Raw genomic sequence first — 55,530 nt, 5'->3', positions numbered from 1 at the left:
GTGCTGCGTGGCGTGGCACCGGAGGGGGGCGGCCCGGTCGCGGTGCCGGGTCACCGGGACACGCTGGCGGTGCTGCAACAGGCGGTCCGGGACAAGGCCCTGGTCTGGGTGGGGTACGTGGACGCGCACGGCGCGACCGCGTCCCGGCTGGTGCGTCCGGTGTCGATCGGGGCGGGTTACCTGCGCGCCGAGGACGACCGGACGGAGATGCTGCACACCTTCGCGCTGCACCGGATCACTGCGGCGGTGCGGGAGGAGTAGCTGCTCAGCCGGCCGGCGGGCGGCGTCGGCCGCGCCGGACGGTGCCGACGATCGAGACGATCAGCAGCAGGGCGAAGGCCGCCCCGGCCGACTCGCCGACCGAGTCGACGAACCCCTGCCGGAGCACGAGCCAGCCGAAGAGGAACCAGCCGAGGACCGCCGCGCCGGCCACCGCGTACGCCACCACGGTCGCGGTGGACACGGTCGACGTCGCGGCGGCTCCGCCCGTGCGTCGGGGGTCGTCGGCCGTGGACACCTCCGCCGGTACGGGTGCGACGTCCCGCTGGCTCTCGGCGGTGGTGTCCCGGTCGACCGTCATCTGCTGACCTCCCCGTCGCCGCCCCTAAAGTCCACCCTGTCACCTGAGGGGACGAAGTGACAGGGTGGACGCGGTCGGATCGGATCAGGTGCCGGGCCGGCGGCCGAAGACGACCACCCGGTAGCCGACCTTGCCCCAGTCCCAGAACCGCTTGGCGTCGACCGGGAGCAGGTTGATGCAGCCGTGCGAGCCGATCGACTTGTCGTGCAGGTAGGTGGTGGTCTGGTGGTATCCGATGCCACCCACGAAGCGCTGCCAGTACGGCAGCCACACCTCGTACGGGTTCGACCACTCCTTGATGTTCCGCTTGTTGATCTTGTAGGTGCCGGTCGGGGTGGCGTAGCCGCGCATCCCGGTCCGCGTCACCGTCGGCCGGATGACCACCTTGCCGTCGCGCATGGCCCAGGTGGTCTGCCGGGTCAGGTCGATGCAGAACGTGACCCCGGGGCCGGTCTTGCAGCTGCTCACGTTCGTGGTGGCCAGCCGCTTCGACACGTCGTGCGTGGTGGGTCCGGCGCGACCCTGGACGGGACGGATGTCGTACCGCTGCTGGAACATCTTGATCGCGGCGCAGTCGGTGGCGGACTGCTTGCCGTCCACGATGACCTTGCCGAAGGTGCCCAGCTTGGCGAGGTACGTCTCGACGGCCCTCTGGTACTCACCCTGCGGGCAGGTGCTGCTGGCCGTGGTCTTGTTCGAGGTGGTCTGGACGGTGGTGCGGGTGGTGTCGAGTGTCGCGGTCGCCTTCCTGGCGGGTATCGGGGCGGTCAGCTGGTCGGAGCCGGGCGAGGCGCGCTCCCCCGATAACCCACCCGACACGCTGACCGCGGCGAGGTCGTCGCCGGCCGGATCAGCCTGCGGGTCGAGCGCGCACGCGCCCGCACCGACCAGCGTGACCACTGCCAGGGCGGCGACCCCGATGGTGGACCGAACTCTGTTCATGTGTCCTCCTAGGGGCGCAGCCGTCCCTTCGCTAGACGTATGCGAGTGCCGCGAAGGTTGCACCCTGTGGTGAATTTTTCTGCCTGATCCCGTCGCGTGCAAGACTGGATGGTCGCCCCGGAGGCCGTCCGGGGACGTAAGACCTGGTGAGAGCGGGAGGACCCGGCGTGAGCGGTGGACCACTGATCGTGCAGTCGGACAAGACCCTGCTGCTGGAGATCGACCACCCGGACGCCCAGGCCTGCCGGATGGCCATCGCGCCCTTCGCGGAGCTGGAGCGCTCCCCCGAGCACGTGCACACCTATCGGCTCACCCCGCTCGGGCTGTGGAACGCCCGTGCCGCCGGGCACGACGCCGAGGGTGTGGTCGACGCCCTGCTGAAGTACTCCCGCTACCCCGTGCCGCACGCGTTGCTGGTCGACGTGGCCGAGACCATGGACCGGTACGGCCGGCTTCAGCTCGCCAACGATCCGGTGCACGGGCTCGTGCTGCGGGCGCTGGACCGGCTGGTGCTGATCGAGGTCGCCAAGAGCAAGAAGCTCGCCGGGATGCTCGGCGCGAAGCTCGACGACGACACGATCGCGGTGCATCCCTCCGAGCGGGGTCGACTCAAGCAGGCGCTGCTCAAGCTCGGCTGGCCGGCCGAGGACCTGGCCGGGTACGTCGACGGCGAGGCGCACCCGATCGAGCTGGCCGAGGCCGGCAAGGACGGCGGGAAGCCGTGGACGCTGCGGTCGTACCAGCGGGCGGCGGTGGAGGCGTTCTGGGCCGGCGGATCGGGTGTGGTCGTGCTGCCCTGCGGCGCGGGCAAGACCCTGGTCGGGGCGGCGGCGATGGCCGAGGCGAAGGCGACCACGCTGATCCTGGTCACCAACACGGTCGCCGGCCGGCAGTGGAAGCGCGAGCTGGTCGCCCGCACCTCGCTGACCGAGGACGAGATCGGCGAGTACTCCGGCGAGCGCAAGGAGATCCGCCCGGTCACCATCGCCACGTACCAGGTGCTCACCTCGCGGCGCGGCGGCGCGTTCACCCACCTCGACCTGTTCGGAGCCCGCGACTGGGGCCTGGTCATCTACGACGAGGTGCACCTGCTGCCCGCGCCGATCTTCCGGTTCACCGCCGACCTCCAGGCCCGTCGCCGGCTCGGCCTCACCGCCACGCTGGTCCGGGAGGACGGCCGGGAGGGCGACGTGTTCAGCCTGATCGGCCCGAAGCGGTTCGACGCGCCGTGGAAGGACGTCGAGGCGCAGGGCTGGATCGCCCCGGCGCTCTGCACCGAGGTACGGGTCACCCTGACCGACGCCGAGCGTCTGGCCTACGCGACCGCCGAGAGCGAGGAGCGCTACCGGATGGCGGCGACCGCACGGACCAAGCTGCCGGTGGTCCGCGCGCTCGTGCAGCGGCACCCGGACGAGCAGGTGCTGGTGATCGGCGGCTACATCGACCAGCTCCACCAGCTCGGCGAGTACCTCGACGCGCCCATCGTGCAGGGCTCGACCACCAACAAGGAGCGGGAGCGGCTCTTCGACGCCTTCCGCTCCGGCGAGATCCGGACGCTGGTCATCTCGAAGGTCGGCAACTTCTCCATCGACCTGCCGGAGGCGGCGGTGGCGATCCAGGTCTCCGGCACGTTCGGCTCCCGGCAGGAGGAGGCGCAGCGGCTCGGCCGGGTGCTCCGCCCCAAGGCCGACGGCCGGCAGGCGCACTTCTACACGGTGGTCTCCCGGGACACCATCGACACCGAGTACGCCGCCCACCGGCAGCGCTTCCTCGCCGAGCAGGGGTACGCGTACACGATCGTCGACGCCGACGACGTCCTCGGCCCGTCACTCCCGTCGTTCGACTGATCAGGCCGCTCCGAGCTTGCGGAGAACGTACTGGTTCAGGCTCATGCCATCCTCTGCGGCCTGAGTGGCGAGTTTCCGGTGCAGACTCTCGCCGACCCGCAGGTTGAACCTGCCCGAGTAGTGGCGCTCGGCGAACGGCTGTGGCACCTGTTCGCCCTGCTCCTCCAGGTCGACGATGACCTCACGCACCAGAACCTGAAGCCCCTGCAGGGCTTCGGTCTGGGATGACGCCAACCAGGAGAGGGACGGGAACTCTACGCAGGTCGCGACGAACTCGTCATCCTCAGCGGACCAGGTGACGCGGTAGGTGTAGTGGGTGATCTCGGGACGGATTCGGGGCTGCATCACATGGCCTCCTTCTTGTCGATCGCTCTGAGAACCTGCCGGACCTGGTACGCCTTGGCCTTGCCCTTGTCGTTCTGGATGTTGACGCGTGGGTCGCCCGCCCACGGCATCGGGAACACCGCGTGGGAGCTCCCGGCCTGGCGCGGCTTCCCGAAGTAGTGCTCGCACACCCGGTAGAGATCGTTGTAGGCGAGGTTCTGCGGGTTCTTCCGCATCGCTTCCACGATCCTGGCTACGGACGACACCCAGCAATGGTACTGCTGGCGGTACCAAGGTCACAAACACTCCCCGCCGTCCGACCACGAAGCGCAACCCGCCTGGGAGATTCCGTCCAGCTCACCGGATGCCACGTCCCCGACAGCCAGGAAGCCGTCGACGTGTGCCGGAGAGGCGGGTACCACCGTCATCCGACCAGTGTCACGTGATCCAGGGTTCAGGAGCGGTCGGCCACGAAGACGCCCACGCCCTCCAAGGTCTCGGTCAGGCCGGTCGCGCGGAGCAACATCATCGCCTTACCCACAACCGTGTCGGACACGCCGTACTCCTTGCACAGCTGCGCGCGGCTCGGCAACTTGGTGCCGGGCGGCCACTCCCCTGAGTCGATCTTCTTGCGCAGCTCGTCTGCGAGCATCTGGTACTGCTGCTTGGGCATCACACACTCCCCGGATGGCAATGCCCATTCGATCACGTGCCACCTCCAGCGGACACCCCGAAGGGCGGTCACCTGATGCGCACACTCCTGCGTCGCCTGCTCGGCCGGCACCACCGGCGTCGGCCGGCGTACCGGCACACCGTCAACGCGGCCCCGCCGTCCGCGTACCGACCGTTGCGGCCCTGGCAGGTTCGCGCCCGCTGCTTCACCACCCGTCGCCACGGACTCGACCCCGAGGAGATACGCGCCTTCCTGCACCGCATCGCCGACGAACTGGCCGTCGCGCAGACGGCGCTGGATGCCGTCCTCGACGAGAACAAACGGATCAAGGACGCGCTCCGCGACTGGCAGACCACGTACGCCCTGCGCCCGACCGCCCGGGACCAGCGATGACCATGTCCGAGGAACGTTGGGTGATCCACGTGCCGGTCGTCGTACCCGACCTGAACCGCGCCCGGATCTTCGCCCGCACCGCCACGCGCGCCCTCGCTCTGCTCACCACACGGATCGACGCCGGAGAGGTGACCGTCTCGGCCGAGGACGCCCAGGGCGTACGGCATCGGGTCTTCTGCGACCGGCGACTGACCGGCGGGGGCCGGTGCACCCTGCCCACCGACCACATCGCACCCTGCGCCCGATCCGCTCTGGCCCGGCACCGGCGGCCCTAACCGCCGCAGTCGCCCGCACCATGCGGGGTCGGCGGACAAACGCCGGTGCCCCGCACCGCCGCCCTCACGGGCGAACAGTACGGGGCACCGGTCGACGAATCAGTTCTTGATGATCTTGCCGTCGGCGATACCCAGGCAGTCGGCCTCGCCGTGCTGGTTGAGGTGCTCGATCAGCGCGTTCACGTCGAGGATCCCGCAGGCGACGGCGGCCACCTCGACCGTGACGTCGTTCAGGATGACGACGTCGCCGACGGTGACGTCCACCAGGTCCCCGCTGGCCGAGGCCGGGGCGGCAGCGGCGAACATCCCACCGACGGCCAGGGTGGTGGCGAGCAGGGTCTTGGTGATACGGCCCATTTCCGTTTCTCCTCTCTCTGACACCCTTTCCGGGTGTCATTCCGGCTGACTGAGGAAAAGTCATGCCAGCCATTCGGCGGCGTCAACGCCCGCCCAACGGCGTGAAGTTGCGCTCTCGATTTGCGAAGCCCCGGACACGGCCCTACGATCCTTTGCCTCGCTTTCATCCGAACCGTTTGCAATCAGCATCTCAGCAGCTCAGGAGGGTAGATCCGGACGCGACACCGCGCCACACCGGCCAGAACGGGGCCGGTTCGAGCCTCGACGGAAAGGGCTTGATTTCACCATCCGCACAGTGCATTGATTTGTCATGCGTAATGCACGCACCAACCATGACATCTGTCCTGGTCCACTGTGCACGGCGGGTTGCAAAAAGGGATCCGGTCACCGTTCCCGCAATCCCGCCGTCCCCCGGCCGGACCGGGACGTGGCGACCAGCCCCGCCCTGCCGGGTCCGAACGTGGTTACGGGCCCCGCCCCCGACCGGGCCGGGACGCCACGACCGGCGCGGCGATCGTCGGGGGTCTACTTGTGCGGAGCCGGGTTCCCGGCGACGATGATCACCAAGCGAAGGACGTCCGCAGAACCGCACGACAGGGGCGATCCTCGATGAGTAGACCCGACCCCCGGTTCCGGCTGGTCAGTCACCCCCACCGAGCCCGGGAGGGCGCGTGAACCCGGTCAGTCTGGTGGACGTCGGCAGCTACCTGCCGGAGCAACGGGTGACCGTGGACTTCTACGGCGGCGACGACGACGCGCTCCGGGAGAGCGTGATGTTCAAGTCACCCCGGTACCGCCGGCACGTGGCCCCGGGCGAGACCGCCGTGGACATGATCGAGAAGGCGGCCCGGCCGGTGCTGGACCGCGCCGCTGCCCGGGGTGACGGACCGCTGGACGTCCTGCTCACCAACGTCCAACTGCCCGACCTCCCGTGGACCGGCGCGGGAGCGGCGGTGGCGCACCGGCTCGGGCAGGACCCGGGCTGGGTGCTGGACGTGCACAACGGCGGCTGCGCCTCCTTCGTCCACATGCTCCGTACCGCCCGGCAGATCCTGCGTACCGGCGAGGCCCGCACCGCGTTGATCTGCTGCGCGCAGAACACCGCCGGGCAGATGTTCGCCCAGTCCGAGGTCCGCCGTCGCTCGCACGCCTCGGTGCCCGGGGACGGCTGTGGGGTCGGCTATCTGCGGGTGGGGGACGAGTCGCCGATCCTCGACATCGAGCTGCGCAACATCGGCGAGTTCGCCGGGGACATGGGGGTCCGGCTGGAGGACGGCCGCCGCTACTGGGAGCCGGGACACAGTCAGCTCGACGTCTCGTTCACGCCGGACAAGGTCCGGAAGATCATCGAGCGGGGCAACGCCCTCGTACCGGAGGTGGTCGGCCTGCTCTGCGACCGCCTCGACGTCCCCACCTCGGCGATCGACCTGCTGGTCACCAACCAGCCGAACCGGCTCTTCCTGGCCAACTGGCGGGAGTCCCTGGGCGTCGACGCGGCGCGGCATCCGGACACCTTCGACGAGTACGGAAACCTCTTCGGCGCGGCGGTGCCGGTCACCCTGCACGAGACACTCCGGCAGGGTCGCCCGCGACCGGGGGACCTGGTGGTGCTGGCCGGCTTCGCGCACGCCGGTGATCTCGCCGCCGCCGCAGCCGTGCGCTGGCACCCCTGACCTCACCCGAATCTTGGACACTTACCGTTGCGACAGGACGGCAAGTGTCCAAGATCCCCTAGATAAGGCGCGCGCCGAGGAGCCGGGCGGCGGGTGAGGAGGCGGGCCGACGCGGCGCGAGCAGCGCGAGGAGCGCTGGTCAGGGGGCGACCTGGCCGCCCCAGGAGGTCGGCACCGCACCGCCCGCGGGCTGCCAGTGCCAGTCGACCAGGGATCCGTCCGCACCCCGGGCCAGCACGTGGGTCTCGTCCCGCCAGGCGAGCGCCGCCGGATCGGTCGTGGCCCCGGTGGCCGCCCGGTCGACGGTCACCGCACCGCCCGGCCGCCACGACAGCCGCCACAGCGCGCCGTCGACGCCCCGGGCGAAGACCTGCTGCGTCTGGCCCTGCCGGAGGGCGAAGGGCGAGCCGACGATCGCCCCACCCCAGTTGTCGGTCCGTACGACGAAGTCCCCGTGGTCGAAGAAGCGGTGTTCGAGACTGCCGTCGGCGGTGCGGTAGAAGACGTGCTGCTGGTCGCCGAAGGCGAACCCGGTCGGGTCGGAGTGCACCCGGCCGGTCGCGCCCCAGTCGTCCAGCCCCGGCAGGTTGTTCGCGATCCCGGGAAACCAGAACCAGTGGCGCAACGTGTTGTCGCCGCCCCGGCCGAAGACGTGCTGCTCGTTGCCGAAGGCGTACGCGACGGGCGTGCCGACCACGTCACCGCCGGTCCAGGTGTCCCGGTGGACGCTGCCGTCGGGCTCGGCCCACCAGTGGGCCAGCCGGCCGTCCGGGGCGCGGCCGAACACGTGCTTCTGCCCGTTGGGGGTGACCATGCCGGTCGGGTCGCCGGCCAGGCCCGGTCCCCAGTCCTCCTGACGGACGCTCCCACCCGAAGCCCACCACCAGTGCCGCAGGTGCCCGTCCGGGGTACGGGCGAAGACGTGCTGTTCGGCACCGACCGGATAGCCGACCGGTCGGCCGGCGATCGGGCCGCCCCACACGTCGCGCCGCACCGTCCGGTCCACCGGGTCCCACCACCAGTGGGTGAGCATGCCGTCGGGGGCACGGTCGAAGTGGTGCCGCTGGTCGGCGGAGACGTAGCCGCGGGTCGCGCCCGGTTCCTGGCTGGTCCACGGGTCGCCGGACGGCGGCGTCTGCACCGCGCCCAGGGACAGGGGACGGCCGAGGTCCGGGGTGCCGTCGCTGTTCCAGACGACCGGCTGGGCGCGCGTGGTGCGGCCGTCGTAGGTGTACGCCGAGCTGGTCTTGCCGTGGTAGACGATCCAGTCCTGGGTGCCGTCGGGCGAGCGGAAGAAGCCGTTGTGCCCGGGGCCGAAGACACCGGCCGCGTCGTTGCGCCAGAGGACCGGCCCCGGGTGCTGACGCCAGTTCGACACCACCAGTGGGTCCGCACCGTCCGCGATGGACTTCATCCAGAGCTGGTAGTCCGGCTTGCCGGTGTCGCAGGTGGAGTAGACCAGGAAGAGCCGCCCCGGGCCGCGCAGCCCGGTCGGCCCCTCGCGCACCTCGTGGCAGCCGCCGTCGGCGGGCAGGGCGACCCGGTTGCCGGTCGTGGTCCACGGGCTCGTCATCCGGCGCAGGTAGAGCTGTGCCGGCCCACCCATGCCCCGGCCCGGTCCGGCCCAGGCGAAGTACATCACGCCGTTGTGCACGAAGGGCTCGCCGTCGATGGCGTACTCCCCGTAGTCGGCGATCCGTCCCTTGAAGTGGTACGGGCCGAGCGGGTCGTCGCCCTCGGACTCGATGACGTAGTTGCGGTGGTTGGCGTCGACGCCGTCGCTGGCGGTGTAGTAGATGTACCAGCGGGGTCCCTCGGGTGAGGCGAAGCGGTGGATCGAGGGGGCCCACACCTGCTTGTTACGACTGGGGTCCGGGTCCCGCCACACCGTCCGTTCGGGTGCGGTGGCCAGCCCGGCCAGCGTCGGCGAACTCCAGATGCCGATCCGGTCCCCGAGGGTCGTGGCCAGGTGGTAGGAGCCGTTGAAGTAGGTCATGGTGGGGTCCGCGCCCGGGTTGAGCGGGTTGCGGAACGGGGTCGAGGCGGCGGCGGGCTGGGCCGGCACGGCCAGCAGCGGCAGGAGACACGCTGCCGCCAGGAGGCGGGACATGAACCGTTTCATGGACGATCCCCCACTCGACGCGCCGACTGAGATTTCCGTCAGCGTCGCATCGATGAACGTCAAATAGCAACAGGGGTCGTCAGGGGGTGGGCAGTTCCGGACCACCGTCGAGCAGCGGGGCGAGCAGGTCACCGTGGTCGTCGACCCGGTTCAGGACCTCGACGGCGGTGAACGGGCGCAATCCGCCGCGCTGGCCGGCGGAGGCCGCCGCCTCCACCTCGTCCCAGGTCAGCGGTGTGGAGACCGAGGGCACCGGCTGGGCCCGCAGCGAGTACGGCGCCACCGTCGTCTTGGCCGCGTTGTTCTGGCTCCAGTCGATGAAGACCTTCCCGGGGCGCAGGTTCTTCGCCATCTTCGACACGACCAGCTTCGGGTGGTCGCGTTCCAGCTCGCGGGCGATGCGGTGGGCGTACCCGGAGACCACCTCGGCGGACTGGGTGCCGGCCACCGGGCAGCAGAGCTGCATCCCCTTCTTGCCCGAGGTCTTCGGGTAGGCGTCCACGCCGTCGTCGGCGAGCCGGTCGCGCATCAGCACCGCCACCTGGCTGCACTCGCGCAGTCCGGCCGGCGGCCCCGGATCCAGGTCGACGACCATCATGTCCGGGTCCGCCCCGATGCGCCACTGCGGCGTGTGCAGCTCCAGCGCGGCCAGGTTGGCCAGCCAGACCAGGGTGGGCAGGTCGTCGGCGACCACGTAGTCGATGGTCTCCCGCCCCTTGGTCGAGCCGGGCGCGGGCAGGGTCGCCACGCGCACCCAGTCGGGGGTGGCGGCGGGCTTGTTCTTCTCGAAGAACGACTTGTCGGCCACCCCGTTCGGGTAGCGGATCCGGGTCAGTGCCCGGTCGGCCAGGTGCGGCAGGAGCACCGGGGCGATCCGGGTGTAGTAGTCGATCACCTCGCCCTTGGTGAAACCGACGTCCGGGTAGAGCACCTTGTCCAGGTTGGACAGCTCCAGCGAGCGCCCCTCCACCTCCACGCGCAGCCGCTCACCCGGCATCGTCGACCTCCTCGGGGGGCTTGTCCGGACGCAGTCTCAGTACCCGGGGGAAGCGCAGTCGACCGTCCGGGGTGCGCTGGCCGTACTTCACCTCGACCACCACCCGCGGCGTCACCCAGATCGCCCCCCGGACGTCCTCCCGGGGCACGTCGCCGCCGAACGGCGAGCCGGTGGTGCGCAGCGGCTCCAACTCGGCCAGCAGCGCCCGTTCCAGGGCCGCCCCGATGCCGCCGCCGACCCGCCCCCGGTAGGCGAGCCGACCGTCCGGGCGGGGCACCCCGACCAGCAGCCCGCCGATCTTCCGCGCGCCGGGTCGCCAGCCGCCCACCACGAAGTCCCCGGTCACCTCCAGCTTGACCTTCACCCAGTCCGCCGAGCGCACCCCCGGGCGGTACGGCGCGTCGAGGCGCTTGGCCATCACCCCTTCCAACCCGTGCTCGCCGGCCGCCTCGTAGGTGGCCGGCCCGTCCGGGAAGGCCGGCGGCACCGCCCACCGCGCGCCGCCGATCCCGAGGGCCTCCAGCTCCGCGCGTCGCCGGGCGTACGGCCAGCCGGTCAGGTCAGCGCCGCGCAGCCGCAACAGGTCGAAGATCATGTACGTCACCGGAGCCACCGCCGCCAGCCGCGCCGCCCGGTTCCGGTCCCGCACGTGCATGCGTTCGGCCAACGCGGTGAACGACGGTTGCCCGGCGGTGCCGAGGAGGACCACCTCACCGTCGAGCAGAACGTCGTCCACCTGCTCCCGCAGGCTCGCCAGTTCCGGGTACGCGGCGGTGATCTCCACGCCGGAGCGGGCGTAGAGGCGCTGGTCGTCGGCGGAGATGTCGGCCAGGGCGCGCACCCCGTCCCATTTGAACTCGTACGTCCATTCCGGTCCCGCCGGCAGCGGTCCGGTCGTCGCGAGCATCGGCTTCAGCGGCGGGCGCCCCGGCACGAGAGTGACTGTAGTTCGCCCGCGAACGGCGCGCGCCACCTTCGATCATTTGCGATCCTGGTCAGAAGCGGGGAGAGGAGCGCCAGCATGCGGGCCATCTGGAAGGGTGCCGTCTCGTTCGGTCTGGTCTCGATCGCGGTGAAGCTCTACTCCGCCACCCAGGAGAAGGACATCCGCTTCCACCAGGTGCACCGGACCGACGGCGGCCGGATCCGGTACAAGCGCACCTGCTCGGTCTGCGGCGAGGAGGTCAGCTACGACGACATCGCCAAGGGGTACGACGTCGGCGGCGGCGAGATGGTGGTGCTGACCGACTCCGACTTCGCCGACCTGCCGCTGAGCACCTCGCACGCGATCGACGTGCTGGAGTTCGTGCCGGCCGAACAGGTCGACCCGATCCTCTACAACAAGGCGTACTTCCTGGAACCGGAGGGGACGGCGACCAAGCCGTACGTGCTGCTGCGGGACGCCCTGGTCGACGCGGAGCGGGTGGCGATCGTGAAGGTGGCGCTGCGTCAGCGGGAACAGCTCGCCACCCTGCGGGTCCGGGAGGGTGTGCTGTTGCTCAACACCATGCTCTGGCCGGACGAGATACGCAAACCGGACTTCGGCTTCCTGGACGAGGACATCACCGTCCGCCCGCCGGAGCTGGCGATGGCCAGTTCGCTGATCGACTCGATGGCCGGCGAGTTCCAGCCGGACGCCTTCACCGACGACTACCGGGCGGCGTTGCAGGAGGTCATCGACGCCAAGGTGGAGGGGCGGGAGGTGGTCGCGCCGGAGGAGGTCGAGGAGGCCCCGGCCGCGGCGGTGGACCTGATGGCCGCGCTCCGGGCGTCCGTGGACCGGGCCCGGGCGGCCCGGGGCGAACAGCCCGCGGCCGGCGAGCCGACGCCGATCTCGGCCGCCAGGTCGGCGCAGAAGACGGCCGAGAAGAAGGCGCCGGCGAAGAAGGCCCCCGCGAAGAAGGCGACCGGGAAGGCCGCGCCGAAGAAGGCGGCGGAGAAGAAGGCCGCGGCGGAGGCCGAACCGGCGGAGAAGGCGGCCGGGAAGAAGACCGGGGCCAGGAAGGCCGCGCCGAAGAAAGCGGCCCGCAAGACGGCCTGACCCCGGCCGCCGTACGTCAGCCCTGGCTGAGCCGCTGGGTCGGGGTGACCTTGACGATCACGCGCTCCTCCCCCGGCTTGCGGAACGGGTACGTGTCCTTGTCGAGGTACTTCTTGGCCATCTTGTCGATGTGCTCGTCGGCGCCCTCGGTGGTCAGCTCGACGGTGCCCTTGATCCACAGCGTCCGGTAGTCGTTCGTCCGGTCCGAGACGGAGATCGCCACCACCGGGTTGCGCTCCATGTTCCGGTGCTTCACCCGCCCCTTGGCGGTGTTGAAGACGACATGCTCGCCGTCGGTGTCCACCCAGACCGGGGTGACGTGCGGGGTGCCGTCGGCTTCGATCGTGGCCACGTGGGCCAGCTGCGGCTCGTTCAGGAGGGCAATGTCGTCTGCGGTGAGGAACGCCATGGTCCGAATCTACCGCCGGCCCGGCCCCCGCACCGGCCCGACGCCGCTGCTGGGCCCCTGCCTGCGAGACATCGATCCAGGTACCGTTTGCGTCGACTTCGGCCCGGCACCGGTGCCGACCCACCTTCATCGCTACAGGGAGTCCCCGACGTGAGTGAGCGCACGGAGAAACGGTCCCCGGGCCAGAGCCCGGCGAGCAAGTCGGAGCGGCGGCTCGCCGCCAAGCTGGCCGCCCAGAAGGCGGCCGAGGCGAAGCGCCGCCGGCAGTCGATGCTCGGCGCGCTCGCCGGCCTGGCCGTGGTCGGCGTGATCGTGGCGACCTTCGTGGTCTTCGGCGGCGACGACGAGCCGGCGGACCAGGCCGCGACATCCCCGTCGGCGAGCGCGTCGGCGGGCGCGGGAGGCGCGAGCGCCCCGCAGCTGCCCCCGGGCACCGACCCGGCGCTGGGCAGCAAGCCGGGCGTGACCAAGGGCTCCGGCAAGCTGACCAAGCTCACCGTCACCCCGCTGGTCAAGGGCACCGGCCCGGCCACCAAGGCCGGTCAGCAGCTCACCGTCAACTACGTCGGGGCCTTCTACGCCACCGGCGAGGAGTTCGACGCCTCCTGGAAGACCGGCCAGCCGTTCACCTTCCAGGTCGGCGCGGGCCGGGTGATCCCGGGTTGGGACCAGGGCCTGGTCGGGGTGAACGTGGGCAGCCGCGTCCAGCTGGACATCCCGGCCGAGCTGGCATACGGCGACGGCGCCGGCGGTCGGCCGGCCGGCCCGCTGCGCTTCGTGGTGGACGTCCTCGCCGCCCAGTGACCGGCGAGCCGGTGGCGTCCGCCCGCCCGGGCCGGACGCCACCGGCACCGGCACCGGCACCGGGGCGGCTCTCGGGCGGACGGACGCCACCGACAGCGAGGATCGACGGAACGTCCCGTGCGGTGTGGACCACAGGAGGCTTCCGGCGACTCGGTCGGTGGCAGTAAGTTCAGGATCCACCACGCAGCGCGGCGTGGTGTCCACCCGCCGGACGCGGAGGTGCACGTGACGTCACTGGACGATCCGGGGCGGACCGCCCGGTTGATGTGGACCCACTACGAGCCGCTGCACGCGGTGACCTACTTCCACCCCCGGTCCCGGGCCGCCTACGAGGCGATCGGGCTGCGCGGGTACTGGCGTGGGTACTTCGCCGGGCGGGCCGCGCCGCTGGGCGAGACCGACGCCGCACCGGTGATCGCGGTCTTCTTCACCTTCGCCCCGGCCATGGTCAGCCGGGCGATACCGGCCGTCTGGCAGCTGGCCACCCCGGCGGAGGCGCTGCGGGCCCGGCTCACCGGGGCGGTGCAGGCGCTCGCCGAGCTGACGTACGAACTCCCCGAGGGACACCTGGACGAGGCGGCGGACCTGCTGGAGGCCGCCGCCGAGGCGGTGGAGCCCGGCGGCCGGGTGCTGGGCGCGGCGAACGCCGCCCTGCCCCGCGCCGAGTACCCGCTGGCCCGGCTCTGGCAGGCGGCCACCACGCTGCGCGAGCACCGGGGCGACGGGCACGTGGCGGCTCTGGTCGCCGCCGGCCTCGACCCGGTGGAGACGCTGGCCTGGCGGGTCGCCGACGGCATGGCGCCGATCATGCTGACCGGCCGGGGCTGGACCGAGGAGCAGTGGCGGGCAGCCCACGACCGACTGGTCGAGCGCGGCTGGCTGACCCCGGAGGGGAAGCCCTCCGAGGAGGGCCGGGCCGGGTTCCGGACGGTCGAGGAAGCCACCGACCGGACCGCCGCCCACCCGTGGCAGGCGCTCGGCGCCGGGCGCGTGGAGCGGCTCCGGGAGCTGCTCGACCCGCTGGCCCGCCGGTGCCACACGACGATCCCCCCGGGCAACCCGATCGGGCTGCCGGCCCTGCCGGACTGACCGGCCCCGGAGCCGGCAGGACGGACCGGTGAAAGCCGGCACACCCGCGTCGGACGTCCCCTGGGCACCTGAACCCGGGCTCGGTGGACCGGCTCGGCTGAACCGCCACGCGGAGCCGGGCCTCCGCCTACCGTCGAGGTCATGAGGGCTGTGGTGTACCAGGGACCGCACGACGTCCGGGTGACCGAGGTCGAGGACCCGAGGATCGAGGATCCGAACGACGTCGTCGTCAAGATCACGACGACCGCGATCTGCGGCTCGGACCTGCACATGTACGAGGGGCGCACGGACGCCTCCCCGGGCATCGTCTTCGGGCACGAGAACATGGACACGATCGTCGAGACCGGCCCGGGCGTGGTCAGCCTGCGCGAGGGTGACCGGGTCTGCATGCCGTTCAACGTCGCCTGCGGGTTCTGCCGCAACTGCCGGGCCGGCAAGACCGGCTTCTGCCTGACCGTCAACCCCGGCTTCGCCGGTGGCGCGTACGGCTACGTCTCGATGGGTAGGTACCGGGGCGGGCAGGCCGAGTACCTGCGGGTGCCGTTCGCCGACTTCAACTGCCTGAAGCTCCCGCCGGGCACCGAACACGAGAACGACTTCGCGATGCTCGCCGACATCTTTCCCACCGGCTACCACGGGGTGGCGATGACCGGGCTACGGCCGGGCGAGACCATCACCGTGATGGGGGGCGGGCCGGTCGGTCTGATGGCCGCCTACTCGGCCCTGCTGATGGGGGCGGCGCAGGTGTTCGTGGTCGACAAGGTGGCGGACCGGCTGCGGCTGGCCGAGTCGATCGGGGCCGTCCCGATCGACTTCACCGCCGGCGACCCGGTCGAGCAGATCCGGGACCGTACCGACGGCACCGGCACCGACCGGGGCGTGGACGCGGTCGGCTACCAGGCACACGGCACCAGCGGGGAGGAACGCCCGGCGGCGGTGTTGAACAGCCTCATCGAGGTGGTCCGGGCGACCGGCACGCTCGGCGTGGTGGGGCTCTACCTGGCCCACGACCCGGGTGCGCCGGACGAGCACTCCAGCCGGGGTGAGCTGCTCGTGAAGATCGGGAAGTTCTTCGAGAAGGGCCTGCGGATGGGGACCGGGCAGGCCAACGTCAAGGCGTACAACGAGTACCTGCGCAACCTGATCATCGCGGGGCGGGCCCGACCGAGTTTCGTGGTCAGCAAGGAGCTGCCGCTGGATGCCGCCCCGGAGGCGTACCAGCGCTTCGACCGGCGGGAGGCGGGCTACTCGAAGGTGGTGCTGAAACCGGCCGCCTGACGCCCCCCGGGCCGGGCATGATCGGCATGCGGCCAGTTACGGCAGCCCGCGACCGGGAGGACAGGACGGATGAAGGCGATCGTGTACGAGCGCAACGGTGACCCCTCGGTGCTCCAGGTGGTCGACCGGCCGGTGCCGGAACCCGGTCCCGGGGAGGTGCTGGTGCGGCTCGCGGTCGCCGGGGTGAACCCGACCGACTGGAAGGGCCGCCGCAACTGGGCGGTGCCCGACGGCGGGCAGACCCCGGGCCAGGACGGCGCGGGGGTGATCGAGGCGGTCGGCAACGGGCTGGACCGGCATCTGATCGGCGAGCGGGTCTGGGTGTGGGAGGCGTCCTGGCAGCGCCGGTGGGGCACCGCCGCCGAGTACACGGTGGTGCCGGCCCGGCAGGCGGTGCCGCTCGGCGACGCCTCCTTCGACCTGGGGGCCTGCCTCGGCATCCCGTTCCTCACCGCGCACCGCTGCCTGACCGCCGGGGAGACGACGCCGCAGCGGCTGCACGCCGGGGCGCTGACCGACCGGGTGGTGCTGGTGCAGGGTGGGGCCGGGGCGGTGGGGAACGCGGCGGTGCAGCTCGCCCGCTGGGCGGACGCCACGGTGATCGCCACGGTCAGCAGCCCGGAGAAGGCGCTCCTCGCGGCGGCGGCCGGTGCCGACCATGTGCTCAACTACCGGGAGCAGGACGTGGCCGAGGAGGTCCGCCGGATCTCGCCCGACGGGGTGGACGTGGTCGTGGAGGTGTCGGCCGCCCGGAACGCCGCCGCTGACGTCCGGATCCTGCGGACCGGCGCGGTGGTCAGCGTCTACGCCGACGACGGCGGCGACGAGGTGACCCTGCCGGTCCGGGCGCTGATGCTGCCGAACGCCCGCTGGCAGTTCGTCCTCGTCTACACCACGCCCTGGCCGGCCAAGGAGCAGGCGATCGCGGACGTGACGGCGGCGGTCGCCCAGGGGCACGTCCGGGTGGGTCAGGAGGCCGGGCTGCCGCTGCACCACTACCCGCTCGACGCCACGGCGGCGGCACACCGCGCGGTGGAGGACTCGGTGGTCGGCAAGGTGCTGCTCAGCACCAGCGCGGCCTGAGCGGCGATTCGGCGGAGCTTCCGCCGACCGGGGGACGACTCCGCCGACCGCCGGAGAACGTGAAGAAGTTTCGCAACAATGCAGTGGCGGGCATGACCCGTGTGAGCGGGCGGCCCCGGCGCGGTGCGAACGCCGGGGCCGCTCCTGGGGAGGGGAGCAGGAGTCTCGCCCTACCTCTTCATGCGCCGTGGCACCCGAGACCGTTACACCACCGTCACGGTGTGCACCGCGAGCGCGCCGTCGGCGTACCGGGTGCGGACCACCTTCTTGTCGAACTTGCCGACGCTGGTCTTCGGCACCGCCTCGATGAACGCCCAGCGCTCCGGCAACTGCCACCGCGCCACCGACCCGGCGAGGAACTCGCGCAGCTCCTCCGGCGTGGCCGAGGCCCCCTCGCGGAGCACCACCGTGGCGAGCGGTCGCTCGTGCCAGCGCTCGTCCGGCACGCCGACCACACACGCCTCGAGCACCGCCGGATGGGCCATCAGGGCGTTTTCCAGCTCCACCGACGAGATCCACTCGCCGCCGGACTTGATCACGTCCTTGGACCGGTCGGTCAGCGTGATGTAGCCGTCCGCGGAGAGCGTACCGACGTCGCCGGTGCGCAACCATCCGTCGCGGAACTTCTCCCCGTCCGGGGTCTCGTCACCGAGGTAGCGGGCGGTCACCCAGGGACCCTGCACCTCCAGCTCACCGACCGAGGTGCCGTCGGCGGGCAGCACCTCGCCGTCCGGCCCCACGATCCGGGCGGCCACCCCGGCCGGCACCCGCCCCTGCGTGTAGCGGTAGCGCCAGGAGTCCTCCCCGGTCACCCCGGCCGGTGGGCGGGCCACCGAACCGAGCGGTGACGTCTCGGTCATCCCCCAGGCGTGGATCACCTCGACGCCGTGCCGCTCGCCGAAGGCGTGCATCAGGGCCGGCGGGCAGGCCGACCCGCCGACCACGACCTCCCGCAGCCCGGAGACGTCGACGTCGTGGGTGTCCAGGTGGGCCAGCAGGTCGGTCCAGATGGTCGGCACCGCGGCGGCCATCGTCGGCCGTTCCGCGGCGATCATCTCGGCGATCGGCGCGGCCTGGAGGAACCGGTCCGGCATGAGCAGGGACGCGCCGGACGTGAACGCCGCGTAGGGCAGCCCCCAGGCCATCGCGTGGAACATCGGCACGATGACCAGCTCCCGGCTGGTCGCGTCCAGCCCGAACGCCTCCGGCATGCAGATCTGGAGCGAGTGCAGGTAGATCGAACGGTGCGAGTAGGCCACCCCCTTCGGGTGGCCGGTGGTCCCGGAGGTGTAGCAGAGCGCCGCCGCGTCGCGTTCGTCGGACTCCGGCCAGTCGTAGACCGCCGGGCGGTCGGCCAGCAGCGCGTCCCAGTGGTGTACGGCGATCCGGTCGCCGGCCGCCGCCAGCAGCGGTGCCGGGTCACCGCCGCCGACCACCACCACGTGCCGCACGGTGACCATCTCGCCGATCACCCGGGCCAGCAGCGGGATCAGCGTGCCGTCGACCAGCACCACCCGGTCCTCGGCGTGGTTGGCGATGTAGGCGAGCTGCTCCGGGAAGAGCCGGATGTTCAGGGTGTGCAGCACCGCACCCATGCTGGGCACCGCGAAGTACGCCACCAGGTGCTCGGTGTTGTTCCACATGAAGGTGGCGACCCGCTCGTCGCCGGTCACCCCGCACTCGTCGCGCAGCGCGTGGGCGAGCCGGGCCGCCGTCCGGGCCACCTCGGCGTACGTCGTGCGGCGGGGCTCCGCGCCCGTCCAGGTGACCACCTCGGCCGAGCCGTGCACGGTGGCGCCGTGCTCGAGAATCCGGGAGACCTGGAGCGGAGCGTCCATCATCGTGCTACGCATGGGTAAGAAACTAGTGTCGCGCGTGTCACGTTGGGAACCCCCGTAGATTGGCCCGGTGAGCGTTTCCTGGGCCGAGTCGTACGTCGGGCAGCTACGCGCGCTGGCCGGTGACCGCACCCTGATGTTCGTGGGGGCGCGCGCCGTGCTGCGCGACCAGCGCGGGCGGGTGCTGCTGATCCAGCGCTCGGACAACGGTCACTGGTCGATGCCGGCCGGCGCGATGGAGCTGGGCGAGTCGATCGCCGACTGCGCCGTGCGCGAGGTCCGCGAGGAGACCGGGCTACGGGCGCTGCGGGTCAGCGCGTTCGCCCTCTACACCGGCCCGGACCGCATCCACACCAACATGTACGGCCACACGTACCAGGTCTTGACCGCCGCGTTCCGGATCGACGAGTGGGACGGTGAGCTGCTGCGGGTCACCGACGAGACCACCGACGCCGGGTTCTTCCACCCGGGCGCCTTTCCCGCCCCGCTCTCCCCCTCGGTCACCGAGACCCTGGCCGACCTCGCCGTCTTCGAGCAGACCGACCGGCTCATCCTCAAGTAGCCCCGCACGGGGCACCCGAGGACGAGCCGGCCGGACGGTCAGACGTACCGACAGGTGCGGGCGATGGCCGTCGCCTCGTTCCGCCACTCCGGCGTGGACGTGGTGAACTCGCTCCCGATGGTGAACGTGGTGTCCGGCGTGCCCGCCGGGGCCGACATCGGGATCGTTATCGACGCGAGCCCACCCGGCGCGAGCGGACCGGCGGTGCACACCCCGAGGCCGGGCGAGAAGTCACACTGCCAGTTCGTCCCGGTGTCGCTGGTGGGCGCTCCGTCGTTCGTGACCCCGGCGGGCCACTGGACGACCAGACGCAGGTCCTCGGTGGGCCCCGAACCGATGTTCGTGACGAGGAACTGGGGCAGGAACTGCCCGCCGGCGGCCGGCACCTCGATGTCCCTCCAGACACTGTCGTCCCGGGCGGCCACCAGTTGCAGTTCCGGCACCAGGGAGTGGGTGGTCTGGACCTGACCGGTGTTGTTGGCGGTGGTCGACTCGCGGGCGCTGGTCGAGATCGTGGCGCTGATCGTCTCGACCGTGCCGATCGGCTGCACCGGCAACCCGAAATAGATGTTCAACGGTTCGGCGGAGCCGCCGGCCGGCACCTGCGGGTCCGTGAAGGCGTCGGCGCAGACGAAGGTCACGTAGTCGCACTGCCAGCTCGGGTCACCGATGATCCAGGCCCCGGCCGGCAACTGGAACGCGATGGTGACGTCCGGCGCGTCGGCCGTGCCGATGTTGTCGACGGCAGCCGACACGATCGTCTGGGCGCGGGTGTCGCCGGTCATGGTCACGGTGGTGGTCATGGTGAGCCGGAGGTCGGGCCGCGCCGGGGCGGCGACGGCCGGAGCCGGCAGCAACGCCCCGGCCGCGGCGGCGAGGAGGGCGAGCCCGGCCCGGAGCCGGTGGGTACGGCGTAACGACATGTGTCATCCCCCATGTGTCGATGTACGGTGTCCACTCAGGAGGACGCCACCACGACCGTCTTCGTTACATCACGAGGTCCGGGCGCGGACCCGGGCCCGCGCCGACAACCGACTGACTCATCCAGAAGTAGTTAGGTTGCCCTCACTCACCCGAAAACCCCTGGACAGGGACGCACCGGACCGACGAGCATCCGGCACGTGCTGATCCGCCTGCTCCGTCGTACGGCGCTGGACGTGACGCCGTTGCGGACCTCACGGGACTACCGGCTGGTCTTCACCGCGGCCGGCGTGTCCAGCTTCGGGTCCTTCATCACCTACGTCACGCTGCCGTACCAGGTGTACCAGCTCACCGGGGATCCCCTCCTGGTCGGGCTGATCGGCGTCTGTGAGCTCGTACCCCTGCTGGTGATGGCCTTCGTCGGCGGCGCGCTCGCCGACTACCTGGACCGTCGCCTGCTGGTGCTCGGCGGCGAGGTCGGGTTCACCCTGCTCTGCGGGGTGCTGCTCATCAACTCCCTCGGCGACAAGCCCCAGCTCTGGTTGCTCTACCTGGTGGCCGCGCTGACCGCGGCGCTGGACGGGCTGCAACGACCCGCCATGGAGGGGCTCACCCCGCGCATCGTCGCGCCGGACCAGATCCCGGCGGCCAGCGCGCTGAACTCGCTGCGGATGCAGCTCGCCCAGCTCGGCGGGCCGGGCATCGCCGGGGTGCTGATCGCCAGCGTCGACCTGGCCTGGGTGTACGCCTTCGACCTGGCCACCTTCGCGGTCTCGCTGGTCTGCCTGGCGCTGGTCCGGGCGGTGCCGCCACCCCCGGCCGCCGACCGGCCGTCGCTGCGTTCGGTGGCCACCGGCCTGCGGTACGCCCGCAGCCGCCCCGAACTGCTCGGCACCTACCTGGTCGACATCAACGCGATGTTCTTCGGCATGCCGCAGGCGCTCTACCCGTTCATGGCCGAGAAGCTGGGCGGGCCGTCGGTGCTGGGGCTGCTCTACGCCGCTCCGGCCGTCGGCTCGATGATCGCCACGGTCGGCTCCGGTTGGACCGCCCGCGTGCACCGGCACGGGCTGATGGTGGTGCTGGCCGCCGGGGCCTGGGGACTGGCCATCATCGGCGTCGGGCTGGTCAACTCGCTCTGGCTGGCGCTGTTCTTCCTGGCCCTGGCCGGTGCGGCGGACATGGTCTCCGGCCTGTTCCGCATGATCATCTGGAACCAGACCATCCCCGACCACCTGCGCGGCCGGCTCGCCGGCATCGAGATGCTCTCCTACTCGACCGGCCCGCTCCTCGGTCAACTGCGCTCCGGCCTGGCCGCCCGCTGGGTGGGGGTCAACGGCTCGATCGTCTCCGGCGGCATCCTCTGCGTGGTCGGCACCGTCGCGCTCGCCGCGCTGCTGCCCACCTTCGTCCGCTACGACGGCCGCAACGGACTGGCCCGCAAACAGGCCGAGGACGCGGCCTGGGCGGCCACCGCCGCCGACCGCGCCCCGGCCTGACCGGCACAGCCTCCCCGTCGCCCTCAGCGGGCGAACTCCTCGACGATCGTCGCGCAGAAGGCCGGCAGGTCGTCCGGCTTCCGGCTGCTGACGATGCCGCCGTCGACCACGCACTCCTCGTCGACCCACTGCGCCCCGGCGTTGACCAGATCGGTGCGCAGCGTCGGCCAGGAGGTGATCCGCCGGCCCCGGACCAGGTCCGCCTCGACGAGCGTCCACGGGCCGTGGCAGATCACGCCGATCGGCTTGCCCTGCTCGTGGAAGCTCCGCACGAACCGCACCGCGTCCGGGTCGGCCCGCAGAAAGTCCGGGTTCGCCACGCCACCCGGCAGCACCAGCGCGTCGTACGCCCCGGCGTCCGCCCCGGCCACCGCCACGTCCACGTCGTAGCTGGTCGACGGGTCGAGGTGGTGGAACGACCGGATCGATCCGTCCTTCAGGGAAACCAGTTCGGTCCGGGCGCCGGCCTTCTCCACCGCCTCGCGGGGCTGGACGTACTCGACCTCCTCCACCCCGTCGGCGGCGAGGAACGCGATCCGCTTGCCCTCCAGTACTCGGCCTGCCATCAGGCGGCCCTCCTTCTCGGTCTCGTCCTGTTCTCCGTGCTCACTGGTGGTGTTCCCGGGGTGGGAGGGACAAAACGCGGCACCCGGGTCACGCCGTCGGGGTGCGGGTTTGACCCGCCGAGGCGGGGGGATCCGGCAGGGCATGGCAGGAGCAGCAGCGGAACAGCGCCGGCTCGCCACCGTCGTGGAAAGCTGGCGCGGACGACCCGTCCTGGTCATCGGCGACGCGATGCTCGACGAGTGGCGATTCGCCGACTCCGACCGGCTCTGCCGGGAGGCTCCCGCCCCGGTGCTCACCCTGCGACGGCGGATCTCCGCAGCGGGCGGAGCGGCGAACACCGCCGTGAACCTGGCCGCCCTGGGTGGCCTCGCCGCGCTGGTCGCCCCGGTCGGCGCGGACGTCGCCGGGGACGAGCTGCACGACTGCCTGGACCGGGCGGGCGTCTGGGACCGGACGGTCAACCAGCCCGGCCGGCCCACCCCGGTCAAGCGCCGGATGCTGGCCGGCAACCAGATCCTGCTACGGGAGGACTCCGGCGACCCGGACGACCTGCTCACCGACGACGGGGTGGCCCGGCTGCTGACCGCCGTGGGGTGCGCGGTCGAGGAGCTGCGCGCCGCCTCGGCCGGAGCTCCGCCGACCCTGGTGGTCTGCGACTACGGGCTCGGCGCGCTGTCCGCGCCGATCCGGGCCTGGCTGGTCGCCAACCGGCACCGCTTCGCCACCGTCGCCCTGGACGCACACGACCTCGCCGACTGGCGCGGGCTCGCCCCGACCGTGGTGACGCCGAGCTTCGCCGAAGCTACCCGGCTGCTCGCCCGCGCCTCCGGGGCCGCCACCCGGGCCACCGGCGTCGACGTCCTGCACCTCGACCACGCGGACCCGCCGGACGGTCCCTCCGAACTCGTCGTCGGCACCGCCCCGGGCGAAGGACGGCTCAGCCGGACGCCCACCATCCCCGGCAGCCCGCAACCCACCGGACCGGACGAGGTAACGGCCCCCGGGACCGACATGCCGCCCACCGGACCGGTCGACGTGGCGGCCCACAGGCCGACCGACGTGCAGGCCGACGTGGCGATCCCCGGGCCGAACAATGTGCCGCCCACCGGACCGGTCGACCTGGCGGCCCACGGGCCGACCAACGTGCCGCCCACCGGGCCCACCGGGGAGCCGACTCCCGGCGAGGAGCGGGTGGCGCTGACCGGGGACGGTTTCAGCATCACCGGCACCGGCGTGACCGTCTCCGCCGACGGCACCGGCACGGACCGGGCACGGCTCGCCGAGTCTCGCCTGGCCGATCTGCGCGCGCACACCGGGGCGGACGTGGTGGCGGTGACCCTGGACACCGAGGGTGCCGTGGTCGGCGGCGCGGAGGGCTCGCCCCGGCGCAGCCACGCCACCCCCGTGCCGGCCAGCCATGCGGTCGGAGCCGGGGACGCCTACCTGGCCGCCATGACGCTGGCCCTCGCCGCCGAGGCCCCACTGTCCACCGCCGCCCACCTGGCGCAGCTCGCCGCGACCATCACCGTCTCGGACACCGGCACCTGCGTCTGCCGCCGGCAGGATCTGCTCGCCGCGCTCGGCGTCACGACCGACGTCGGCGACCGACCGGTGGTGGTCGGCCCGGAGGAGCTGGCCGCGATCCTCGCCGCGCACCGGGTCGCCGACCGGTCGGTGGTCTTCACCAACGGCTGCTTCGACGTGCTGCACCCGGGGCACGTGCGCTACCTGGAACAGGCGGCGGAGCTGGCCGACCTGCTCGTCGTGGCGGTCAACTCGGACGACAGCGTCCGCCGGCTCAAGGGCCCGGACCGGCCGGTGAACCCGGTCGAGGACCGGGTCGCCCTGCTTGCCGCACTGGCCTGCGTCGACCACGTGGTGGTCTTCGAGGAGGACTCCCCGGCGACCCTGATCGAGACCATCCGTCCCGACGTGTACGTCAAGGGCGGCGACTACCCGCCCGAGATGGTGCCCGAGGCCCCCCTGGTCCGCCGGCTCGGCGGAGAGGTCCGCACCCTCGGCTACGTCCCGGACCGCTCCACGTCGGCGATCATCGAGCGGATCCGCGCGCAGCAGGTCGTCGGCGCACCGCCTGCCGACAACGACGTCCCCGGCCACGGCCACGGCGCCCACGGCCACGGCCCCGACGCCCACGGGCACGGTCCCGGCCACGGTCAGGGTCATCCGAACGGCAACGGACACCACCACGACAACGGACATCCGAACGGCAACGGACACGGCAAGGGGAACCGGGGTCCCTTCCTCACCGGCCGGACGTCGTGAACCAGCCACACGCCCAGACCCCGCCCGGTGCCGTGCACCAGCCACACGTCGAGGCCCCGCCCGGTGCCGTGCACCGCCCGGACGTCGAGGCCCCGCCCGGTGCCGTGCACCGCCCGGACGTCATGGGTTCACCCGATGCCGTGGAGCGGTCGGCTGCCGTCGGCCCGCCGGACGTCGTGGACCGGCCGCTCGACCCCGGCTCGCCGGACGACTTCCGCCGAGAGCGCACCCTGGACGTGCTGATCCCCACCCGGAACAGGGCTGCCGAACTCGCGGTCACCCTCTCCGGGCTGGCCGCCCAGGAGGGCGCACCCGGTTTCGGGGTGGCGGTCAGCGACCAGTCCGACGGCCCACCGGCCTTCCGGCACCCGGCGGTCGCCACCATGGCCCGGGCATTGCGCCACCGGGGGCATCCCGTGCTGCTCACCCGACGGCTGCCCCGGCGCGGCCTGGCCGAACACCGGGCGTACCTGCTGGACCGGTCGACGGCCCGGTACGTGCTCTGCCTCGACGACGACGTCTGGCTCGAACCGGGGACCCTGCACCGGCTGGTCACCGCCATCACCGAGCTGGGCTGCGGGTTCGTCGGCAACGCCGTACACGGTCTGTCGTACCTCGACGACGTCCGGCCGCAGACCCACCGGCACTACGAGGAGTGGACCGGTCCTCCCGTCCCGGAGACGGTACGTCCCGGCACCCTCGAATGGCAGCGCGCGACCATCCACTCGGCGGCGAACCTGCTGCACGTGACCGGACGCCTCAAGCTGCCTGCCGGGGCCTGGCGGGCGTACAAGGTCTCCTGGATCGGAGGCTGCGTGCTCTACGACCGGGCCCGGCTGGTCGAGGCGGGTGGCTTCGACTTCTGGCGTCGGCTACCCGAGGGGCACCAGGGCGAAGACGTGGCGGCCCAGCTCGCCGTGCTGGCGCGGTACGGCGGCGCCGGCATCCTGCCCAGCGGGGCGTACCACCTGGAGTCGCCGACCACGGTCACCGAGCGCGACGTGGAGGCCTGGGAACTCGTCCTCGCCGACGCCGACACCCATACCCGTGCCGCCGACGTCCACGCCGGTGCCGGTGCGCATCCCGGTGCCGTGCGCCCTGCCAGCTGAGGTGTTTGCAGGGGCCCCCTCCTCGACAAAAAGCGGTAACAGGGGACCCCTGCTACCACCCAACCCCCACCCAACCACCCAACCACCCAACGCCGCCTACCACCCAGCCCTACCGCCCGACGCCGTCTAGCGGCTGGCGGCGAGCAGTTCGCGGGCCGCCTCGACGACCTCCACCGTCGGCACGTCCGTGACGAACGAGTCGCGGTGCGGGCACTCGCCGTCGCCCGGCCGCGCCGGATACACCCCGGGGGTGCAGTCGACGCCGCAGACAGGGCAGTGCACCGTCCAGGACATGATCGGCCGGTGCCGACGGCGCAGCGGGTGCCCGGTGTTGATCAGGTTGCCGACCCAGTAGACGCCGACCGTCGGCGCACCGACCGCCGCCGCCAGGTGCAGCGGGCCGGTGTCGTTCGACACCACCAGGGCGCAGTCGGCGTAGCAGGCGGCCAGCGCGCCGAGGCTGAGCGTGCCGACCTGGGGGCGCACCGGCACCCCGGCCGCCGCGACCACCCGGTCGACCACCTCCTGCTCGGCGGGGGTGCCGGTGACCAGCACCTCGCACCCGTCGGCGACCAGTTCCCGGGCCACCTCGGCAAACCGCTCCGCCGGCCAGCGGCGGCGGGTGTCGGTCGCGCCCGGATGCAGTGCCACCCGGGGCCGGGCCGGTTCGCCGAGCACCGCCCGCGCCTCGGCCCGGTCGGTGTCGGTCACCGCGAGACGCGGGAGGACGGTGGTGGCCGGGGCTCCGACCAGCGCGGCCACCTCCAGATAGCGGATCACCTCGTGCTGGTAGTAGACGTACCGGATCCAGCGGTCCAGCGGTGGCGCGTCCTCGGCGCGCAGCCCGGCGGTGACCCGCGCGCCGAGGCCGGCGACGACCGGGTTCGAGTTCGCGCCGCCGCCGTGCACCTGCAGGGCCAGGTCGAAGCGCTCGGCGCGGGCGGCGGCGAGGAAGTCGTCCAGGCTGGACTCCGGCTCGCCCGGGTCGCGGCCCCGGATGCCCGGTGCCGGCGGAACCACCAGTACCCGGTCCACCGGGCCGGGCCGGTCGCGGAACAGCTTCGCGTGCCACGGCGCGCCGAGCAGCACCAGCTCCGCCTCCGGGTACGCGGCCCGCAGGGCGTCCAGCGCCGGCAGGACGAAGATGAAGTCGCCGAGCGCGTTCGCGCGCAGCACGGCGATCCGGGCGACGTCCGGCACGTGCCCGGCGACCGGGCCGAGCAGAGACAGTTCGACCATTCGCTACGGCCGGTCGATCTGGCCCGTGCCCTCGGACGGGCCGGGTCGGTCGGGGGTGGGTGCGCCGGAGCCGGTGCCGACGTCCGGGTGGTGCATCTCCCGGTCGGCGGCCGGGTCGACGGGGGGCGTACCCCGCTCGGGGTGGCCGTCGGCGGCGCGCGCCGGCGGCGCGGCGTGGGGCGGCGCGGCCGGTGCCGGACGGGGCGGGGCGGACACCGGGGCCGGCTGTCCGACGGTGATGGTGCGCGGCGCGGGGCGGGTCGCCCGGGGCAGCCGGACCCGGAGCAGCCCGTGGTCCATGACGGCGTCGATCGCGTCCGGGTCCACCCGGGAGGGCAGGTCCACGCGGTACTCGAAGCCCCGGGTCTCCAGTCCGCCGGGGATGCCGTGGTCGGCGTTGACCTCGGCCTCCGAGCGCGCCCGTACGCAGAGTTCCCGGTCGTCGAGTTCGACGGCGACCTCCTCGGGTGCCACGCCCGGCAGCCGGACGACCACCTCCCACCCCTCGGCGGTCTCGGTCAGCTCCACCTCAGGCGGCCCGGAGGGGCCACCGACCAGGCGGGCCAGCTCGGCGCGGAGTGCCTGCAACTCACCCATCGGGTCCCAGCCCGCCGACCGGCCACGCCAGCCCCGTCCGGAACCGCCGCTCTGCTCGCTCATCGCATCTCCCCGATCCGTGTGGTGGTTGCCCCGACGGTCCCGCGCCGCAGCGGACCGCCACTCACCGCATCTCCCCGATGCGTGTGGTGGTTGCCGGAGGCCGCAGTGAGCTGGGGGCGTCCAGCCCGGCCTCCCGGTCGACCCCGACGCCGAGCCGGTCGACCAGTTCACCGCCGAGCCAGCCGCTGACGCCGAGGATGGCCAGGGCGACCACCTCGATGGCGATGAGCGCGCCGCCGGCCGCCCGCGAGTCGGCGTTGAAGCGCACCGCCCAGACGGCGGCGAAGAGCAGGATCACCGCGAGGTTGGCGGCGGCGTGGGTGAGTGCCACCCGCTTGGCCCGGGTGCCGGCCGGTATGGCGAGCAGATCGAAGGTGCCGGCGATCGCGGCGAGCAGGCCCATGACCAGCCCGACGGTGATGTTCCAGTACGCGATCTCCCCGAAGACGGCCGATCCGCCGAGCGTGTCGACGACGTCGAAGAAGACCGCGGTCACCAGCAGGCCGAAGGGGAACATCACCAGCATCGGGTGCACGGGGTGCCCGAGCACCTTGAGTCGGCTCTCCATCTCCGACCTCCCAGGGTCTTCCGGATCGTGGACGCACGGCCCGCTGCGTGGGGCGGTACCCCCGCCTCTGGTGGACAAACCTCGCCGTGGTCCGCCCGGCGTACGCTGGCGGCGCCTGCCTCGGCGGGTGCTGTCACCGAGGTCAACGCACGGGGGAGGACAACGTGACGACGGAGATCACCACGCCGGAGGAGCTACGTGAGCTGCTCGGTGAGCCGAACGCCCGTGCGGTCGCCAAGGAACGCCGCGTCCTGCACGAACTCGACCGACAGTGGCTGGCCGCCTCGCCGTTCTGTCTGATCGCCACCTCCGGCGCGGACGGCTCCTGCGACGTCTCACCGAAGGGCGACCCGCCGGGCTTCACGCTGGTGCTGGACGACCGGACCATCGTCGTCCCGGAGCGTCCCGGCAACCGGCGGGCCGACGGCTTCCACAACATCCTGGAGAACCCGCACGTCGGGCTGGTCTTCCTGGTTCCGGGCCGGTCGGACACGCTCCGGATCAACGGTCGGGCGACCCTGGTCCGGGACGCGCCGTACTTCGACCGGATGGTGGTGCAGGGGCACCGTCCGCAGCTCGCCATCGTGGTGGAGATCGAGCAGGTCTTCTACCACTGCGCCAAGGCGTTCCTCCGTTCGGAGCTGTGGCGACCGGAGACCTGGCAGCCGGACGCGCTGCCGTCCCGACCCCGGATCGTCAAGGCGGTCGAGGCCCCCGACATGGAGCTGGCCGCCCTGGAGCGCCACTACGGCCCCGACTACGTCAGGTCCATGTACTGATCCGCTAGCGGAACCGGTCCGGGTTCGGCCGTCGCCGCCGGGCGGTGCAGGGCACGGTGTGTTCGGTGGGCAGGGCACACCGGCCGCCGCCGGGCAGCAGCCGGTCACAGAACACCCGGTGCCGTACGCCCTGGGCGTCCTCCTCGGACACGGTCACCTCACCGGCGTCCACGCACCCGGTGATCTGGGCGGGCGCACGGGCGGCGGTCCTGGCGAAGATCCGCGCCCGGGTCAGGTCGGGCACCACGACCGGCAGGTGGATGGCCCAGCGGCCCAGGTTCCGGCCGCCGGTCACCATCGGCCCGGTTCCCGAGTGGTCGGGATCTGGGCGGACTGCCAGGAGCGCAGGGCGTCCTTGATCCGGACGTTCTCCTCCCGTACGGCGGTCAGGGCGGTCCGGGCGACGGCCAGTTCGTCGGCGACCCGGGCGAGGAAGGCGGCGATCTCGTCGGGGTCGAGTCCCCGGCGGCGGGCGGTGAAGCGACGGTCCCGGATGCGGTCCGGGGTCAGCGGCGGGTGCCCGCGCGAGGCGGTGTCGGCGCTGGTGGACGGGGGTCGCAGCGGGTGGTGCCGGCCCCGTCGCCGGGGACGGCGCAGGAGTGCGCGCACGGGTGACCGCCTTCCGCAAGTCAGGTGATGTTCGCCGAAGTGGTGTTTCCTGGTTTTGGGGGTGCCCCTGCTGGTTCGGGTCCGGCCGGGACACCCCCGCCCTGTTGCACGCGGCGTCGAGCCGTGCACGACGACAGGGCCGCCCCGATCCCGGGGAGCAGGCGGTCGGCCGGGGGAAGTGACCAACCACCCCGATCAGGGCAGGTACTGGTTCAGGGACGCGGAGCGACACGAGAGGCGCCAACCAACCGCAGGAGCACCGCATCACCATGTGTGACGGTATTGCTACTGGCCCACCTATGTCAAGTAGGGCTCTGTCGTCACCAGACCACCATTGCCACCATTGTCAACACTCGTACATGCGTTGCCTATAGCGAAGTCGTTGATCGATACTGGCGGGGCCAACCAACCGCAAGGGGCCCTGACGTGCCTATCCCGCCCACCATGGACGAACTTCTCGACAGCCTGATGAGCAGGATCGAGGACGGTACCTACCCGCCCGGTTCCCAGCTCCCGTCCGGCCGTGCACTCGCGGACGAGTACGACGTTTCCCACTCCACAATCAGTCGCGCTGTGGCCACCCTGCGCGAGCGGGGAATTCTGGTTGGGCGGCCGGGGCGGGGTGTCTTCGTCGCCGAAAAGTGACCGGGTCCGGCCGAGATCGTGGTGGCTTCCGGCCCTCCTGGGGGCCACTGCCCACCACGATCTCCTGACCTGATCGGAGGTCGTGATGCGACACGGGGAGTTCGAGGATCCTCGGCTCGTCCCGGTCTACGACGCCGAGTCCATCACCACCTCTTCCCGCCGCCAGCCGATGCGCCGCCCACGGACACCCGCCCGGAGCTGCTCAGCTCGGCCACCCTGCGGTTCCGGACCGAGGCCCGGCTCCGCGCCTCCCTGCGGGCACGCGGGTTCGTCGTCGAGCGGGTTCACGGCGGGTGGCGGAATGAGCCCGTCGGGGCGGGGGACGGCGAATTCGTGGTGGTCGCCCGCGCCACCTGAGCGGTCGCTTCGTGCCGGTCCGCTGCCCGGGGAGCCACCCAGCCCGGGGCGTGGGTGGTCGTCTCAGCCGATGCCGAACAGGTCCAGGCAGGGCTCCAGGCCGCTGATGGTGACCGCCGGTCGGTCCGTCCGGTCCCAGTTCTCCCGGGTCAGGCGGAGCCGCTGGGAGACGAGGACCTCGCCGTCCCGGACGTCCCGGGTGATCCCGTCCGGCTGGTATCCCAGCTTGCGGGAGACGGCGAGCGGCGCGGCGTTGTCGACGAAGGAGGCGCTGGTCGCGTGGGTGGCCCCGAGGCCGGCGAAGGCCAGGTGCAGCGCGGCGGCACGCATCTCGGTGCCGATTCCCCGACCGTGGTACGCCAGGCCGAGCCACGAGCCGGTCGCCACCTCACGGCGTGCCGGGAACTCCCGCGCCCAGACGTCCTGGACGCCCACCGGCCGCCCGTCAACGAAGACGACCAGGTCGAGCGACCATGATTGCGGGGTCCAGTCGCCACGGTTACGCCAGTGGCTCTGGACCAGGGCGCGGGCCCGCTCGGCCGGCGCCCCCTCCGTCCACGACACCAGGAAACGCCGTACGCCCGGCTCGTGCACGCCCCGGGCGGCGACCGCTGCCAGCTCGGCCAGTTCGTCCTCGTTGGGCAGTCGAAGTTCCAGCCGGGCGGTCCGTACCCGTAGTCCCAGCAGGGGCCAGTGATCGATGAGCACGAGGCATTGTCCCGGCCGGTCCTCCGCACGGCACCGGATTTCCGCCCCGGTCCCCCCGGCGGTCCCAGCCCGACGCGGCGCGACGCGGCGCGACGCGGCCCGGAGCCGGTCTACCGGGTCGGGCCGGGCTTCCACCTCAGCCACTTCCGTTCGACCTCGGCGTGCAGGTCGACTCCGTGGTGCCGGGCCATGACCAGCACCTGGCACAGCACGTCGGCCAGTTCCGCCCGAAACCTCTCGTCGATCTCCTGCTCGCTGAGTCCCTTGTCGCGGGCCTGGCCCGCACGCATCAGGAAGACCTGGGTCAGTTCCCCCACCTCCTCCTGGAGCTTCAACAGGAACCAGGTCGCGTCCTGGGTGATCCCGTGCCGCCGGGCGTAGTTCCGGGAAACCGTCTCGACCTGGTCGGTGAGCTCGTTCAGATCCACCGGCGCAGCCTACGGTCCGCCGCCGGCCGCAGGCCCCGGGCCGGGTTGTGTCCCGCGTCCATAATGACCGGATGCCCATCGCCGCAGGTGATACCCCATCAGCCGGACGCCCACGTGGCCGCGCCGTCGTCGGTTGGGTGGTCGGCGTCGTGGCGGCGTGGGGGCTCGTCGCCGGGCTGCACCTGTTCGGGCTGTGGTTGGCCAACCTGTGGCTGCTCGGTCTGCTCCTCACCGGACTGGGCTGGCTGCTGGCGCTGACGGTCACCGGGATCGCCCCGGTGGCCGTGTGGCGTCGGGGCCGGTCGGTCCGGGCGCTGTCGCTGGTGCTGGTCCCGGGGGTGCTGGCCCCGGTGGCGATCGTGGCCGTCAACTGGACGTCCCTCTTCGTCCACAACTTCTACCGCCTGCACCGGGCTGACTTCCGCGCCGCCGCCGCGCTCGCCGACAAGGTCACGGCCGAGTACGGCGACCGGTACGGCCAGGTCCTGCCGAAGGATCTGCGGCACCTGTCGTCCAAGGGGCGGGCGGTGCGGATCGGTGCCGAAACCGGCGGGCCGGCGGGGGTCCTCCTGCCGGTCTGGATCGGTACGCCGGACGGTGCGGCTGGCTACGCGTACCTCACCGGGACGCCGGGTGACACGAGCTTCGACTGCTTCGCCGACCCCTGCCGGATGCGCTGGTCGCTCGGCGACGGGTGGTACTGGCTGGACTGACACCCTGGGCGGGCCGGTCACACAGAAGCCAGGCCACCGACTAGCCTGCACCGGATGCGTACCGACGTGGGGGGCCGGGCCGGGGTGGCCCGGCGAGGGTGGGTGCTCGTCGCCGGGCAACTGCTCATCGTGGGGACGTACGCCTACGCGGCGGTCGCCTACCTCACCACCGATGCCGAGTACTTTCCCGAGCAGTCGCCACCCGCATGGTCCTGGCCGGCGGTGATCGTGGTCGGGATCGGCTTCGTCCCCGCCCTGGTGTGCCTGGCGATGGCCCTGCCCAGGCTGTTCTCCGCGCGGCTGCGGGCCGAACGGGCCCCGTGGTTCGGGCTCGCCGTGGCCAGTGCCCTCACCGGTCTGATGCTCGTGGTCATGGCCACCCCGCCCGGCTGGGAACTGTTCGACTGGTACGTGAGCTGACGCAGTCCCGCATCACCAGCCCACGGTGGACACGGTGCCGGCCGCCGTCGTCGTGGTCCGCTGGTGCTCCTGCCGGCGCCCACCGGTGGAGTACACCTATTCGATTCCTGCGCCATTCCCTGATCGTGAGGGTGGCGTGGCGCTGCGAGACCCGGCTCCAGACCGTAGGTCGGGGCCCTGGTGCCAGTGGAGATCGCGACTGGTGATGACGGACGAGATGGGCTCCACCGGGACGTCCATAACTGGCCCCACCACGGGGCGACTGTCGCTACTCCGGTACCGAACGTAGTCGACGCTGGCGCGTACCGAGCGGCGGTTGGCGCCGACCCGCGCGTCGTCTGCGGCAGATCAGGGCGCCGTGACGGGACATGAGCCGTCAATCGAGTGAATGGTTGCTCGACGGTGGTCGATGTTGACCTCTTGGAGAGGTGTGCAGATCAATCCCTTACGCCGACCGTCGAGGTCCGACATCGGTCGGCTGGTCAGGCTGGAGGATCGTCTCGAAAGAGATGCTCTTTCACACCCCGGCCGCCCCACCGGGTCGCAACGAGTTCGGGACGAGGGCGGGTCGGCTTGGGCACCCAGCGGTGTTGTCTAGTGTCGGGCGCAGGGCTGTCCCAGCCGGCGATCAGCGCAAAAGGATCCGTGGCGCGATCAGGCTCATCGTCACACGGCTCCCGGACGACCATCGCTGGGTAAAAGCGCGTCTCCTGAGCCACCCTGCAGTCATCCGTCCGGGAGGCGACCAAGGTGCCGCAGCCTTCGCAAGCCACACACGGGTTCCACCCCACCATGGACCAGCAGCCCGTGCGAACAAGGTCATGGACGAAGCGTGTCCCGCGTACGTCTCCAGGCGAGAGGACGAAGGTGCCGACGACCTGATCACGGCCATACGCGGCCTCGTCGATCGCATAGGTGCCGGGGTCGAGGAGCGGCGGGTTCACGTGATGGCAATCCAGGAGCGACCAGTGCGGCCCCGCCGGCAGCTCCACCAACCGGACCGGGACGCTCAGCGTGTTGCCGCAGCTCGCACACCGAAAACCCTCCACTGCGTCATTTTGGCATTCGGGCCAGGCGAGGGCATCCGAGAATATGAGCGAGCAAGCAGGCGTTTGCATGACGAACCATCTCGAAGTGCTCACCTTCGTGAATGCACTCATCTCGGCAGATCCGCGCACTGCCCATGCACCAGCACCAGCAGTCATGGCCCTCACGCACCGTTACCTGACTCTCGTCGAGACCGGCCGAGTGGCTCAGCTCGGGCACTTCCACAGCCACGTCGGATCTGCGCACTAATCTGAGTTGATCCGGTCGACAGACCGGCTACGGACCAGCACCGGCACTCCGCGCCAACGCGTCCGGTCACCCGCCGCACCGCGCGGCGTACGAAATCCTCGAAGCGATCTGTCGGATCGGGGCGGCGGCGTTCGTAGCAGGGGTGAGAGGCGGCCCGAGGGGCGGCCACCCGACGACAGGAGATGATCCGAATGCCGCAGTACCTGATGTCCGTGCTCCACGACACGACCCAACTCGCCACTGCGGAGGAGATGGCCGCGATCGGTGCCTTCAACCAGCAGCTCAAGGCCGACGGCCACTGGGTCTTCGCCGGCGGCCTCGCGTCGCCCGGCACGGCCACCGTCGTCGACGGCCGGAACGGAGAGGCGGTGTTCACCGACGGGCCCTACCTGGAATCGAAGGAGTACCTCGCCGGCTTCTGGATCATCGAGGCCCCCCACCTCGACGTAGCGCTCCGGCTCGCCGCGGGTGCGTCGAAGCACTGCAACCGGCGGGTCGAGCTGCGGCCGTTCCTCAGCGTGTGACCGACGTCGCCGAGGTGATCACCCGGGTCCACCGCGAGGAGTGGGCCCGGGTGGTCGCGACCCTGGCCAGGCGCTTCGGCGACCTCGACGTCGCCGAGGAGATGGCCGCCGAGGCGTTCGCGACCGCCGTCGAGCGCTGGCCGGTCGACGGCGTCCCTCCGCGTCCCGGCGCGTGGCTCACCACCACCGCCCACCGCAGGGCCATCGACCGGATCCGCCGTGAGGCCAGGCGCGAGGAGAAGCACAAGGAGGCGCTGATGCTGTCCGACACTCCTGAGCCACTCGGTGCCATCGACGACGATCGGCTCCGCCTCATCTTCACCTGCTGTCACCCCGCTCTCGCCATGGAGATACGGGTCGCGCTGACCCTGCGGCTGGTCGGCGGGCTCACCGTGCCCGAGATCGCCCACGCGTTCCTGGTCCAGGAGGCCACCATGGGCCAACGGATCACCCGCGCGAAGGCGAAGATCAAGGCGGCGATGATCCCCTACGGCGTGCCGCTGCGGGCGGACCTCCCGGCCCGGGTCACCGGGGTGCTCGCCGTTCTCTACCTGATCTTCAACGAGGGCTACCTGGCCTCGGCCCCCGGAAAGGAGGCGGTCCGCAGCGACCTGACCGCCGAGGCGATCCGCCTGACCCGGCTGGTCCGTGCCCTGCTGCCGGCGGACGGCGAGGTCGCCGGACTCCTGGCGCTGATGCTCCTGACGGAGGCCCGCCGGGCCGCGCGGGTGTCGGCGAGCGGGGAACTCGTCACCCTCAGCGAACAGGACCGTGGTGCCTGGGACCGCCAGCTGATCGCCGAGGGCCACGCCCTGGTCCGCGCGCGCCTCGCCTCCGGCCAGGCGCCGGGGCGTTACCAGATCCTCGCCGCCATCAACGCCCTCCACACCGACGCCCGGGACGTCCGTGACACCGACTGGTCGCAGGTCGTCACGCTCTACAACCAGTTGCTCCGCCTCTACCCCTCGCCGATCGTGCGGCTCAACCGGGCGATCGCGGTCGCCGAACTCGACGGCCCGGAGGTCGCCCTGGCGGAGGTGGACGGTCTGCCGCTGGAGGGCTACCACGCCTTCCACGCCACCCGCGCCGACCTGCTGCGCCGGCTGGGCCGCAGCGAGCAGTCGCGGGCGGCGTACGACCGGGCCATCGAACTGGCCGGCAACACCGCCGAGACGGCGTACCTCATCCGTCGCCGCGACCAGCTGACCGGCCCGTAACCGCATCACCCCGGTCACCATCTCAGCCGCACACCCCAGCAGCGGCAGGGCGCCTCGGCGGCATGCCGGCGACGAGGCCCTCACCTCGGGAAACGGCGAAGCCCAGGTCTCTGACCTGGGCTTCTTCACCGAGCCGCCTGACGGAATCGAACCGTCGACCTACGCATTACGAGTGCGTCGCTCTAGCCGACTGAGCTAAGGCGGCAACGATCGTCAAGTGTACGGCACACTCCCCGCCGCGGTCTTCCGGGATCCCCCGTCGCCACCCCTCCCTGGCCGGAACAGTCGCCCCTCGCCGGCCGGGGTGGTTGCAGGGGCCCCCTGCTACACAAAAAGCGGTAACAGGGGGCCCCTGCTTCCACCCAACCCGCCGAACCGGACAACGAATCTCGAACCGTCCACCACCGGACAGCGGCACCCATCGGCGCCCGTTACGCTCCCCGGAGTGAGTGACCACCACCCCTCGCCCACCACCCCGCCCGAGACGACCAGCGCCGACGGGGGTCACCCCCGCCGCCCGCGCAGCACCGAGCCCCGGGAACTGGGGTTCACACCCCGCAAGGCGGTGCCGTGGCTCGCGCCGTTCCTGCTGATCAGCACCGGTATCCGTACGTTGCTCGCGATGTTCTTCGGGGCGTACCTGGACAAGCGGGAGTTGCAGAACGCCTTCTCCGACGGGGTGTTCCGGCAGGTCGGGCCGGACGGCGGGCTCTGGCTGGACTACGTCGCCGACCTGGGCGACGGGTTCGACGCCACGTACTCGGTGGCCTACCTGATCGCGCAGCCCGAGCTGGAGGTCGACGGGCACCGGCTGCCCCGGGCGCAGGCCCTGGTCATGGGCGGCGACCAGGTCTACCCGTCGGCCGGCTACGAGGCGTACGAGGATCGTTGCAAGGGGCCGTACCAGGCGGCCCTGCCGCTGGCCCCGCCGGGCGGGCCGACGCTGTTCGCGGTGCCGGGCAACCACGACTGGTACGACGGCCTTACCGCGTTCCTGCGGCTCTTCGTCCGCTCCCGGGACCAGTACTTCGGCGGCTGGCGTACCGAGCAGTCCCGCTCCTACTTCGCCGTCGAGCTGCCCGCCGACTGGTGGCTGTTCGGCCTGGACGACCAGTCCGGGTCGTACCTGGACGATCCGCAACTCACCTACTTCGAGGCGGCCGCCGCGCGCATCGGCCCGCAGTCGCGGGTGATCCTGGCGGTGCCGGCACCGACCTGGGTGCGGGCGGTCGACACCCCCACCGCGTACGACTCACTCGACTACTTCATCCGGACGGTCGTCGCGCCGACCGGAGCGACGGTACGACTGGTGATCACCGGGGACCTGCACCACTACGCCCGCTACGCCGGCCCCAACCGGCAACTGGTCACCTGTGGCGGCGGCGGGGCGTACCTCTACCCGACGCACAAGCTCCCGGAGCGGATCGAGGTGCCGCCGCGCGACACGCTCGCCCGGCGGGCCAGCCACTCCGAGCCGTACGACCTGGCGGGCCGCTACCCCGACGCGGCCCGCTCCCGCCGGTACGGCTGGGGAATCTTCGGCCGGCTGCCGTTCCGCAACCCCGGCTTCGCCGCGCTGCTCGGCACCCTGCACACGCTGCTGATGCTGGCGATGGCCGGGGTGGCGGCGAACCGGGCGGACAGCGTCGAGCAGCGGCTGTTCAGCGTCCCCCTGATGGCGATGCTGCTGGTGACGATCCTCGGTGCGGGCTTCTTCGCCAAGCCGCCCAGCGCGAGCGGCAAACGACACTCCCGACACTGGATCCTGGGGATCACGCACGGGCTGGCGCACGTCGCGCTGGCCGCCGGTGGCACCTGGGTCTGGTTACAGCTGCCGTTCTACCACTGGCCGTGGCCGCTGCCCGTGGTCGCCGCCGCGGTGGTCTACGGACCGGTGATCGGACTCGTGGCCAGCGAACTCACCGCCGCGTACCTGCTGGTCGCGGGAAGTTTCGGGGTGAACGTGAACGAACTCTTCGCCGGCCAGGGCATCGAGGACGCGAAGTCGTTCCTGCGCCTGCGGATCGACCCGGACGGGACCCTGACGATCTACCCGATCGCCGTCGACCGGGTCTCCCGGCGCTGGCAGGTCAACCCGGACCAGTCCGCCACCGCCTCCTGGCTGGTCCCGGACGCGCCCCTCGCCCCCCACCTGGCCGAACCCCCGGTCACCCTACGCCCCTGATCCGTCCCCCCAGCGGGGGAGCGGGTCAGGAGGTGTAGTGCTGGTCGTGGGCCTGGCGCGGGGCGCAGACGCTCGCCCGGGAGCAGGAGCAACGGGAGCCGTCGGCGTCCAGCCGCACCGTCACCGAATCCTTCGGGACGCTGTGGCCGACCACCTTGCCGTCACCCGACGGGGTCGACACACGGGTGCCGACGGCCGGGGCCGACTCCTGGAAGCGTTGGTACAACGGATGTTCGTACTTCAGGCAGCACATCAGCCGGCCGCACGCCCCGGAGATGCGCAGCGGGTTCAGCGGCAGGTCCTGGTCCTTCGCCATCCGGATGGTCACCGGCTCGAAGTCGTTGAGGAAGGTGGCGCAGCACAGATCCCGGCCACAGGAGCCGATCCCACCCTGCACCCGGGCCGAGTCGCGGGCGGAGAGCTGACGCAACTCGACCCGGCAGTGCAGGGTCGCGCCGAGGTCGCGGACCAGGGCGCGGAAGTCCACCCGGTTCGGCGCGGTGAAGTAGATGGTGGTGCGACCGCTGCCCCCGGCCTCGGCACCGAGGACGTGGTCGACGGCGACCACCTTCATCGGCAGCCCGTGCTCGCGGATCAGGCGCTTCGAGGCGACCTTCGCTTCGGCCTTGCGCTTGCGCAGCAGCTCGTCGCGACGCAGGTCCTCCTCGTCGGCGAGGCCGGCGAGGCGGGGAAAGCCGTCGGTGTCCTCGCCGACCCACTGCGCCGCCCAGACGCACTCGGCCACCTCGGGACCGTCGTCGGTGGGCACCAGCACGCGGTCGCCCACCTGCGGGCGGAACTCACCCGGGTCGAGGTAGTAGAGGCGGCCGTACCGGTTGAAGCTGACCGCGCAGAGCATCCCCATGCCCTTCACCCTACGACCAAGTACCGCCTCCCACCGACCCCGGCGTCGTCACCCGGTTACCCGGTGCGACGCCCCGTCCCGGGATTGGGAACCCCGGGACGGGGTCTGGTCCTTCCGGCCGGGAGCGCCCCGGCCGTGCCGGGCGGCCGTTCGCGCGCGGAGTCGGGCGTCAGATGCCGCAGTTCGGGGCGACCCAGCTCCACGTGTTGGTGGCGCCGTCGTCGTTGTTCTCGTACCGGCTGTCGGCATGGATGTGGTCGTCGTGGTCCGGGTAGCCGGGGCCGAGGATGCCACTGAACCCGTGGTAGCGGGCCTGCTTGCCGATCGTGCAGAGGGTGAAGCTGCTCGACCAGATGTCGGCGGCGGTGCCGTAGAGGTGCTGGCTGTTGCTGGCACCGCCGATCTGGCTGTTGCAGGTGTGGCCCCGGAAGCCCCGGACGGACAGCGGCTTGTCACCCAGGGCGTGCCGCAGCGCCTCCAACTTCCACATGGTGCGCAGGATGTTGGCCTTGGTCGCCGCCGCCGAGATCGGGCCGCCGGAGAAGCCGCCGTAGCAGACGTCGTCCATCTCGGCGAAGCTGAAGTGGATGGGGCTGCAGTCGTCGTCCTGCAGGGAGTAGATCTTGTTGAACGTCTGCGTGCCGGCGATACCGTCGGCGCTCAGCCCGTACGCCGCCTGGAACCGCTTCACGGCGTTGGCGGTGCCGGTGCCATAGACTCCGTCGACAGCGACGACCGTCCGGTACCCACCCCAGCCGGCCACCCGGATCTGCAACTGGCGGACATCGTCACCGGACATGCCCTGGGAGAGTTGACGTCCCCAGGTGTAACAGCCGTCGGCGTAGGCGGCGGACCCGGTGGCACCGACACCGAAGACCGTCGCGGCGAGTGTCAACATCAGCGCCAGGACGGCGCGCGACGCAGGGAAGCTCCGCATCGGATTCCTCTCGAGTGAGTTGACGAAGCGGATGGATCATGTCCTCTATCACAACGCCGGTCAATATCGACAACCTTCCAACCGCATCCGGTGTCGGAGCACGGTAGGGGTCAGTAACGGATGCGGGTGACCGTGTCGTAGCGGGTCGGGCCGAACGCCGGCCCCCGCCAGCTCACCTCGGTCAGGCTCGGCGACCACTGGCGCAGCAGCGTTTCCGCACCGTCGTACGCCACCCCCAGCACGGCCAGGACCCGGTGACCGATGTCGGCTGCGGCGAGCAGCGCCGTGCCGCTCGGCTCCACTCCGGGGGCGGTGGCGACCCGCACCCGGACCGCCTCCGCGGAGCCGAGCACGTCGGCCAGGGCTCGGGCCAACGCGCGGCGGCTGCTCTCCACCCAGTCAGCCAGCGCGTCCGCGTACCCGGCTGTCGACTCCAGCCGACCGACCAGGCTCTCCGGTCCCTCGTCGAGGTGCCGGAGCAGCGCCGTCCGCGTCTGGTCGTACGCGGAGGCGGCCGGCCCGGACCAGCTGACCGGATCGGTCAGGACGCCGCAGACACCGTCGTACGTGGGAACGAGCTGACGCACCGCGCGGCCGGCATCGGCCAGCGGCCCCGGATACAGGTCGAGGAAACCGCGGACCGCCGTACCGGGCAGCACTCGCATACGGCGCAGCAGCGGCCACAGCCGGTGCCCGTCCGGGGCCCCGGCGGCGAGCAGCTTGTCGACCCGGCCGAGCAGGTCCAGCCCGGGCTCGGCCAGGCGGTCCAGGGCATCCATCACACCTCCCGGCCCAGTCGCCGCCGCACGGTGTCGTCGGTCTCCACGTACCGGTCGGCAGCGCCCCGGATGGCGGACGCGGCGGCGGCCAGTCGCGCCGCAGCGATGGTCGCCTCCCGGGCCCGGTCTTCGGTCGCCTCGAGCCACCGGCGGTGCAGTGCCCGACCGACCTCACCGGCTCGCCCGGCAACGTGCACACCGAAGGTGGGATGCGGTGGATCGTTGGCGGTCGCCGACCGGGCCAGGGCCTCGATGGTCGCCGCCGCCTCGTCCAGGCGGGCGGCCAGGGCGTGCAGGCTCTCCATCTCAGGCCCCCGCCAGCGGTCGGTACGCGGCGAACGTCTCGTTGTGCAGCTTCTCCCGCGCCCACTGTGCGGCGTCGGCCGCCGCGGTGACCGCCGCCTGGACCGAGTTGGCGACGTCCCGGGGGTGGCGGTTGTGCAGCGGGCCGAGGAACCGGACGTCGGTGATCGTGCCGGCGGCGGTGACCACCACCTCGACCAGCCCGTCGGGGGACCGCACGGTGACCTGGACGCCTGCGACCGCCGCGTCGAACTCGGCCTGGAGGGACTCGATCCGGCGGTAGCGCCGGACAGCCTCCTCGATCCAGGCTTCGTCGATCTCCCCCCGCGGCATGGGCGGACTCCTCCCGCAAGCGGTGTCACTGAGGGTGCCGTCACCGTCACCACGGCACAGGGACCGTACCGCAATCAATCGACACTGTCGATGGCCCGGGGAGCAGGGGAAGTGCGACTCCAGCGGTACCGGGTGGGGCTCAGCCCTTCCACAGGGCGAGCATCATCGCCTCCACCGCGATCCTCGGCTTGACGTTGGCCTCGATCGCGACGCGGCACTCCAGCACCGCCTCCAGGCGGCGCAGGGCACCCTCGGCGTCCCACTTCTCCGCACCGGCACGGGCCATCGCCACGGTGTCGGTGTGCACCGGCGCGACCGGGGCCCGCAGCGCGGTGACCAGGGCGTCCCGGTAGAACCCGGCCAGGTCGACCAGGGCCCGGTCCAACGCGTCCCGCTGCGCCCTGGTGGCCCGGGACTTCTGCCGCTTCTCCAGGTCCTTGATCTGCCCGGCGGCCCCCCGCATCGCCCCGGCGGCGCCCCGGCCGGTGCCGCCCGCGCCGAGCGCGGTCTGCAACGCGGCCTTCTCGGCGGCGTCGGTCTCCGCGACGGCCGCGGCGGCCTCCGCCTCGGCCGCCTCGATCAGCGCGGACGCGGCGTCGAAGGCGGCTCCCACCCCGGTCAGCCGGCGTGGCACCGCCAGCACCGCGTCCCGCCGGGTGCGGGCCTCCGGGTCACCGGCCAGGCGGCGGGCCCGGCCCACGTGCCCCTGGGCGGCCGACGCCGCCCACTCGGCCACGTCGGGGGCGATCCCGTCCCGCCGGACCAGCATCTCGGCCACCGCGCTGGGCGGTGGCTGCCGCAGCGGTACGACGCGGCAGCGCGACCGGATGGTCACCGAGATGTCGTCCGGGTGGGTGGACGGGGCACAGAGCAGAAAGACGGTCCGTGGGGGCGGCTCCTCGATCGCCTTGAGCAGCGCGTTGCCGGCCGCCTCGGTGAGCCGGTCGGCGTCGGAGATGATCACGACCTGCCACCGCCCGCCGGACGGGGTGCTCGCCGCCCGCAGCACCAGGGCGCGCATCTCGTTCACGCCGATGGAGAGCCCGTCGGGCACGACCAGCCGGACGTCGGCGTGGGTACCGGCCATGGTGGTGTGACAGCCGGCGCAGGTGCCGCAGCCGGTGCCGTGCACGCACTGGAGGGCGGCGGCGAAGGCGCGGGCGGCCTCCGAACGGCCCGAACCGGGCGGACCGGTGAAGATCCAGGCGTGGGTCATCCCGGCACCCGGGTCAGGCCCCGCCCCACCGTCCGGGCCGGTCCCGGCGTCTGGACCGGTCCCACCGTCCGCGCCGGCCGGACCGGTCCGGTCGGCGGCGGGGCGGGTGCCGGCGCGCAGCACGGCGGCGGCCGCGGCGGCGGCCCGGCGCAGCGTGTCGACCGCCTCGTCCTGCCCGACCAGCTCGGCGAAGACCTCTGGCATCAGTGGCGTTGCTCCATCGTCACCAGCTCCGCGTCGGATAACTCCGGTTGCGTCGAGGTGTCCGGTTGTTTCGCCGGAGCCGGGTGCACGATCGCGGACGGGTCGACCAGCATCGCCTGGACCCGGCCGGCCACCTGGCCGGCGATCTCCTCGGCCGGGCGGGACGCGTCGAGCACCAGGTAGCGCTTCGGGTCGGCGGAGGCGAGGTCGAGGAAGGCGTACCGGACCCGTTCGTGGAAGGCGATCGACTCGGCCTCGACGTGGTCGGTCTCCCCGCCCCGGGCCGCGACCCGGGACAGGCCGGTGCGCGGGTCCACGTCCAGCAGCACCACCAGGTCGGGCTTGAGGCCGCCGGTGGCCCAGGAGGAGAGCCAGGAGACCTCGTCGACCGGCAGGGTCCGCCCGGCCCCCTGGTACGCCAGGGAGGAGTCGACGTACCGGTCGCTGACCACGACCGCGCCGCGTACCAGCGCGGGCCGGACCACGGTGGCCACGTGGTGCGCCCGGTCGGCGGCGTAGAGCAGCGCCTCGGCGCGCGGCGACGGCGTGTCCGAGCCGGGGGCCCCGAGCAACAGGGTGCGGATCCGCTGGCCGACCGGGGTGGCCCCGGGCTCCCGGGTGACCACCACCTCGCACCCCTGCCCGCCCAGGGTCTCGGCGAGCCGGGTGACCTGGGTGGACTTGCCGGCACCCTCGCCGCCCTCGAAGACCACGAAGAGACCGGCCGAGACGAAGGGCTCGGCCGGGGTGAGCGGACGCCCCCGCATCGAGCCCCACAGGTCGGCGAGGACCGGGACGCCCTTCTTGTCGTCCATCTGCCGGAAGGCGCTGATCCCGGCGAAGATGCCGGCCAGGCCGGCGGCGAGCAGCAGCAGCCGGGTGGAGGAGATCGAGATGCCCAGGTCGGCGATGCGCAGCTCCCGGGAGCCACCGACGCCGACCAGGAGGCTGCTCAGTGCGATCGCGAAGATCAGCACGAGTCGGGTGCCGATCTGCACCACGGCGAACACCCGGCCCCGGACCTCGTCGGCGATCTCCCCGCCGAGCAGGGTGGTGCCGGCGAGGAAGGCCATCCCCGCGCCCGCGCCGACCAGGATCGCACCGAGCATCGCCATGGACAGGTGGATGGCGAAGGCGAGCGCCAGCACGGACGCGCTGGCGAGCACGATGCTCATACCGAACCAGCGCCGCCGGGACAGGTCCCGGACGATCATCGGCCCGCCGCCGATGCCGATCGCCAGGCCGACGAAGATCGCGCCGAAGAGGAGGTAGAAGGCGGCGTCACCGGCACCGAGGGAGGCGGCGAAGAAACGGGCCGTGCCGATCACGATGCCGCCACCGGCGAACGCCCCGAAGATGCCGAGCACCAGCCCGCGTACCAGCGGGGTCCGGCCGATGAACCGCCAGCCGTCCTTGAACTGGCGGAGCATGCTCTGCTCGGTGCGCGCCTGTTCGCTCGCCTGCCCCTGGCTGATCTCCTTGATGCCGAAGGCCACCACCAGCGCGGTGGCCAGCCGGGACAGGGCGTTGAACCAGAGCGCGAGCTGCGCCGGCTCGGACCAGGAGGGCACCTCGCCGCCGGTCGCCGCCCGGACGCTGGCGTCGAGCACCGCGATGCTCAGCGCGGCCATGATCGGGGTGAGGCCGTAGGTGGTGATCAGGGTGAGCTGGTTGGCCATCTCCAGCCGGGCGCGCGGGATGAGGTTCGGCACCGCGGCTTCCTTGGCCGGGATCCAGAGCAGGGTGATCGTCTCGATCAGGAAGGTCGCCACCGTCGCCCAGCCGACCACCACGCCACCGCTGGCGCCGAGGATCGCGACCAACGGGATGGACGCGAAGAGCAGGAAGCGGAGCACGTCGCAGATGACCATCGTCCAGCGCCGGTCGAACCGGTCGGCGAAGACCCCGGCGATCGGGCCGAGCACGAGGGCCGGAAGGAGCCGGATCGCGATGACGGTGCCGAACGCCGCGCCCTTGGCGGTGCTTCCCTCGACCTGGCCGGCGGCGAAGATGGAGGTGGCGAGGAGACCGAGCCAGTCGCCGTACGAGGCCGCGCCCAGCACGATCCACAGCCGGCGGAACGGCCGGATCCGCAGCACCGAGCGGAGGGCGGCGTAGCCTGTCCGGTCGACCTGGTTCGGCGACGACACGCCGGCCGACTCGCCGTTCTTCTGGCTTTCGATGGCCGTACCTCCACGTGCCGGCCCATCACTGGGCTTCCCCGGTGTCACACTCTAGTCGCGGTGGGCATTCATCCCACCCAGTGACATCCTGCTGCTCACGAGCCTAGGGCCTGGACGCACCAGCACCACATGCCAGGTCGGACACGAGGGTGTTTCGCATTAGCCGTTCCCACAGTTAGCGTGCTCACGTGGCCATCGAACGCGATCTGCTCCGCGACCGCCTCGACCGGGCGACCGCCCACCTCGACCCGCCATTCGTCGTCGTCGACCTGGCCGCCTTCGACACCAACGCCACCGCGCTGGTCGACCGGGCCGCCGGCAAGCCGCTCCGCGTCGCCAGCAAGTCGGTCCGCAGCCGCGACCTGCTCACCCGGGTTCTCGACCGGCCCGGCTGGCGGGGCGTACTGGCGTTCACCCTGCCCGAGGCGATCCGGCTGGTCCGCACGGGCGTCAGCGACGACGTGGTGGTCGCGTACCCGACCGCCGACCGGGCGGCCCTGGCCGAGCTGGCCGGCGACCCGGAACTCGCCACGGCGGTGACCCTGATGGTGGACGACCCGGCGCAACTCGACCTCGTCGACGCGGTGACCGGCCCGGGGCACCGCCCCGACGTGCGCGTCTGCCTCGACCTGGACGCCTCCTGGCGACCGCTGCGCGGACGGGTGCACGTCGGCGTGCGCCGCTCCCCGGTGCACAGCGCGGCGGCGGCCGGGGCGTTCGCCGCCGCCGTCGCCGGCCGGCGCGGCTTCCGGCTGGTCGGGGTGATGGCGTACGAGGCGCAGATCGCCGGGCTGGGCGACGCCCCGCCCGGACAGGCGCTGCGGGGCACCGCGATCCGGGCGGTGCAGCGCCGGTCGTACCGGGAACTGCTGGCCCGCCGGGGCGCGGCGGTGGACGCCGTCCGGGCGCACGCCGACCTGGAGTTCGTCAACGGCGGTGGCACCGGCAGCATCGCCGCCACCAGCGCCGACCCGGCGGTCACCGAGGTCACCGCCGGATCCGGGCTGTACGGGCCGACGCTGTTCGACGCGTACCGCGCCTGGCGCCCCACCCCGGCGGCGTTCTTCGCCTGCGCGGTGGTCCGCCGCCCCGCTCCCGGGGTGGCCACGGTGCTCGGCGGTGGCTGGATCGCCTCCGGTCCCGCCGAGCCCAGCCGGCTCCCCCGGCCCTGGCTGCCGGCCGGGTTGCGGCTGGTCGGCACCGAGGGCGCGGGTGAGGTGCAGACCCCGCTGACCGGCGCGGCGGCCGACCGGCTCCGGGTGGGTGACCGGGTCTGGTTCCGCCACGCCAAGGCCGGCGAGGTCTGCGAACGGGTGAACGAGCTGCACCTGGTCGACGGGGATGCGGTCGTGGCGAGCGTCCCCACCTACCGGGGTGCGGGATGGGCGTTCCTGTGAACGGGCGGGCGTCAGCCGGCGTCGGCGGCCACCGCGGCGGCCGAGGCACCGGCGTGCCCGTCGGTGTTCGCGCCCTCCCCGGAGCTGCCGCTGTCGTCCCCGTCGTCGGGCTCGGCGGCCGGCCCGGCGTCGTTGGCCTTGACCTGCCGGTGCAGGTACTCCCGGATCAACGCCTTGGCCTCGTCCAGCACCCGCTCGTCCCCCTCCGGCTGGCGGCGGAACGCGAGCTTGATCAACGCGTCGGCCGCCTCGACGGCGATCTCCAGGATGAACCGCAGCCGGGGCCCGTCGGCCAGACCGAACCGCTCGGTCAGCACCCGGGCCAACTGGTCGGCGATCACGCCGTTGTTGTCCCGCTGCTCGTCGAGCAGGTGCAGGTCGACCACGTCGCCGAAGTGCAGGGTACGGAATCCGGGGACGGTGCGGTGCATCGTGATGTACTCGTCGATGGCCGCGTCGACGCCGTCCCACCACTCGGTGAGATCGTCCGAGGCGAACCGCGCGTCGAGCCGCTGGAGGTAGGACTCCATCGTGCGCAGGGTCAACGCCTGCACGATCGCCCGCTTGTCCGGGAAGAACTGATAGACCGATCCGATCGCCACCTCGGCCCGCTCGGCGAGGAGAGTGGTGGTCAGCCCTTCGTACCCCACCTCGTCGACGAGCTCGGCGCAGGCGTCCAGCATCCGCTGGACCCGCGCGACACTTCGCCCCTGCACCGGAACCCTGCGCAGCGGCCCGGTCGTGGCGGCTGGTGTGGACACTCGACGCCACCCCCCTTCGACGGATGAACATTTCTGCACGTCACCGAAGCGTGACGCTACCGGTATCAACGATCGGGCCGGCGATGTGGTGTTTACCAGGCACGACGTTCTGATGGTTCCCTGGCGCACGGAGGCGCAGATGACGCAGACGGTCACGGTCGGCACCGCTTGGACAAACTGGGCGGGTAACCAGCGCAGCGTCGCCGCGGCGGTGCCGCGCCCACGCGACACCGGCGAGGTGGCCGAGGCGGTGCGGACCGCCGCCGAGGCGGGCGTACGGATCAGGCCGGTGGGCAGCGGCCACTCCTTCACGGCCATCGCCGCCACCGACGGGCACCGGCTGGAGCTGGTCGACCTCGCCGAGCCGGTCCGGGTGGACCGGGAGCGCCGTCTGGTCACCGTACCGGCCGGGATGACCCTACGGGCGCTCAACGAGCTGCTCGCCGGGCACGGTCTGGCCATGCCCAACCTCGGCGACATCGACGCGCAGACCATCGCGGGGGCGATCTCCACCGGCACCCACGGCACCGGCGCGCGACTCGGCTGCCTGGCCACCGCCGTCGAGGCGCTGACCCTGGTCACCGGCACCGGGGAGGTGCTGCGCTGCTCCGCCGACGAGAATCCCGAGGTGTTCACCGCCGCCCGGGTCGGGCTGGGCGCGCTCGGCGTCCTGACCGAGGTGACGCTGCGCTGCGTGGACGCCTTCACGCTGCTCGCCCACGAACGACCGGCGCGGCTGGCCGACGTGCTGGCCGACCTGCCCGCGCTTGTCGACGGGCACGACCACCTCGAGTTCTACTGGTTCCCGTACACCGACCGGGTGCAGGTCAAGACCAACGACCGGGTGGCCGTCGACGACCGTCCGCTGCCGGGGTGGCGGGGCTGGCTGGACGACGAGTTCCTGGCGAACACCGTCTTCGAGCGGGCCTGCCGGCTGGGCCGGGCGTCGTACCGGCTGGTCCCGGCGATCAGCGCGGTCAGCGCACGGGCGCTGACCGAACGCCGCTACACCGGCCGCTCGGACCAGATCTTCTGCACTCCGCGCCGGGTCCGCTTCGTGGAGATGGAGTACGCCCTGCCGCGCGCCGCGCTCGGCGAGGCGCTGGACGCGCTCCGGCGGATCGTCGACGGGCTGCCGTTCCCGGTGCTCTTCCCGGCCGAGGTGCGCTTCACCGCGCCGGACGACATCTGGCTGTCGCACGGGTACGGGCGCGAATCCGCGTACATCGCCGTGCACCAGTACGTGGGCATGCCGTACGAGCCGTACTTCCGGGCGTTCGAGGAGGTGGCCCGGGGGCTGGCGGGTCGGCCGCACTGGGGCAAGCTGCACTACCGCGACGCGGCGTCGCTCGCCCCCGCCTACCCCCGCTTCGCGGACTTCCAGGCCCTCCGCGACACCCTCGACCCCGCCCGCGTCTTCGCCAACCCCTACCTGACCCGCGTCCTCGGCTCCTGACCGACCCGATCGTGGTGGCGATGGGCCCCCGGGAGGGCCGTTCGCCACCACGATCACGCCCTTCGTCCACAGGGGCGGCGGGGCGGGTGCGACGGCGGGGAGAGTGCGAGGGATGGAACGACGGGCATGGGTGGGGACGGCGGGGTGGGAGCGACGGCTCCCGGACGACGAGGACGACGAGCTGACCTGGCTTCTCTTCCAGCAGGAGGACGTGCTCAGCGTCGCCCAGGCCAGCCGCTACTTCTCCCGCAAGGCCATCCGGCACCGACTGGCGACGGGCCGGTGGCGACGGGTGCACCGGGGCGTCCTGGTCACGCACAACGGGCCGTTGGGTGACGGGCACCTCCGCTGGATCGCGGTGCTCGCGACCGGGTCCCGCGCCGTGCTCGGCGGACTGACCGCGGCGCGACAGTGGGGCCTGCGTCGGTACGGGGGCACGCCGGTCCACCTGCTCCTACCTGCCGGGCTGCGCGCGGACCGGCCACCGCCCGGCGTCGTGGTGCACCGCAGCCGGCACCTCCCCGACACCGACGTCCTGCCGGTGGGGCAGCCGCCCCGGACCATGCCCGCCCGGTCGGTGGTGGACGCCGCCCAGTGGGCGCGTACCGACGAGGAGGCCCGTGCGATCGTCGCCGCCGCGTTCCAGCAACGGCTGGTCGGCCGGGACGACCTGCACCGGGTCCTCGACCGGCTACCCCGGGCCCGGCGGTACGGGCTGATCCTGCGCACCGCCGACGACGCGGCGGGTGGCTCGCACTCCCTCGCCGAACTGGACTTCCTCGCTCTGGTACGCCGGGCCGGGCTGCCGGAGCCGACCCGGCAGAAGATCCGGTACGACGCGGCGGGCCGGCCCCGGTATCTCGACGTCTACTTCGACCGTTGGCGGGTGCACGTCGAGGTCGACGGTGGACAGCACCTGGACCCGCGTACCGCCTGGAGCGACATGCGCCGGCAGAATGACCTGTGGATCGAGGGGGAGCGGGTGCTCCGCTTTCCCGCCTGGGCCGTCCGCAACACACCCGACGACGTCATCGCCCAGCTCCGCGCCGCCCTGAGGGCCGCTGGCTGGCCGGGGTGATCGTGGTGGCGATGGGCCCCCGGGAGGGCCGTTCGCCACCACGATCCGCGCTACTCCGCGTCCGCGGCCGCCTTGCGCGGCGCGGCCTTCTTCGCCGGTGCCTTCTTGGCGGGGGTGGCCTTCTTCGTGGCGGTGCTCTTCGCGGCGGTGGCCTTCTTGGTCGCCGTGGCCTTCTTCGCGGCGGGAGCCTTCTTCGCCGCCGTGGCCTTCTTCGCGGTCTTCTTCGGCGCCGGCCCCTTCGCCCGCTTCTCGGCGAGCATCTCGGAGGCCTCCTCGATGGTCAGCGCCTCCGGCGTCTGCCCGCGCCGCAGTGACGCGTTCGTCTCGCCGTCGGTGACGTACGGGCCGAACCGGCCGTCCTTGATCACCAGGGGCTTCTCGGTCGACGGGTCGACGCCCATCTCGCGCAGCGGCGGCGCCGCGGCCCGGCGCTGGCGGCCCTTCGGTGCGGCGAGCAGGGCCAGCGCCTCGTCCAGGGTGACCGTGAACATCTTCTCCTCGGAGTCCAGCGACCGGAACTCCTCGCCCTGCTTCACGTACGGCCCGTAACGGCCGTTGTTGGCGAAGACCTCACCGCCTGGGCCGACCCCGACCAGCCGGGGCAGGCTGAGCAGCTTCAGCGCCTCGTCGAAGGTGAGGGTGTCCGGCGACTGCGAGCGCAGCAGCGAGGACTTGCGCTCGCCGCTGGCCACGTACGGGCCGAACCGGCCGGACTTCAGCAGGATCGGCTCCCCGGTCGCCGGGTCGTCGCCGAGCTTGCGCTCACCGCCGCCGCCGAGGAACAGCTCGTGCACCTTCTCCGGGGTCAGCTCGTCGGGAGCCAGCCCCTCCGGGATCGGCGCCCGGTCGCCGGGGGTGCCGCCCTCCTCGCCCTCGGCGGGCCCCGCCGGGGCCTCCCCGGGCACCGCCCGCTGGAGGTACGGCCCGTACCGGCCGACCCGTACGACCACCTCGCGGCCCTCGTCGTCAGTGAAGAGCGGGATGGAGTTGACGCTGCGCGCGTCGATCTCGGTGAGGTTCTCGGTGACCAGCTTCTTCAGCCCGCCGGAGCGGGCGATGTCCTGGTCGCCGGCACCGTTGGTGCTGCCGAAGTAGAACGCGGTGAGGAAGTCGACCGCCGCGTGGTCGCCACCGGCGATCTCGTCCAGCTCGTTCTCCATGCTGGCGGTGAAGTCGTAGTCGATCAGGCGCGGGTAGTGCCGCTCCATCAGTCCGATCACCGCGAACGCCAGGAACGACGGGATCATCGCCTGGCCGCGCTTGACGACGTACCCCCGGTCCTGGATGGTCTGCATGATCGACGCGTACGTCGACGGCCGGCCGATGCCCAGTTCCTCCAGTGCCTTCACCAGCGACGCCTCGGTGTAGCGCGACGGCGCCTGGGTGTGGTGCCCCTGGGCGGCCAGCTCGTCGGCGGTGAGCGGCTGGTCCTTCACCAGGTTGGGCAGCCGGCGCTCGGCGTCCTCGGCCTCGGCGTTCTCGTCGTCGCTCGACTCGACGTACGCCCGCAGGAAGCCCGGGTCGGTGATGGTCTTGCCGGTCGCGCCGAAGTCGGCCTCCTCCTGCGCACTGGAGACCGCGCGGATGCGCACCGAGACGCTGGAGCCGACCGCGTCGGTCATCTGCGAGGCGATGGTGCGCCGCCAGATCAGCTCGTAGAGCTTGAACTCGTCGCCGGACAGCTCCTTGGCGACGTCCCCCGGGGTGCGGAAGTTGTCCCCGGCCGGGCGGATCGCCTCGTGCGCCTCCTGCGCGTTCTTCACCTTGCCGGTGTAGCGACGCGGCTCCGGCGGCACGCTGCGCTCGCCGTACAGCTCGACGATCTGCTGACGGGCCGCCGCGATGGCGGTCTCCGACAGGTTCACCGAGTCGGTACGCATGTAGGTGATGTAGCCGTTCTCGTAGAGCCGCTGCGCGGTGCGCATCGTCTGCTGCGACGAGAAGCGCAGCTTACGGGCGGCCTCCTGCTGGAGCGTGGAGGTGATGAACGGCGCGTACGGGCGGCGGCGGTAGGGCTTCTCCTCGACGCGGGTGACGGTGAACGGCCGCCCCTGGAGGCGGGCGGCGAGCCCGCGTGCTCCGCTCGAGTCGAGGTGGACCACGCCCGCGCCCGGCCGGACCCGGCCCGTGGTCGGCTCGAAGTCCTTGCCGGTGGCGATCCGGTCGCCGTTCAGCGCGACCAGGGTGGCGTGGAAGGTGCGCGGCCCCTGGCCCGGGTCCGCCACCGCGAGCGTGGCGAGGATGTCCCAGTACTCCGCGCTGCGGAAGGCCATCCGCTGCCGCTCGCGCTCCACCACGATCCGGGTGGCCACCGACTGGACCCGGCCCGCCGAGAGCCTCGGCATGACCTTCTTCCAGAGCACCGGGGAGACCTCGTAGCCGTAGAGCCGGTCGAGGATCCGCCGGGCCTCCTGGGCGTCGACCAGGGCTCGGTCGATCTCGCGCGGGTTGGCCACCGCCGCCTGGATCGCCGGCTTGGTGATCTCGTGGAAGACCATCCGCTTGACCGGCACCCGGGGCTTGAGCGTCTCCACCAGGTGCCAGGCGATCGCCTCGCCCTCGCGGTCCTCGTCCGTGGCGAGGAGGATCTCGTCGACCTCCTTGGCCAGCCGGATCAGCTTGGTGATCTGCTGCTTCCGGTCGGCGGAGACCACGTAGAGGGCGTGGAAGCCGTTGTCGACGTCCACCCCGAGCCGGGCCCAGGGCTCGCCCTTGTACTTGGCCGGCACGTCGGCGGCGTTGCGGGGCAGGTCGCGGACGTGCCCGAAGCTGGCCTCCACGACGTATCCCGGGCCGAGGTAGCCCGAGATCGTCTTGGCCTTCGCCGGTGACTCGACGATGACCAGACGGGTGGTCCTGGCGTTGCTCGGCACGTCTCCTGCGACCTCACTCCTGATCGTGGCCCGACCGCCCTCGCCGGCGGTACCGCCGTGGTCCCGGGCCGCTGGCGGTCCGGATGTCCAACGTAACGCGCCGCCCGCATTCGGGGTTTCGTGGGCGGCGAAGCCACCCGACAGCGGCGGTCGCCTCCCGACGCGGCTCGGACGCATGTGCCGGACGGCGTCACCGTACACCGCGGATCCGCCCTCGGGCGGGTCACTGTGTCGAACGTCGACCCGTGACCGACCCCCCGGGGGATCACCCGGGGGCGCCACCCGACCACCGGCTGTCCCCTACCCGACAGCAGGCCAGACCAGTCCGGAGCGGGCCGGGAAGATCGTTTCGGCACACGCCCCGGGTCGCGCCCCACGGTCCGGTTCGCACTTTCTGCGGGCGATCGAACACGCAGGGTGACCGACATCAGGTCGGGCCGGACGGCCACTCGGCCGTCGGCGCGGCGGCCGGACGGTCCCCGACCAGCTCAGCCAACCGGGCCAGCCGGCGCCGACCACTGATCCGGTACGTCGGCCCGTCCGCCCCGGCGTCGAGGAACACCCCGGGGAGCCCGATCGCGGCCAGCGCCCGTCCGACCGGCTCCCGGCAGGGCTCGTCGGCCGGGCCGAGGTGCAGCCGGAAGCCGGACGGTTCGGCGACACCCGCCGCGGCCAGCCAGAGCCGCAGCCGGCGGCCGTTGAGGTGGAAGGCGGCCGGCGGCCGCTTGCGCACCAGGTCCGGACCGGCCGCCGGGCCGTCGGCGTCGGGGAGCCAGGCAGCCGCGAGCGGGGCCAGGAAACTGGTGTACGAGGTACGGACGCGGTACCGGTCCCCGGTCGCCTCCCAGCTCGCGTGCACCCCGCGTCGGGCCAGCTCGGCGACGAGCACGTGCACCCGCCAGGCGACGTCCACCACGACCGACAGTCGGGCGGTGCCGCCCATCCGGACGATCTCGGCCGGCCCGGCGAGCAGCCCGGCCAGGTCGGCGGGGGACGGGTCGGCCGCCTCCGTACCGAACAGGGAGAGCTGGCGGACCGGTCCGGGACCGGCCGGCGCGTCGGATGGCGGCGTCAGCGACACTCCGGGACCTCGTCGAAGGCCTGTTTGAGTTCTTCCGAGTTGAGCTTGCTGGTGTCCAGCGCGCTCGCGTCGTACTCCTTGTTGAGGGTGTCCACGGCGGCCCGCACCCCGTCGTAGAACGCGGTCGGCTGGCCGGTGCCCAGCCCGGCGATGGTCTTCCGGGCCCGCCCGTAGGCGTCCCGGACCTTCTCCAACGAGCTGAGGAAACCGGCGGAGACCTGTTCACCGTGCTCGGTGTCCGGCACGCCGGCCGCCTCGACCCTGCGGCGGGCGGTCTCGCTGGCCTTCTCGGCCCCGGCGAAGAGCCGGACCAGGTTCTCCTTGGCCTGTGCGGGGGTGGTCTGCGCGGTCATCTGCTGCTGCGTGCTGCTGGTCAGCTTGTTGATCTCCGCGCGCCAGGGGGTGAGGGCCTCGCAGACCGCCGCGGCCCAGACCCGGGGCGCCGGGCCGGCACCGCACGCGCCGACCACGAGGACGATCGTGGCCAGGACCACCGTGAGCTTTCCGGCGGTCGCCGCCCGGCACGTACGCATGCGTTGCAGCGTACGGCCTCCGTCGTGATGCGCCACCCACCCATCGATGCCGGCACCGGCCGCGGCGGCGTGCCCGGTCCCCGGTCACCTCACCGACCACCGGTCCCCGGTCGGCGACGTTGCCGACCGGGGACCGGTGGGGTGTCGGACTCAGGCGCGGGCCGGCTCCGGCCGCTGGTCCGGGCTACCGGCGGCGGTGCCGCCCGAGCCCCCGTCGGCGTCGGACATGGCCACGCCCTTGCGCTTGCTGAACAGCACCGCCGCGACGATGACCAGCGTGGCGACGACCGCGATGGTCACCCGCAGCGGGGTGTTCCGGTCGGCACCGATGCTCCAGGCCACCACGGCCGGGGCGATCAGCAGCGAGACCAGGTTCATCACCTTGATCAGCGGGTTGATCGCCGGGCCGGCGGTGTCCTTGAACGGGTCACCGACGGTGTCGCCGATCACGGTGGCGGCGTGGGCCTCGGAGCCCTTGCCGCCGTACGCGCCGTCCTCGACCATCTTCTTGGCGTTGTCCCAGGCGCCACCGGAGTTGGACAGGAAGACCGCCATCAGGGTGCCGGCGCCGATCGCCCCGGCCAGGTACGACGCGAGCGCGCCCGGCCCGAGGCCGAAGCCGACCGCGATCGGGGCCATGATGGCCAGCAGGCCGGGCGTCATCAGCTCGCGCTGCGCGTCCCGGGTGCAGATGTCGACGACCTTGCCGTACTCGGGGCGCTGGGTGCCGTCCATGATCCCGGGCAGCTCGCGGAACTGCCGGCGTACCTCCATCACCACGGCACCCGCCGAGCGGGAGACCGCGTTGATGGCCAGTCCGGAGAAGAGGAAGACCACCGCCGCGCCGATGATCAGGCCGACCAGGTTGCGCGGGTTGGCGACGTTGAGCGCGTTGAGGATCTCCGCGCCGACGTCACCCACCCCGGCGTCGGAGTACGCGGACCGCAGCGTGTCGGTGTACGAGCCGAACAGCGCCGTGGCCGCGAGCACCGCCGTGGCGATGGCGATGCCCTTGGTGATCGCCTTGGTGGTGTTGCCGACCGCGTCCAGCTCGGTGAGGATCCGCGCGCCGTGCTCGTCGATGTCACCGGACATCTCGGCCACGCCCTGCGCGTTGTCGGAGATCGGGCCGAAGGTGTCCATGGCCACGATCACGCCGACGGTGGTGAGCAGGCCGGTGCCGGCCAGCGCCACCGCGAACAGGGAGAGGGTGATCGAGCTGCCGCCGAGCAGGAACGCCCCGAACACGCCGGCACCGATGAGCAGCGCCGAGTAGACCGCCGACTCCAGGCCGACGCTGATGCCGGCGAGGATGACGGTGGCCGGGCCGGTCTGCGAGCTCTTGCCGATGTCCTGCACCGGGCGCTTGTCGGTCTCGGTGAAGTAGCCGGTCAGCGCCTGGATCGCGGCGGCCAGCACGATGCCGATGACCACCGCGCCGATGGCGACCAGACGCGGGTTCCGGTCCACGTCGGTGAGGCCGCCCTCCAGGTCGGCGAAGCTCGCCGGCAGGTACG

The 55,530-nt window shown here is 72.2% G+C and carries 55 protein-coding genes, 1 tRNA gene and 1 pseudogene (2 of these 57 cut by a window edge); 24 read left to right on the top strand and 33 right to left on the bottom strand.

The features are described from left to right. Positions 1-261 carry the final stretch of a helicase-associated domain-containing protein gene (locus IGA62_RS15410; protein WP_145820517.1) on the top strand. It extends 2,214 nt beyond the left edge of the window, so only the last 261 of its 2,475 coding nucleotides appear in the window; its start codon lies beyond the left edge, outside the window; it ends in the stop codon at positions 259-261. Between the two features lie 4 nt (positions 262-265). On the opposite strand, the gene IGA62_RS15405 is transcribed toward IGA62_RS15410, so the two are convergent. Both IGA62_RS15405 and IGA62_RS15400 read right to left on the bottom strand, forming a co-directional pair. After that, complete coding sequence (locus IGA62_RS15405; RefSeq protein WP_332838443.1) at positions 266-580, bottom strand: hypothetical protein; 315 nt, start codon at positions 578-580, stop codon at positions 266-268. Between the two features lie 84 nt (positions 581-664). After that, positions 665-1,522: a L,D-transpeptidase family protein gene (locus IGA62_RS15400; protein WP_145820519.1), complete on the bottom strand. Its 858-nt coding sequence runs from the start codon at positions 1,520-1,522 to the stop codon at positions 665-667. 167 nt (positions 1,523-1,689) lie between these two features. On the opposite strand from IGA62_RS15400, the gene IGA62_RS15395 reads away from it, so the two are divergent. Next, a complete protein-coding gene (locus tag IGA62_RS15395; RefSeq protein ID WP_145820521.1) occupies positions 1,690-3,369 on the top strand; it encodes a DNA repair helicase XPB in 1,680 nt (559 codons plus the stop codon). Here IGA62_RS15395 and IGA62_RS15390 read toward each other — a convergent pair whose 3' ends face one another. The 3 genes from IGA62_RS15390 to IGA62_RS15380 all read right to left on the bottom strand — a co-directional run bounded on the left by IGA62_RS15390 (position 3,370) and on the right by IGA62_RS15380 (position 4,366). Then, positions 3,370-3,714 (bottom strand): type II toxin-antitoxin system HicB family antitoxin, encoded by a 345-nt coding sequence (locus tag IGA62_RS15390; protein ID WP_145820523.1) that lies wholly within the window; start codon positions 3,712-3,714, stop codon positions 3,370-3,372. Then, entirely contained in the window at positions 3,714-3,959 is a 246-nt protein-coding gene (locus IGA62_RS15385; RefSeq protein WP_232624656.1) for a toxin HicA, read from the bottom strand. Before IGA62_RS15385 ends, IGA62_RS15390 begins: the two co-directional genes overlap by 1 nt. Positions 3,960-4,147: 188 nt before the next feature. After that, positions 4,148-4,366, bottom strand: coding sequence for a winged helix-turn-helix domain-containing protein (locus IGA62_RS15380; protein ID WP_145820525.1), 219 nt, complete (start codon positions 4,364-4,366; stop codon positions 4,148-4,150). Positions 4,367-4,441: 75 nt separating this feature from the next. Here IGA62_RS15380 and IGA62_RS15375 point away from each other — a divergent pair, with 75 nt between their 5' ends. Together IGA62_RS15375 and IGA62_RS15370 are read left to right on the top strand one after the other, a co-directional pair. Continuing rightward, entirely contained in the window at positions 4,442-4,759 is a 318-nt protein-coding gene (locus tag IGA62_RS15375; RefSeq protein WP_145820527.1) for a DivIVA domain-containing protein, read from the top strand. A gap of 2 nt (positions 4,760-4,761) precedes the next feature. Next, positions 4,762-5,034 carry a hypothetical protein gene (locus IGA62_RS15370; protein WP_145822209.1) on the top strand — a complete coding sequence of 91 codons (273 nt, stop codon included), beginning with the start codon at positions 4,762-4,764 and terminating at the stop codon, positions 5,032-5,034. Positions 5,035-5,133: 99 nt separating this feature from the next. On the opposite strand, the gene IGA62_RS15365 is transcribed toward IGA62_RS15370, so the two are convergent. Beyond that, positions 5,134-5,391 (bottom strand): hypothetical protein, encoded by a 258-nt coding sequence (locus IGA62_RS15365; protein WP_145820529.1) that lies wholly within the window; start codon positions 5,389-5,391, stop codon positions 5,134-5,136. A 671-nt stretch (positions 5,392-6,062) separates the two neighbouring features. Between IGA62_RS15365 and IGA62_RS15360 the strand changes: the two genes are divergently transcribed. Then, positions 6,063-7,064 carry a 3-oxoacyl-ACP synthase III family protein gene (locus IGA62_RS15360; RefSeq protein ID WP_145820531.1) on the top strand — a complete coding sequence of 334 codons (1,002 nt, stop codon included), beginning with the start codon at positions 6,063-6,065 and terminating at the stop codon, positions 7,062-7,064. 139 nt (positions 7,065-7,203) lie between these two features. Here the strand turns inward: IGA62_RS15360 and IGA62_RS15355 are convergent, their stop codons facing one another. The 3 genes from IGA62_RS15355 to ligD (IGA62_RS15345) all read right to left on the bottom strand — a co-directional run bounded on the left by IGA62_RS15355 (position 7,204) and on the right by ligD (IGA62_RS15345) (position 11,117). Continuing rightward, the gene (locus IGA62_RS15355) at positions 7,204-9,186 is read right to left on the bottom strand and encodes a family 43 glycosylhydrolase (protein ID WP_145820533.1); all 1,983 of its coding nucleotides are present in this window, start codon (positions 9,184-9,186) and stop codon (positions 7,204-7,206) included. 79 nt (positions 9,187-9,265) lie between these two features. Next, complete coding sequence (gene ligD / locus IGA62_RS15350) at positions 9,266-10,183, bottom strand: non-homologous end-joining DNA ligase (protein ID WP_145820535.1); 918 nt, start codon at positions 10,181-10,183, stop codon at positions 9,266-9,268. Continuing rightward, positions 10,173-11,117, bottom strand: a complete 945-nt coding sequence (ligD, locus tag IGA62_RS15345) for a non-homologous end-joining DNA ligase (RefSeq protein WP_145820537.1) — start codon at positions 11,115-11,117, stop codon at positions 10,173-10,175. Before ligD (IGA62_RS15345) ends, ligD (IGA62_RS15350) begins: the two co-directional genes overlap by 11 nt. Positions 11,118-11,204: 87 nt before the next feature. Here ligD (IGA62_RS15345) and ku point away from each other — a divergent pair, with 87 nt between their 5' ends. Further along, positions 11,205-12,224 (top strand): non-homologous end joining protein Ku, encoded by a 1,020-nt coding sequence (gene ku / locus IGA62_RS15340; protein ID WP_145820539.1) that lies wholly within the window; start codon positions 11,205-11,207, stop codon positions 12,222-12,224. A gap of 16 nt (positions 12,225-12,240) precedes the next feature. Here ku and IGA62_RS15335 read toward each other — a convergent pair whose 3' ends face one another. Further along, a complete protein-coding gene (locus IGA62_RS15335; RefSeq protein WP_145820541.1) occupies positions 12,241-12,633 on the bottom strand; it encodes a PPOX class F420-dependent oxidoreductase in 393 nt (130 codons plus the stop codon). A 150-nt stretch (positions 12,634-12,783) separates the two neighbouring features. Between IGA62_RS15335 and IGA62_RS15330 the strand changes: the two genes are divergently transcribed. The 4 genes from IGA62_RS15330 (at position 12,784) to IGA62_RS15315 (ending at position 16,887) form a co-directional block, all read left to right on the top strand. Beyond that, on the top strand, positions 12,784-13,437 hold the full coding sequence (locus IGA62_RS15330) for an FKBP-type peptidyl-prolyl cis-trans isomerase (protein WP_145820543.1): 654 nt from the start codon (positions 12,784-12,786) through the stop codon (positions 13,435-13,437). Between the two features lie 264 nt (positions 13,438-13,701). Next, entirely contained in the window at positions 13,702-14,526 is an 825-nt protein-coding gene (locus IGA62_RS15325) for an SCO6745 family protein (RefSeq protein ID WP_145822210.1), read from the top strand. 141 nt (positions 14,527-14,667) lie between these two features. Next, complete coding sequence (locus IGA62_RS15320; RefSeq protein WP_145820545.1) at positions 14,668-15,804, top strand: glutathione-independent formaldehyde dehydrogenase; 1,137 nt, start codon at positions 14,668-14,670, stop codon at positions 15,802-15,804. Between the two features lie 69 nt (positions 15,805-15,873). After that, complete coding sequence (locus IGA62_RS15315; protein ID WP_145820547.1) at positions 15,874-16,887, top strand: NADPH:quinone reductase; 1,014 nt, start codon at positions 15,874-15,876, stop codon at positions 16,885-16,887. A 203-nt stretch (positions 16,888-17,090) separates the two neighbouring features. Here IGA62_RS15315 and IGA62_RS15310 read toward each other — a convergent pair whose 3' ends face one another. Then, positions 17,091-18,740: a fatty acid--CoA ligase gene (locus IGA62_RS15310; RefSeq protein ID WP_145820549.1), complete on the bottom strand. Its 1,650-nt coding sequence runs from the start codon at positions 18,738-18,740 to the stop codon at positions 17,091-17,093. A gap of 55 nt (positions 18,741-18,795) precedes the next feature. On the opposite strand from IGA62_RS15310, the gene IGA62_RS15305 reads away from it, so the two are divergent. Beyond that, on the top strand, positions 18,796-19,287 hold the full coding sequence (locus IGA62_RS15305; protein ID WP_145820551.1) for an NUDIX domain-containing protein: 492 nt from the start codon (positions 18,796-18,798) through the stop codon (positions 19,285-19,287). Positions 19,288-19,325: 38 nt separating this feature from the next. Here the strand turns inward: IGA62_RS15305 and IGA62_RS15300 are convergent, their stop codons facing one another. Continuing rightward, positions 19,326-20,210, bottom strand: coding sequence for a hypothetical protein (locus tag IGA62_RS15300; protein ID WP_145820553.1), 885 nt, complete (start codon positions 20,208-20,210; stop codon positions 19,326-19,328). 198 nt (positions 20,211-20,408) lie between these two features. Here IGA62_RS15300 and IGA62_RS15295 point away from each other — a divergent pair, with 198 nt between their 5' ends. Further along, positions 20,409-21,707: an MFS transporter gene (locus IGA62_RS15295; protein ID WP_232624655.1), complete on the top strand. Its 1,299-nt coding sequence runs from the start codon at positions 20,409-20,411 to the stop codon at positions 21,705-21,707. A gap of 23 nt (positions 21,708-21,730) precedes the next feature. Here the strand turns inward: IGA62_RS15295 and IGA62_RS15290 are convergent, their stop codons facing one another. After that, positions 21,731-22,273, bottom strand: a complete 543-nt coding sequence (locus tag IGA62_RS15290; protein ID WP_145820556.1) for a type 1 glutamine amidotransferase domain-containing protein — start codon at positions 22,271-22,273, stop codon at positions 21,731-21,733. A gap of 142 nt (positions 22,274-22,415) precedes the next feature. On the opposite strand from IGA62_RS15290, the pseudogene rfaE2 reads away from it, so the two are divergent. After that, a pseudogene (gene rfaE2, locus IGA62_RS15285) lies at positions 22,416-24,344 on the top strand (D-glycero-beta-D-manno-heptose 1-phosphate adenylyltransferase); the annotation flags it as partial. A 389-nt stretch (positions 24,345-24,733) separates the two neighbouring features. After that, positions 24,734-25,666, top strand: coding sequence for a glycosyltransferase (locus tag IGA62_RS15280; protein WP_145822212.1), 933 nt, complete (start codon positions 24,734-24,736; stop codon positions 25,664-25,666). Positions 25,667-25,792: 126 nt separating this feature from the next. On the opposite strand, the gene IGA62_RS15275 is transcribed toward IGA62_RS15280, so the two are convergent. The 3 genes from IGA62_RS15275 to IGA62_RS15265 form a co-directional block, all read right to left on the bottom strand. Then, the gene (locus IGA62_RS15275; RefSeq protein ID WP_145820558.1) at positions 25,793-26,905 is read right to left on the bottom strand and encodes a glycosyltransferase family 9 protein; all 1,113 of its coding nucleotides are present in this window, start codon (positions 26,903-26,905) and stop codon (positions 25,793-25,795) included. Between the two features lie 3 nt (positions 26,906-26,908). Next, positions 26,909-27,565 carry an Hsp20/alpha crystallin family protein gene (locus IGA62_RS15270; RefSeq protein WP_145820560.1) on the bottom strand — a complete coding sequence of 219 codons (657 nt, stop codon included), beginning with the start codon at positions 27,563-27,565 and terminating at the stop codon, positions 26,909-26,911. Between the two features lie 61 nt (positions 27,566-27,626). Beyond that, entirely contained in the window at positions 27,627-28,133 is a 507-nt protein-coding gene (locus tag IGA62_RS15265) for a DUF2231 domain-containing protein (RefSeq protein WP_145820563.1), read from the bottom strand. Between the two features lie 164 nt (positions 28,134-28,297). Between IGA62_RS15265 and IGA62_RS15260 the strand changes: the two genes are divergently transcribed. Next, positions 28,298-28,912, top strand: coding sequence for a pyridoxamine 5'-phosphate oxidase family protein (locus IGA62_RS15260; protein WP_145820565.1), 615 nt, complete (start codon positions 28,298-28,300; stop codon positions 28,910-28,912). Between the two features lie 4 nt (positions 28,913-28,916). Here IGA62_RS15260 and IGA62_RS15255 read toward each other — a convergent pair whose 3' ends face one another. Beyond that, positions 28,917-29,210 carry a hypothetical protein gene (locus tag IGA62_RS15255; protein ID WP_145820567.1) on the bottom strand — a complete coding sequence of 98 codons (294 nt, stop codon included), beginning with the start codon at positions 29,208-29,210 and terminating at the stop codon, positions 28,917-28,919. Continuing rightward, on the bottom strand, positions 29,204-29,473 hold the full coding sequence (locus tag IGA62_RS15250; protein WP_232625084.1) for a DivIVA domain-containing protein: 270 nt from the start codon (positions 29,471-29,473) through the stop codon (positions 29,204-29,206). The genes IGA62_RS15255 and IGA62_RS15250 overlap by 7 nt, the downstream gene beginning before the upstream one ends. A 492-nt stretch (positions 29,474-29,965) precedes the next feature. Here IGA62_RS15250 and IGA62_RS15245 point away from each other — a divergent pair, with 492 nt between their 5' ends. Beyond that, positions 29,966-30,166 carry a winged helix-turn-helix domain-containing protein gene (locus tag IGA62_RS15245; protein WP_145820571.1) on the top strand — a complete coding sequence of 67 codons (201 nt, stop codon included), beginning with the start codon at positions 29,966-29,968 and terminating at the stop codon, positions 30,164-30,166. A 420-nt stretch (positions 30,167-30,586) separates the two neighbouring features. On the opposite strand, the gene IGA62_RS15240 is transcribed toward IGA62_RS15245, so the two are convergent. Next, positions 30,587-31,231, bottom strand: coding sequence for a GNAT family N-acetyltransferase (locus IGA62_RS15240; RefSeq protein WP_145820573.1), 645 nt, complete (start codon positions 31,229-31,231; stop codon positions 30,587-30,589). 110 nt (positions 31,232-31,341) lie between these two features. Next, positions 31,342-31,659, bottom strand: a complete 318-nt coding sequence (locus IGA62_RS15235; protein ID WP_145820575.1) for a nucleoside triphosphate pyrophosphohydrolase family protein — start codon at positions 31,657-31,659, stop codon at positions 31,342-31,344. Positions 31,660-31,730: 71 nt separating this feature from the next. Here IGA62_RS15235 and IGA62_RS15230 point away from each other — a divergent pair, with 71 nt between their 5' ends. The 4 genes from IGA62_RS15230 (at position 31,731) to IGA62_RS15215 (ending at position 35,829) form a co-directional block, all read left to right on the top strand. Next, a complete protein-coding gene (locus IGA62_RS15230; RefSeq protein ID WP_145820577.1) occupies positions 31,731-32,372 on the top strand; it encodes a hypothetical protein in 642 nt (213 codons plus the stop codon). 54 nt (positions 32,373-32,426) lie between these two features. Continuing rightward, positions 32,427-32,792, top strand: coding sequence for a hypothetical protein (locus IGA62_RS15225; protein ID WP_145820579.1), 366 nt, complete (start codon positions 32,427-32,429; stop codon positions 32,790-32,792). Between the two features lie 1,487 nt (positions 32,793-34,279). Continuing rightward, positions 34,280-34,612 carry a YciI family protein gene (locus tag IGA62_RS15220; protein ID WP_145820581.1) on the top strand — a complete coding sequence of 111 codons (333 nt, stop codon included), beginning with the start codon at positions 34,280-34,282 and terminating at the stop codon, positions 34,610-34,612. Next, complete coding sequence (locus tag IGA62_RS15215) at positions 34,609-35,829, top strand: RNA polymerase sigma factor (protein WP_145820583.1); 1,221 nt, start codon at positions 34,609-34,611, stop codon at positions 35,827-35,829. Before IGA62_RS15220 ends, IGA62_RS15215 begins: the two co-directional genes overlap by 4 nt. A gap of 131 nt (positions 35,830-35,960) precedes the next feature. Here the strand turns inward: IGA62_RS15215 and IGA62_RS15210 are convergent. After that, a tRNA-Thr gene (locus tag IGA62_RS15210) sits at positions 35,961-36,034 on the bottom strand. Between the two features lie 147 nt (positions 36,035-36,181). Between IGA62_RS15210 and IGA62_RS15205 the strand changes: the two genes are divergently transcribed. After that, positions 36,182-38,014: a metallophosphoesterase family protein gene (locus tag IGA62_RS15205; RefSeq protein WP_232625083.1), complete on the top strand. Its 1,833-nt coding sequence runs from the start codon at positions 36,182-36,184 to the stop codon at positions 38,012-38,014. Between the two features lie 25 nt (positions 38,015-38,039). On the opposite strand, the gene IGA62_RS15200 is transcribed toward IGA62_RS15205, so the two are convergent. The 7 genes from IGA62_RS15200 to tmk all read right to left on the bottom strand — a co-directional run bounded on the left by IGA62_RS15200 (position 38,040) and on the right by tmk (position 44,714). Beyond that, positions 38,040-38,879 (bottom strand): PSP1 domain-containing protein, encoded by an 840-nt coding sequence (locus tag IGA62_RS15200; RefSeq protein WP_145820585.1) that lies wholly within the window; start codon positions 38,877-38,879, stop codon positions 38,040-38,042. Positions 38,880-39,048: 169 nt separating this feature from the next. Beyond that, positions 39,049-39,816 (bottom strand): D-Ala-D-Ala carboxypeptidase family metallohydrolase, encoded by a 768-nt coding sequence (locus IGA62_RS15195; RefSeq protein ID WP_145820587.1) that lies wholly within the window; start codon positions 39,814-39,816, stop codon positions 39,049-39,051. Positions 39,817-39,926: 110 nt separating this feature from the next. Further along, entirely contained in the window at positions 39,927-40,595 is a 669-nt protein-coding gene (locus IGA62_RS15190; RefSeq protein WP_145820589.1) for a hypothetical protein, read from the bottom strand. Next, the gene (locus IGA62_RS15185) at positions 40,595-40,900 is read right to left on the bottom strand and encodes a hypothetical protein (protein ID WP_145820591.1); all 306 of its coding nucleotides are present in this window, start codon (positions 40,898-40,900) and stop codon (positions 40,595-40,597) included. The genes IGA62_RS15190 and IGA62_RS15185 overlap by 1 nt, the downstream gene beginning before the upstream one ends. 1 nt (position 40,901) lies before the next feature. Continuing rightward, on the bottom strand, positions 40,902-41,231 hold the full coding sequence (locus tag IGA62_RS15180) for a YbaB/EbfC family nucleoid-associated protein (RefSeq protein WP_088981034.1): 330 nt from the start codon (positions 41,229-41,231) through the stop codon (positions 40,902-40,904). A gap of 139 nt (positions 41,232-41,370) precedes the next feature. Next, on the bottom strand, positions 41,371-42,651 hold the full coding sequence (locus IGA62_RS15175) for a DNA polymerase III subunit delta' (RefSeq protein WP_145820593.1): 1,281 nt from the start codon (positions 42,649-42,651) through the stop codon (positions 41,371-41,373). Further along, entirely contained in the window at positions 42,651-44,714 is a 2,064-nt protein-coding gene (tmk, locus tag IGA62_RS15170) for a dTMP kinase (protein WP_222433351.1), read from the bottom strand. Before tmk ends, IGA62_RS15175 begins: the two co-directional genes overlap by 1 nt. Positions 44,715-45,022: 308 nt before the next feature. Here tmk and IGA62_RS15165 point away from each other — a divergent pair, with 308 nt between their 5' ends. Then, complete coding sequence (locus IGA62_RS15165) at positions 45,023-46,231, top strand: amino acid deaminase/aldolase (RefSeq protein ID WP_145820597.1); 1,209 nt, start codon at positions 45,023-45,025, stop codon at positions 46,229-46,231. An 11-nt stretch (positions 46,232-46,242) separates the two neighbouring features. On the opposite strand, the gene IGA62_RS15160 is transcribed toward IGA62_RS15165, so the two are convergent. Continuing rightward, on the bottom strand, positions 46,243-46,914 hold the full coding sequence (locus tag IGA62_RS15160) for a TetR family transcriptional regulator (RefSeq protein WP_232625081.1): 672 nt from the start codon (positions 46,912-46,914) through the stop codon (positions 46,243-46,245). 217 nt (positions 46,915-47,131) lie between these two features. Here IGA62_RS15160 and IGA62_RS15155 point away from each other — a divergent pair, with 217 nt between their 5' ends. Both IGA62_RS15155 and IGA62_RS15150 read left to right on the top strand, forming a co-directional pair. Further along, positions 47,132-48,448: a D-arabinono-1,4-lactone oxidase gene (locus IGA62_RS15155; protein ID WP_145820599.1), complete on the top strand. Its 1,317-nt coding sequence runs from the start codon at positions 47,132-47,134 to the stop codon at positions 48,446-48,448. Between the two features lie 112 nt (positions 48,449-48,560). Beyond that, the gene (locus tag IGA62_RS15150; RefSeq protein WP_145820601.1) at positions 48,561-49,526 is read left to right on the top strand and encodes a DUF559 domain-containing protein; all 966 of its coding nucleotides are present in this window, start codon (positions 48,561-48,563) and stop codon (positions 49,524-49,526) included. Between the two features lie 50 nt (positions 49,527-49,576). On the opposite strand, the gene topA is transcribed toward IGA62_RS15150, so the two are convergent. The 4 genes from topA to IGA62_RS15130 form a co-directional block, all read right to left on the bottom strand. Continuing rightward, entirely contained in the window at positions 49,577-52,399 is a 2,823-nt protein-coding gene (gene topA, locus IGA62_RS15145; RefSeq protein ID WP_145820603.1) for a type I DNA topoisomerase, read from the bottom strand. A 427-nt stretch (positions 52,400-52,826) separates the two neighbouring features. Continuing rightward, complete coding sequence (locus tag IGA62_RS15140) at positions 52,827-53,480, bottom strand: hypothetical protein (protein WP_145820605.1); 654 nt, start codon at positions 53,478-53,480, stop codon at positions 52,827-52,829. Next, entirely contained in the window at positions 53,471-54,013 is a 543-nt protein-coding gene (locus IGA62_RS15135; RefSeq protein ID WP_145820607.1) for a hypothetical protein, read from the bottom strand. Before IGA62_RS15135 ends, IGA62_RS15140 begins: the two co-directional genes overlap by 10 nt. Before the next feature lie 150 nt (positions 54,014-54,163). Further along, on the bottom strand, positions 54,164-55,530 hold the 3' portion of the coding sequence (locus IGA62_RS15130; protein WP_145820609.1) for a sodium-translocating pyrophosphatase. The gene runs 997 nt beyond the window's last position; the window shows 1,367 of its 2,364 coding nt (coding positions 998-2,364); the start codon falls outside the window, past its right edge; its stop codon occupies positions 54,164-54,166.

The sequence above is a fragment of the Micromonospora sagamiensis genome, assembly GCF_014680085.1.
In the GTDB taxonomy this organism is placed as follows: domain Bacteria; phylum Actinomycetota; class Actinomycetes; order Mycobacteriales; family Micromonosporaceae; genus Micromonospora; species Micromonospora inyonensis.
Note: the sequence above shows the minus strand (reverse complement) of the source record. Positions and strands in the feature narration are given on the sequence as shown.

What these genes read in the sequence shown, in the direction of transcription:
- ligD (WP_145820535.1), bottom strand. Translation starts at nt 10,183, where the DNA reads ATGCCGGGTGAGCGGCTGCGCGTGGAGGTGGAGGGGCGCTCGCTGGAG.
- IGA62_RS15265 (WP_145820563.1), bottom strand. Translation starts at nt 28,133, where the DNA reads ATGGAGAGCCGACTCAAGGTGCTCGGGCACCCCGTGCACCCGATGCTG.
- IGA62_RS15160 (WP_232625081.1), bottom strand. Translation starts at nt 46,914, where the DNA reads ATGCTGGACGCCTGCGCCGAGCTCGTCGACGAGGTGGGGTACGAAGGG.
- IGA62_RS15225 (WP_145820579.1), top strand. Translation starts at nt 32,427, where the DNA reads ATGCGTACCGACGTGGGGGGCCGGGCCGGGGTGGCCCGGCGAGGGTGG.
- IGA62_RS15255 (WP_145820567.1), bottom strand. Translation starts at nt 29,210, where the DNA reads ATGGTGACCGGCGGCCGGAACCTGGGCCGCTGGGCCATCCACCTGCCG.
- IGA62_RS15325 (WP_145822210.1), top strand. Translation starts at nt 13,702, where the DNA reads ATGTGGACCCACTACGAGCCGCTGCACGCGGTGACCTACTTCCACCCC.
- IGA62_RS15390 (WP_145820523.1), bottom strand. Translation starts at nt 3,714, where the DNA reads ATGCAGCCCCGAATCCGTCCCGAGATCACCCACTACACCTACCGCGTC.
- IGA62_RS15190 (WP_145820589.1), bottom strand. Translation starts at nt 40,595, where the DNA reads ATGGATGCCCTGGACCGCCTGGCCGAGCCCGGGCTGGACCTGCTCGGC.
- IGA62_RS15275 (WP_145820558.1), bottom strand. Translation starts at nt 26,905, where the DNA reads ATGGTCGAACTGTCTCTGCTCGGCCCGGTCGCCGGGCACGTGCCGGAC.
- IGA62_RS15135 (WP_145820607.1), bottom strand. Translation starts at nt 54,013, where the DNA reads ATGCGTACGTGCCGGGCGGCGACCGCCGGAAAGCTCACGGTGGTCCTG.
- IGA62_RS15245 (WP_145820571.1), top strand. Translation starts at nt 29,966, where the DNA reads ATGGACGAACTTCTCGACAGCCTGATGAGCAGGATCGAGGACGGTACC.
- IGA62_RS15180 (WP_088981034.1), bottom strand. Translation starts at nt 41,231, where the DNA reads ATGCCGCGGGGGGAGATCGACGAAGCCTGGATCGAGGAGGCTGTCCGG.
- IGA62_RS15315 (WP_145820547.1), top strand. Translation starts at nt 15,874, where the DNA reads ATGAAGGCGATCGTGTACGAGCGCAACGGTGACCCCTCGGTGCTCCAG.
- IGA62_RS15400 (WP_145820519.1), bottom strand. Translation starts at nt 1,522, where the DNA reads ATGAACAGAGTTCGGTCCACCATCGGGGTCGCCGCCCTGGCAGTGGTC.
- IGA62_RS15335 (WP_145820541.1), bottom strand. Translation starts at nt 12,633, where the DNA reads ATGGCGTTCCTCACCGCAGACGACATTGCCCTCCTGAACGAGCCGCAG.
- IGA62_RS15230 (WP_145820577.1), top strand. Translation starts at nt 31,731, where the DNA reads ATGCCCATCGCCGCAGGTGATACCCCATCAGCCGGACGCCCACGTGGC.
- IGA62_RS15310 (WP_145820549.1), bottom strand. Translation starts at nt 18,740, where the DNA reads ATGCGTAGCACGATGATGGACGCTCCGCTCCAGGTCTCCCGGATTCTC.
- IGA62_RS15175 (WP_145820593.1), bottom strand. Translation starts at nt 42,651, where the DNA reads ATGCCAGAGGTCTTCGCCGAGCTGGTCGGGCAGGACGAGGCGGTCGAC.
- ku (WP_145820539.1), top strand. Translation starts at nt 11,205, where the DNA reads ATGCGGGCCATCTGGAAGGGTGCCGTCTCGTTCGGTCTGGTCTCGATC.
- IGA62_RS15320 (WP_145820545.1), top strand. Translation starts at nt 14,668, where the DNA reads ATGAGGGCTGTGGTGTACCAGGGACCGCACGACGTCCGGGTGACCGAG.
- IGA62_RS15290 (WP_145820556.1), bottom strand. Translation starts at nt 22,273, where the DNA reads ATGGCAGGCCGAGTACTGGAGGGCAAGCGGATCGCGTTCCTCGCCGCC.
- IGA62_RS15220 (WP_145820581.1), top strand. Translation starts at nt 34,280, where the DNA reads ATGCCGCAGTACCTGATGTCCGTGCTCCACGACACGACCCAACTCGCC.
- IGA62_RS15200 (WP_145820585.1), bottom strand. Translation starts at nt 38,879, where the DNA reads ATGGGGATGCTCTGCGCGGTCAGCTTCAACCGGTACGGCCGCCTCTAC.
- IGA62_RS15185 (WP_145820591.1), bottom strand. Translation starts at nt 40,900, where the DNA reads ATGGAGAGCCTGCACGCCCTGGCCGCCCGCCTGGACGAGGCGGCGGCG.
- IGA62_RS15370 (WP_145822209.1), top strand. Translation starts at nt 4,762, where the DNA reads ATGTCCGAGGAACGTTGGGTGATCCACGTGCCGGTCGTCGTACCCGAC.
- IGA62_RS15365 (WP_145820529.1), bottom strand. Translation starts at nt 5,391, where the DNA reads ATGGGCCGTATCACCAAGACCCTGCTCGCCACCACCCTGGCCGTCGGT.
- IGA62_RS15355 (WP_145820533.1), bottom strand. Translation starts at nt 9,186, where the DNA reads ATGAAACGGTTCATGTCCCGCCTCCTGGCGGCAGCGTGTCTCCTGCCG.
- IGA62_RS15270 (WP_145820560.1), bottom strand. Translation starts at nt 27,565, where the DNA reads ATGAGCGAGCAGAGCGGCGGTTCCGGACGGGGCTGGCGTGGCCGGTCG.
- IGA62_RS15195 (WP_145820587.1), bottom strand. Translation starts at nt 39,816, where the DNA reads ATGCGGAGCTTCCCTGCGTCGCGCGCCGTCCTGGCGCTGATGTTGACA.
- IGA62_RS15150 (WP_145820601.1), top strand. Translation starts at nt 48,561, where the DNA reads ATGGAACGACGGGCATGGGTGGGGACGGCGGGGTGGGAGCGACGGCTC.
- IGA62_RS15380 (WP_145820525.1), bottom strand. Translation starts at nt 4,366, where the DNA reads ATGCCCAAGCAGCAGTACCAGATGCTCGCAGACGAGCTGCGCAAGAAG.
- IGA62_RS15155 (WP_145820599.1), top strand. Translation starts at nt 47,132, where the DNA reads ATGACGCAGACGGTCACGGTCGGCACCGCTTGGACAAACTGGGCGGGT.
- IGA62_RS15300 (WP_145820553.1), bottom strand. Translation starts at nt 20,210, where the DNA reads ATGTCGTTACGCCGTACCCACCGGCTCCGGGCCGGGCTCGCCCTCCTC.
- IGA62_RS15405 (WP_332838443.1), bottom strand. Translation starts at nt 580, where the DNA reads ATGACGGTCGACCGGGACACCACCGCCGAGAGCCAGCGGGACGTCGCA.
- IGA62_RS15375 (WP_145820527.1), top strand. Translation starts at nt 4,442, where the DNA reads ATGCGCACACTCCTGCGTCGCCTGCTCGGCCGGCACCACCGGCGTCGG.